At 62.1% G+C, this 55,291-nt stretch carries 57 protein-coding genes, 1 tRNA gene and 1 other RNA gene (2 of these 59 cut by a window edge); 21 read left to right on the plus strand and 38 right to left on the minus strand.

All coding sequences use genetic code 11. The annotated features are described in order from the left end of the window. The 6 genes from AC1XDK_RS21895 to AC1XDK_RS21920 all read right to left on the minus strand — a co-directional run. Positions 1-60 carry the beginning of an acyl-CoA dehydrogenase family protein gene (locus AC1XDK_RS21895; protein ID WP_483352096.1) on the minus strand. It extends 1,647 nt beyond the left edge of the window, so the window shows 60 of its 1,707 coding nt (coding positions 1-60); the start codon lies at positions 58-60; the stop codon falls past the left edge of the window. A 28-nt stretch (positions 61-88) separates the two neighbouring features. After that, positions 89-499, minus strand: coding sequence for a DUF5809 family protein (locus AC1XDK_RS21900; protein WP_483352097.1), 411 nt, complete (start codon positions 497-499; stop codon positions 89-91). Between the two features lie 24 nt (positions 500-523). After that, positions 524-955 (minus strand): DUF5810 domain-containing protein, encoded by a 432-nt coding sequence (locus AC1XDK_RS21905; RefSeq protein ID WP_483352098.1) that lies wholly within the window; start codon positions 953-955, stop codon positions 524-526. A 46-nt stretch (positions 956-1,001) separates the two neighbouring features. Then, complete coding sequence (gene rimI, locus AC1XDK_RS21910) at positions 1,002-1,472, minus strand: ribosomal protein S18-alanine N-acetyltransferase (protein WP_483352099.1); 471 nt, start codon at positions 1,470-1,472, stop codon at positions 1,002-1,004. 509 nt (positions 1,473-1,981) lie between these two features. Further along, positions 1,982-3,961, minus strand: coding sequence for an aconitate hydratase (locus AC1XDK_RS21915; protein WP_483352100.1), 1,980 nt, complete (start codon positions 3,959-3,961; stop codon positions 1,982-1,984). Between the two features lie 130 nt (positions 3,962-4,091). Next, positions 4,092-4,856, minus strand: coding sequence for a hypothetical protein (locus AC1XDK_RS21920; protein ID WP_483352101.1), 765 nt, complete (start codon positions 4,854-4,856; stop codon positions 4,092-4,094). A gap of 127 nt (positions 4,857-4,983) precedes the next feature. On the opposite strand from AC1XDK_RS21920, the gene AC1XDK_RS21925 reads away from it, so the two are divergent. From AC1XDK_RS21925 to AC1XDK_RS21935, 3 genes are all read left to right on the plus strand, one after another. Continuing rightward, positions 4,984-5,670, plus strand: a complete 687-nt coding sequence (locus AC1XDK_RS21925; protein ID WP_483352102.1) for a hypothetical protein — start codon at positions 4,984-4,986, stop codon at positions 5,668-5,670. 59 nt (positions 5,671-5,729) lie between these two features. After that, complete coding sequence (locus AC1XDK_RS21930; RefSeq protein ID WP_483352169.1) at positions 5,730-6,239, plus strand: deoxyuridine 5'-triphosphate nucleotidohydrolase; 510 nt, start codon at positions 5,730-5,732, stop codon at positions 6,237-6,239. 110 nt (positions 6,240-6,349) lie between these two features. Next, positions 6,350-7,795, plus strand: a complete 1,446-nt coding sequence (locus AC1XDK_RS21935; RefSeq protein WP_483352103.1) for a S8 family serine peptidase — start codon at positions 6,350-6,352, stop codon at positions 7,793-7,795. Positions 7,796-8,003: 208 nt separating this feature from the next. Here AC1XDK_RS21935 and trpB read toward each other — a convergent pair whose 3' ends face one another. The 9 genes from trpB to AC1XDK_RS21980 form a co-directional block, all read right to left on the minus strand. Beyond that, complete coding sequence (gene trpB, locus AC1XDK_RS21940; RefSeq protein WP_483352104.1) at positions 8,004-9,173, minus strand: tryptophan synthase subunit beta; 1,170 nt, start codon at positions 9,171-9,173, stop codon at positions 8,004-8,006. A gap of 89 nt (positions 9,174-9,262) precedes the next feature. Then, a complete protein-coding gene (locus AC1XDK_RS21945) occupies positions 9,263-10,768 on the minus strand; it encodes an FAD-dependent oxidoreductase (RefSeq protein WP_483352105.1) in 1,506 nt (501 codons plus the stop codon). Between the two features lie 56 nt (positions 10,769-10,824). After that, positions 10,825-12,450 carry an alkaline phosphatase family protein gene (locus AC1XDK_RS21950; RefSeq protein ID WP_483352106.1) on the minus strand — a complete coding sequence of 542 codons (1,626 nt, stop codon included), beginning with the start codon at positions 12,448-12,450 and terminating at the stop codon, positions 10,825-10,827. Positions 12,451-12,606: 156 nt separating this feature from the next. Continuing rightward, positions 12,607-14,031 (minus strand): MATE family efflux transporter, encoded by a 1,425-nt coding sequence (locus AC1XDK_RS21955; protein WP_483352107.1) that lies wholly within the window; start codon positions 14,029-14,031, stop codon positions 12,607-12,609. 285 nt (positions 14,032-14,316) lie between these two features. Continuing rightward, positions 14,317-14,475, minus strand: a complete 159-nt coding sequence (locus AC1XDK_RS21960) for a hypothetical protein (RefSeq protein ID WP_483352108.1) — start codon at positions 14,473-14,475, stop codon at positions 14,317-14,319. A 253-nt stretch (positions 14,476-14,728) separates the two neighbouring features. After that, positions 14,729-14,801 (minus strand) — tRNA-Arg (locus tag AC1XDK_RS21965). A gap of 144 nt (positions 14,802-14,945) precedes the next feature. Then, on the minus strand, positions 14,946-15,521 hold the full coding sequence (locus tag AC1XDK_RS21970) for a 2Fe-2S iron-sulfur cluster-binding protein (protein WP_483352109.1): 576 nt from the start codon (positions 15,519-15,521) through the stop codon (positions 14,946-14,948). Positions 15,522-15,716: 195 nt separating this feature from the next. After that, entirely contained in the window at positions 15,717-16,616 is a 900-nt protein-coding gene (gnd, locus tag AC1XDK_RS21975) for a phosphogluconate dehydrogenase (NAD(+)-dependent, decarboxylating) (protein ID WP_483352110.1), read from the minus strand. Positions 16,617-16,827: 211 nt separating this feature from the next. Further along, positions 16,828-17,058 carry a hypothetical protein gene (locus AC1XDK_RS21980; RefSeq protein WP_483352111.1) on the minus strand — a complete coding sequence of 77 codons (231 nt, stop codon included), beginning with the start codon at positions 17,056-17,058 and terminating at the stop codon, positions 16,828-16,830. Positions 17,059-17,191: 133 nt separating this feature from the next. Here AC1XDK_RS21980 and AC1XDK_RS21985 point away from each other — a divergent pair, with 133 nt between their 5' ends. The 3 genes from AC1XDK_RS21985 (at position 17,192) to AC1XDK_RS21995 (ending at position 21,325) form a co-directional block, all read left to right on the plus strand. After that, positions 17,192-17,386: a hypothetical protein gene (locus AC1XDK_RS21985; protein ID WP_483352112.1), complete on the plus strand. Its 195-nt coding sequence runs from the start codon at positions 17,192-17,194 to the stop codon at positions 17,384-17,386. A 152-nt stretch (positions 17,387-17,538) separates the two neighbouring features. Further along, positions 17,539-20,157: a valine--tRNA ligase gene (locus AC1XDK_RS21990; protein WP_483352113.1), complete on the plus strand. Its 2,619-nt coding sequence runs from the start codon at positions 17,539-17,541 to the stop codon at positions 20,155-20,157. Between the two features lie 70 nt (positions 20,158-20,227). Then, a complete protein-coding gene (locus AC1XDK_RS21995; RefSeq protein WP_483352114.1) occupies positions 20,228-21,325 on the plus strand; it encodes an aminopeptidase in 1,098 nt (365 codons plus the stop codon). A 258-nt stretch (positions 21,326-21,583) separates the two neighbouring features. On the opposite strand, the gene AC1XDK_RS22000 is transcribed toward AC1XDK_RS21995, so the two are convergent. Together AC1XDK_RS22000 and rnpB are read right to left on the minus strand one after the other, a co-directional pair. Beyond that, positions 21,584-22,624 carry a matrixin family metalloprotease gene (locus AC1XDK_RS22000; protein WP_483352115.1) on the minus strand — a complete coding sequence of 347 codons (1,041 nt, stop codon included), beginning with the start codon at positions 22,622-22,624 and terminating at the stop codon, positions 21,584-21,586. Between the two features lie 401 nt (positions 22,625-23,025). Then, positions 23,026-23,474: RNase P RNA component (gene rnpB, locus AC1XDK_RS22005), an RNA gene on the minus strand. Between the two features lie 116 nt (positions 23,475-23,590). On the opposite strand from rnpB, the gene AC1XDK_RS22010 reads away from it, so the two are divergent. After that, entirely contained in the window at positions 23,591-24,193 is a 603-nt protein-coding gene (locus AC1XDK_RS22010) for a TIGR00296 family protein (protein WP_483352116.1), read from the plus strand. A 1-nt stretch (position 24,194) separates the two neighbouring features. On the opposite strand, the gene AC1XDK_RS22015 is transcribed toward AC1XDK_RS22010, so the two are convergent. Continuing rightward, complete coding sequence (locus AC1XDK_RS22015) at positions 24,195-25,334, minus strand: nicotinate phosphoribosyltransferase (protein ID WP_483352117.1); 1,140 nt, start codon at positions 25,332-25,334, stop codon at positions 24,195-24,197. 138 nt (positions 25,335-25,472) lie between these two features. Next, positions 25,473-26,981 (minus strand): Hvo_1808 family surface protein, encoded by a 1,509-nt coding sequence (locus AC1XDK_RS22020; RefSeq protein ID WP_483352118.1) that lies wholly within the window; start codon positions 26,979-26,981, stop codon positions 25,473-25,475. Between the two features lie 115 nt (positions 26,982-27,096). Between AC1XDK_RS22020 and AC1XDK_RS22025 the strand changes: the two genes are divergently transcribed. Then, on the plus strand, positions 27,097-27,669 hold the full coding sequence (locus AC1XDK_RS22025; RefSeq protein WP_483352119.1) for a cysteine hydrolase family protein: 573 nt from the start codon (positions 27,097-27,099) through the stop codon (positions 27,667-27,669). Beyond that, positions 27,669-28,121, plus strand: a complete 453-nt coding sequence (locus tag AC1XDK_RS22030; RefSeq protein WP_483352120.1) for a DUF4385 domain-containing protein — start codon at positions 27,669-27,671, stop codon at positions 28,119-28,121. The genes AC1XDK_RS22025 and AC1XDK_RS22030 overlap by 1 nt, the downstream gene beginning before the upstream one ends. Positions 28,122-28,134: 13 nt before the next feature. On the opposite strand, the gene AC1XDK_RS22035 is transcribed toward AC1XDK_RS22030, so the two are convergent. Then, entirely contained in the window at positions 28,135-29,055 is a 921-nt protein-coding gene (locus AC1XDK_RS22035) for a DUF8155 domain-containing protein (RefSeq protein ID WP_483352121.1), read from the minus strand. A 52-nt stretch (positions 29,056-29,107) separates the two neighbouring features. Between AC1XDK_RS22035 and AC1XDK_RS22040 the strand changes: the two genes are divergently transcribed. The 4 genes from AC1XDK_RS22040 (at position 29,108) to AC1XDK_RS22055 (ending at position 32,542) form a co-directional block, all read left to right on the plus strand. Next, on the plus strand, positions 29,108-29,797 hold the full coding sequence (locus AC1XDK_RS22040; RefSeq protein WP_483352122.1) for a lipoyl protein ligase domain-containing protein: 690 nt from the start codon (positions 29,108-29,110) through the stop codon (positions 29,795-29,797). 27 nt (positions 29,798-29,824) lie between these two features. Then, positions 29,825-31,096 carry a dihydroorotase gene (locus AC1XDK_RS22045; protein WP_483352123.1) on the plus strand — a complete coding sequence of 424 codons (1,272 nt, stop codon included), beginning with the start codon at positions 29,825-29,827 and terminating at the stop codon, positions 31,094-31,096. A 36-nt stretch (positions 31,097-31,132) separates the two neighbouring features. Next, positions 31,133-31,843, plus strand: coding sequence for a nucleotidyltransferase family protein (locus tag AC1XDK_RS22050; RefSeq protein ID WP_483352124.1), 711 nt, complete (start codon positions 31,133-31,135; stop codon positions 31,841-31,843). A 69-nt stretch (positions 31,844-31,912) separates the two neighbouring features. Continuing rightward, entirely contained in the window at positions 31,913-32,542 is a 630-nt protein-coding gene (locus AC1XDK_RS22055; RefSeq protein WP_483352125.1) for a dienelactone hydrolase family protein, read from the plus strand. A 37-nt stretch (positions 32,543-32,579) separates the two neighbouring features. Here the strand turns inward: AC1XDK_RS22055 and AC1XDK_RS22060 are convergent, their stop codons facing one another. The 8 genes from AC1XDK_RS22060 to AC1XDK_RS22095 form a co-directional block, all read right to left on the minus strand. Beyond that, positions 32,580-32,798 carry a DUF6199 family natural product biosynthesis protein gene (locus tag AC1XDK_RS22060; RefSeq protein WP_483352126.1) on the minus strand — a complete coding sequence of 73 codons (219 nt, stop codon included), beginning with the start codon at positions 32,796-32,798 and terminating at the stop codon, positions 32,580-32,582. A gap of 39 nt (positions 32,799-32,837) precedes the next feature. Further along, positions 32,838-33,194 carry a DUF7268 family protein gene (locus AC1XDK_RS22065; protein ID WP_483352127.1) on the minus strand — a complete coding sequence of 119 codons (357 nt, stop codon included), beginning with the start codon at positions 33,192-33,194 and terminating at the stop codon, positions 32,838-32,840. Next, positions 33,194-34,120: an ABC transporter permease gene (locus AC1XDK_RS22070; RefSeq protein ID WP_483352128.1), complete on the minus strand. Its 927-nt coding sequence runs from the start codon at positions 34,118-34,120 to the stop codon at positions 33,194-33,196. Before AC1XDK_RS22070 ends, AC1XDK_RS22065 begins: the two co-directional genes overlap by 1 nt. Next, the gene (locus AC1XDK_RS22075; protein ID WP_483352129.1) at positions 34,117-35,130 is read right to left on the minus strand and encodes an ABC transporter permease; all 1,014 of its coding nucleotides are present in this window, start codon (positions 35,128-35,130) and stop codon (positions 34,117-34,119) included. Before AC1XDK_RS22075 ends, AC1XDK_RS22070 begins: the two co-directional genes overlap by 4 nt. 51 nt (positions 35,131-35,181) lie before the next feature. Next, positions 35,182-36,897, minus strand: coding sequence for an ABC transporter substrate-binding protein (locus AC1XDK_RS22080; RefSeq protein ID WP_483352130.1), 1,716 nt, complete (start codon positions 36,895-36,897; stop codon positions 35,182-35,184). A gap of 373 nt (positions 36,898-37,270) precedes the next feature. Next, positions 37,271-39,790: an ABC transporter ATP-binding protein gene (locus AC1XDK_RS22085; protein ID WP_483352131.1), complete on the minus strand. Its 2,520-nt coding sequence runs from the start codon at positions 39,788-39,790 to the stop codon at positions 37,271-37,273. A gap of 150 nt (positions 39,791-39,940) precedes the next feature. Beyond that, on the minus strand, positions 39,941-40,468 hold the full coding sequence (locus tag AC1XDK_RS22090) for a GNAT family N-acetyltransferase (protein WP_483352132.1): 528 nt from the start codon (positions 40,466-40,468) through the stop codon (positions 39,941-39,943). Continuing rightward, a complete protein-coding gene (locus tag AC1XDK_RS22095; protein WP_483352133.1) occupies positions 40,465-40,833 on the minus strand; it encodes a universal stress protein in 369 nt (122 codons plus the stop codon). Before AC1XDK_RS22095 ends, AC1XDK_RS22090 begins: the two co-directional genes overlap by 4 nt. 76 nt (positions 40,834-40,909) lie before the next feature. Between AC1XDK_RS22095 and AC1XDK_RS22100 the strand changes: the two genes are divergently transcribed. Next, positions 40,910-41,650, plus strand: coding sequence for a DUF5806 family protein (locus AC1XDK_RS22100; RefSeq protein ID WP_483352134.1), 741 nt, complete (start codon positions 40,910-40,912; stop codon positions 41,648-41,650). A 2-nt stretch (positions 41,651-41,652) separates the two neighbouring features. On the opposite strand, the gene AC1XDK_RS22105 is transcribed toward AC1XDK_RS22100, so the two are convergent. Together AC1XDK_RS22105 and AC1XDK_RS22110 are read right to left on the minus strand one after the other, a co-directional pair. Beyond that, complete coding sequence (locus AC1XDK_RS22105) at positions 41,653-42,189, minus strand: DUF7529 family protein (RefSeq protein WP_483352135.1); 537 nt, start codon at positions 42,187-42,189, stop codon at positions 41,653-41,655. 122 nt (positions 42,190-42,311) lie between these two features. Continuing rightward, the gene (locus tag AC1XDK_RS22110; RefSeq protein ID WP_483352136.1) at positions 42,312-42,767 is read right to left on the minus strand and encodes a universal stress protein; all 456 of its coding nucleotides are present in this window, start codon (positions 42,765-42,767) and stop codon (positions 42,312-42,314) included. Between the two features lie 411 nt (positions 42,768-43,178). On the opposite strand from AC1XDK_RS22110, the gene AC1XDK_RS22115 reads away from it, so the two are divergent. From AC1XDK_RS22115 to AC1XDK_RS22130, 4 genes are all read left to right on the plus strand, one after another. After that, positions 43,179-43,613, plus strand: coding sequence for a universal stress protein (locus tag AC1XDK_RS22115; protein WP_483352137.1), 435 nt, complete (start codon positions 43,179-43,181; stop codon positions 43,611-43,613). A gap of 36 nt (positions 43,614-43,649) precedes the next feature. Beyond that, complete coding sequence (locus AC1XDK_RS22120) at positions 43,650-44,561, plus strand: ABC transporter ATP-binding protein (RefSeq protein ID WP_483352138.1); 912 nt, start codon at positions 43,650-43,652, stop codon at positions 44,559-44,561. Beyond that, positions 44,558-45,352, plus strand: a complete 795-nt coding sequence (locus AC1XDK_RS22125; protein WP_483352139.1) for an ABC transporter permease subunit — start codon at positions 44,558-44,560, stop codon at positions 45,350-45,352. Before AC1XDK_RS22120 ends, AC1XDK_RS22125 begins: the two co-directional genes overlap by 4 nt. Before the next feature lie 126 nt (positions 45,353-45,478). Beyond that, entirely contained in the window at positions 45,479-46,615 is a 1,137-nt protein-coding gene (locus AC1XDK_RS22130; RefSeq protein WP_483352140.1) for a DHH family phosphoesterase, read from the plus strand. Positions 46,616-46,647: 32 nt separating this feature from the next. Here the strand turns inward: AC1XDK_RS22130 and AC1XDK_RS22135 are convergent, their stop codons facing one another. Further along, a complete protein-coding gene (locus AC1XDK_RS22135) occupies positions 46,648-47,673 on the minus strand; it encodes a phosphotransferase family protein (RefSeq protein WP_483352141.1) in 1,026 nt (341 codons plus the stop codon). A 115-nt stretch (positions 47,674-47,788) separates the two neighbouring features. Between AC1XDK_RS22135 and AC1XDK_RS22140 the strand changes: the two genes are divergently transcribed. Continuing rightward, positions 47,789-48,580 (plus strand): BtpA family protein, encoded by a 792-nt coding sequence (locus AC1XDK_RS22140; protein ID WP_483352143.1) that lies wholly within the window; start codon positions 47,789-47,791, stop codon positions 48,578-48,580. A 113-nt stretch (positions 48,581-48,693) separates the two neighbouring features. Then, complete coding sequence (locus AC1XDK_RS22145; RefSeq protein WP_483352144.1) at positions 48,694-49,203, plus strand: GNAT family N-acetyltransferase; 510 nt, start codon at positions 48,694-48,696, stop codon at positions 49,201-49,203. 10 nt (positions 49,204-49,213) lie between these two features. Here AC1XDK_RS22145 and AC1XDK_RS22150 read toward each other — a convergent pair whose 3' ends face one another. The 6 genes from AC1XDK_RS22150 to AC1XDK_RS22175 form a co-directional block, all read right to left on the minus strand. Next, complete coding sequence (locus tag AC1XDK_RS22150) at positions 49,214-50,134, minus strand: carbohydrate kinase family protein (RefSeq protein WP_483352145.1); 921 nt, start codon at positions 50,132-50,134, stop codon at positions 49,214-49,216. Positions 50,135-50,171: 37 nt separating this feature from the next. Next, positions 50,172-50,435 carry a hypothetical protein gene (locus tag AC1XDK_RS22155; protein ID WP_483352146.1) on the minus strand — a complete coding sequence of 88 codons (264 nt, stop codon included), beginning with the start codon at positions 50,433-50,435 and terminating at the stop codon, positions 50,172-50,174. 45 nt (positions 50,436-50,480) lie between these two features. After that, a complete protein-coding gene (locus AC1XDK_RS22160) occupies positions 50,481-51,908 on the minus strand; it encodes an ATP-binding protein (protein ID WP_483352148.1) in 1,428 nt (475 codons plus the stop codon). A 93-nt stretch (positions 51,909-52,001) separates the two neighbouring features. Continuing rightward, positions 52,002-52,415, minus strand: a complete 414-nt coding sequence (locus tag AC1XDK_RS22165) for a DUF5807 family protein (protein WP_483352149.1) — start codon at positions 52,413-52,415, stop codon at positions 52,002-52,004. Beyond that, entirely contained in the window at positions 52,412-52,849 is a 438-nt protein-coding gene (locus AC1XDK_RS22170) for a DUF7112 family protein (protein ID WP_483352150.1), read from the minus strand. The genes AC1XDK_RS22165 and AC1XDK_RS22170 overlap by 4 nt, the downstream gene beginning before the upstream one ends. 42 nt (positions 52,850-52,891) lie before the next feature. Then, positions 52,892-53,296 carry a 30S ribosomal protein S6e gene (locus AC1XDK_RS22175; RefSeq protein ID WP_483352151.1) on the minus strand — a complete coding sequence of 135 codons (405 nt, stop codon included), beginning with the start codon at positions 53,294-53,296 and terminating at the stop codon, positions 52,892-52,894. A 100-nt stretch (positions 53,297-53,396) separates the two neighbouring features. Between AC1XDK_RS22175 and AC1XDK_RS22180 the strand changes: the two genes are divergently transcribed. After that, positions 53,397-54,722: a metallophosphoesterase gene (locus tag AC1XDK_RS22180; RefSeq protein ID WP_483352152.1), complete on the plus strand. Its 1,326-nt coding sequence runs from the start codon at positions 53,397-53,399 to the stop codon at positions 54,720-54,722. 296 nt (positions 54,723-55,018) lie between these two features. Here the strand turns inward: AC1XDK_RS22180 and AC1XDK_RS22185 are convergent, their stop codons facing one another. Next, a protein-coding gene (locus AC1XDK_RS22185) for an aldehyde dehydrogenase family protein (RefSeq protein ID WP_483352153.1) crosses the window boundary here: on the minus strand, positions 55,019-55,291 show its final stretch. 1,200 nt of this gene lie beyond the right edge of the window; only the last 273 of its 1,473 coding nucleotides appear in the window; its start codon lies off the right edge, out of view; its stop codon occupies positions 55,019-55,021.

The raw sequence follows: 55,291 nt of genomic DNA on the forward strand, positions 1-55,291 counted from the left end.
GTCGTACTGCCAGTAGTTCATCCCGCGCCCGCGGTCGAACTGCCCGTATTCGACGGTCATACTGACCGACAAATCGGGCGGGAACCAATTAAACGATGTCCCGGTACACCCGGCCGAAGGCGATGCGTTGGAGGGTTGCAATCGCCGCCTCCTCCTTTTGCTGGTAGGTCGCCGCGACGGCCGTTTCCGCCGCCGGAGCGACGTGCCATGCGACGTTATCGACGTTGTCGCTTCCCTCGACGTGAACGTCGAACCCGTCGGGAACGTCCGCCTCGAATTCGTCACGCGTTCCAGTTTTGATTTCGAGGAGCGAGGCGAACAGGGCGTCCCGTGCCGTCTCAACCACGTCGCCCGTCACGCGTTCGCCGTACTCCTCGCGGTCGAAGTCCATCGCTTTCGCCGTCTCCTTGACGACGGTCTGTGCGACCGGTCCGACGTCCTCGTACTGTTCGCGGACAGCGCCTTCGGTCTCCGGAGCGAAGATTCCGTGTGTCTCCATGGCGAGTAGTTCTCGGGGAAGAAACTATTCGTTTTCGTCCTTCGATTCGTCGTCCGCGTTGGCCGCGTCGTCGGCGTCCTCCTCGTCGTCAAACATCCGTTCGGTCATCTGTCGCGCCTCTGCCATTATCTGCTGGGCGTCCGCGCCCATGTTCGCGTCCCGACCGTAGCCACCGGTCTGCTGGAGTTCGTCCTCCAATCCGCCGCTCCCGTGGCCGTGACTGTGACCGTGGTCGTGAACCGTATCCTCGAACACCTGCGGGTACTCCTCTTCGTCCGCGAACTCCGTGATTCGCGGTGCGAGTTCGTCGGGACCCTCCTCGCTCCATCCCGGCGCGTACTCGTCGAGCCACGATTCGTGGTCCGAATCGCCGAGAATGGCCGCGAAGGCGAGATGGTTGGCGAGGTGCTCCCCGTCGGACTGTGGCGTCTCACACACCGGACACGCATATCCCATGGACCGATGTATGGCGTCCGCACTGAAAAACCGTTCAGTCCGCGGGTCAGTCGAGTTCGACTATCATCACGAGTGCGTCCTCGCCGTCGCCGTAATACTGCGGTATCGTCCGCAGATACCGGAACCCGAACTCCTGATACAGGGAAATCGCGGGGTCGTTGCTCGCCCGCACCTCCAATTTGACGCTGTACGTTCCGCGCACGTGAAGGCCGGAAAGCGCCTGCTTCAACAGTTTTTTCCCGATTCCCTCTCCTCGGCGCGACGGGTGGACCGCGATGTCCTTGATATGGCCGAGCGCCCGGCCGTGGTTCGGAATCATGTCGGCGACGACGTAGCCAACGATTTTCATCCCGTCCGTGGCGACCAGAAACGTCGGTTCGTCCACGTATCGCTCGAACGCCGCGAATGGCCACGGCTGACTGAACGAGGATTTCTCGATGCGGAAGATGGCGAGCAAGTCGGCTTCCTCTGCGGGGCGAATCGAAATCGAACCCGTCTCGCTCGCTGTGGAAGTCACGAGTGGCCCTTCGACGCGCACGACTAAAACATCAACCCCCAACCATCACCTTTTACGACGGGAAGTGCGCCAGCGGCGTCACTTCCCGTCGTAAAAGCTGGACTAAAAGCACAGCGTCACCTCCTTTCGTCGCTCCTTTCAGTCGCTCCGTCGGGGGTCCCTTGACCCGGAAAATCGAAGATTTTCCGGTGAACAGCTGACCGCTGGCAGGTGTGTCGCTTGCAGTTGCTCGTAGAATGTCACACTGCTGGTTTGGTAGCAGGCCGACCAACCGTTAGAATTAGCACACTCACCGCGAACGAAGTGAGCGGGCCGACGATTGAATGGAGCATGGAAGAGCGAAGCTCTTCCAATGCGAAATGAAAGAGGAGTGCTTTTGGTCGAGCTTTTACAGGGAATGCGAGAGAGCTTCGCTCTCTCGTTCCTTCACGGCGAAGCCGTGAAGAAGACGGTTCGCAGTCGCGCGCTACGGCACGCGACTGCGAACCCTTGACCGTCGTAAAAGGTCGTTAGTCGTCCGCGGAGGCCGCCGCGTCGCCGCCTTCGACCTGCTTCTTCGTGTGCGGCAGTTTGCCACCGTCGGCGAGAATCTGGCGCTCGCGTTCGGAGGCGTCGAGGGTCGCGGTGAGTTCCCAGTCGTCGTTCACGCGAACCGTGAACTCTTCCTGACCGGAGCGGACCGCTTCCGCGACGTCGTCGACGATTTCGACGTCGTCGCCCTGTTCGAACTTCTCGTAGTCCTCCTCGCTGATTTCGAGGGGAATCAGACCGAAGTTGAACAGGTTGGCCTTGTGGATGCGGGCGAAGCTCTGTGCGAGGACGCCTTCCACGCCGAGGTACATCGGGCACAGGGCCGCGTGTTCGCGCGAGCTACCCTGACCGTAGTTCTCGCCGGCGACGAGGAAGCCGCCGTCGGCGTCGAGCGCGCGCTGTGCGAACGTGTCGTCGACGCGCGAGAGCGTGAACTCGGAGAGTTTCGGGATGTTCGACCGGTACATCAGGATGTCCTGGGTCGCCGGGATGATGTGGTCGGTCGTGATGTTGTCCTGCATCTTGAGCAGGGCCGGGCCTTCGAGTTTGGAATCGAGTTCGTCCTTCAGCGGGACGTCGCCGATGTTCGGGCCTTTGATGAGTTCGTCGTCGACGGCCTGGTCGGGGGAGATGAGGTCGGGGTCGTCGGCGCTGGTTCCGTAGTTGTCACCCAGTTCGAACTCGGGTGCATCGAGGTCGCCGAGTTCGTCGGCGAGGTCACGGGGGTCGACGATTTCGCCTTTGATGGCCGCCGCCGTGGCGACTTCGGGCGAACAGAGGTAGACCGAGTCGTCCTCGATACCGGAGCGACCCTCGAAGTTGCGGTTGAAGGTACGGAGCGAGACGGAATCGGACGCCGGAACGTGGCCGATACCGATACACGCACCGCAGGTCGCCTCGGAGAAGTTGACTCCTGCCGCCATCAGTTCCGCGACCCAGCCTTCACGGGCGAGCATCTCGGAGGCCTGCTTGGACGCCGGCGCGACGATGAGGTCCGTTTTCCGGTCGACCGTGCGGCCTTCGAGCATCTTCGCGGCGGGGAGGATGTCCTCGTAGCCACCGTTCGTACAGGAACCGATCATGACCTGATCGACCGACTGGCCTGCGACTTCGCGGACCGGGACGACCTTGTCGGGCATGGACGGCTGTGCGATGAGCGGTTCGAGGTCGGAGAGGTCGACGACGATTTCGTCGTCGTACTCCGCGTCGTCGTCGGGCTGGAGGTCGACGTGCTCGTCCTCGCGGCCGAGTCGGGAGAGCCACTCCTCGGTCTTCTCGTCCGTCGGGAAGATGGAGGTGGTCGCGCCGAGTTCCGTGCCCATGTTCGTGATGGTCGTTCGCTCGGGGACCGAGAGCGTCTCGACACCGGGGCCGGTGTACTCGAAGATTTTGCCGACGCCGCCTTTCACGGAGAAGCGACGGAGCATCTCGAGGATGACGTCCTTCGCGGTCGCCCACTCGGGAAGCTCGCCTTCGAGGCGAACGCTGACGATTTCGGGCATCTCGATGTAGTACGGGCCGCCACCCATGGCGACTGCGACGTCGAGACCGCCGGAACCGATAGCGAGTTCACCCAGACCACCGGGGGTCGGGGTGTGGGAGTCGGACCCGAGCATCGTCTTGCCGGGTGCCGCGAAGTTCTCCTTGTGGACGTTGTGACAGATACCGTTACCCGGACGGGAGTAGTGTGCACCGAACGTGCCCGCCGCGGAGCGGAGGAAGCGGTGGTCGTCCGTGTTCTTGAAGTCGAACTGGTAGGTCTGGTGATCACAGTACTGCGCGGCGATCTCGGTCTGGACCTCGTCCATGTCGAGCGCCTCGAACTGGAGCCACACGAGGGTCCCAGTCGTGTCCTGTGTGAGAACTTGGTCGATCTCGATTCCGATCTCCTCACCGGTTTCGAGTTCGCCCTCGACGAGGTGGTCGCCGAGAATCTTTTCCGTCAGTGTTTGTCCCATATCGGACGAATATCGACCCTCCGAAGGTATAAATCCCGCGTGTTTACGTTTTCATCATTCGTGGTAAATTCGGCTCTCGTCCGGCAATCATTGCGAAAATAAAGGGACCAAAACGGTGGGTACGCGACCGTCAGTCGAACCGAACGTCGGCGATTTCGACGTCGGTCACGGTCGGCGTTCCGTCGTCGGCGCGGCTCCACGAGAGCGCCGGAACGACGTCGTAGGCTTCGGTTCCGTTTTGCAGTTCGAGTCGAACGGTCTTCCCTTCCGCTAGCCAGCGGTTTATCTCGGCCCGTTGGTCGTCGGCGAACCGGTTGGTCTCCCCGGTACTCTTGCCGCGACGAACCGCGACGACGTCGACGGTCAACCCGTCGGCGCTGGTCTTCAGATTCACCCGAAGCGGTACCTGCGCTCGCTCGTCGGTGAGAAACGGGAAGGAGAGGACGGCGTCTTCCGCGTCCTCCAGTCGGTCGATTTCGGTGCCTAATCCCTCTCCGACGGCACCTACCGACTCGCCGACGGCGTGCATCGACTCTTCGACCGAATGCATCGACTCCTGTACCGACTCCTCGATTTCGCGTCGAAGTCGGTCGCCGAAATCGGGGTCGAACGGGCTCGGGTACCCCTTGTCTCGGTTATCGCGACCACGGCCATGACCACGACCACGACCGCGACCGTGACGGCGCTTTCGGGAGTCGTGTCCCGACGGGGGAGACATCCCTCGTGGCGAGCGCGCGTGTGGGTTCTCGCCGTGAAGGTCCCAGTGTCCACCGTGTCCGCGCTCCAATCCGCGACGGAGGGCCTCCTCCCACGAGAGGTCGAGTTGGCGCTTTCGCCGTTTCAGCCGTTCGAACACCTCGTCGTCGTCGATTGAGATTCGGATATCTCGACTCATGAAACCGACTACCAGCCCGAGAAGCATAACGGTTTCCATAAATCACACACTCAAATCACATCCAACTCACATAGTACTCACAGTTAGTGCATAGATTTATGAGACACCCCACGGAACACCGTGAACGATGCACACACAAAGCGGGCACGACGAGCGGGTTCGGGTCTCGGGAATCGCGACGTACGACGAGGTTATCGCGGACCGGTTGGACGTTTCGGGCGTACTGACCGTCGACGGCGACGTTCGGGTCGAGCGGGCGAAGCTGTCCGGCGCGACCACTGTGCAGGGCGATTTTCACGGGGATTCGATGACGGTCTCCGGGGCGACGAACGTCGATGGAGACGTGACGACGGCCGATATCACCGTCTCGGGGTCGCTGTCGGCGACCGGAACGACCGCCGCCGATGCGTTCGAGTGTTCGGGGTCGGTGCAGCTCGAACACGTGAAAGCCGACGGGTTCGAGGCGTCCGGTGCGGTCGAAGCCCGGACGATGCAGGCAGGGACGGTCAGGATTCGCGGTGCAATCGAAGCGGGACGCATCGAGGCGGACGACATCGAGTTCGACCTCGTGTCCGACTCGGTGGTTTCACATCTCATCGGGGATTCCGTCGTCGTCGCCCGACATCGGCCCGACGGGTTCCTTCGGGCGGAACGCGTCGAAGGCGACCACGTGGCACTCGACCACGTCGACGTCGGGACGGTCGTCGGCGACCACGTGCGTTTGGGTTCGGACGCCCGCGCCGAGGTTGTTCGGACCGACGAACTCGACGCGGCGGACGGAGCGACCGTCGGGACGGTCGAACGACGGGAGTAAAAGACGGATACGGGTGAGCGAGTGAGTGTCACCCGAACTGCCCGAGAACGGTAACGGCTATACCATCTCGGACACGCCGTCCGTCTATGTTCGAGAGCGGAACGTTCGTCGCGGAACACGTCTCGGAGGTCAGGCGGCAGCAGGTGCAACCGAACGGCGTCGATTTGACGCTGGAAACGGTGTACGAACAGCGGGACTCGGGCCGAATCGGGCGCAACGGCAAGGAGATCGGCGACCGCCAGCAGGTCGAGTCCGAGCAGATAACCGAGAAATCGCCGGAGAACTACTACCTTCCTCAGGGCGGTTACATCGTCCAGTACGCGGAAACCATCGAAATACCCGACGGACACGTCGGCTTCGTGTACCCCCGTTCGTCGCTCATGCGGAACTCCTGCATGCTCAACACGGCGGTTTGGGATGCGGGCTACAAGGGCAAAGGAGAGGGACTGTTGCAGGTTCACCACGACATCGAACTCGAACGCGGTGCACGCATCGCGCAACTCGTTTTCGCCGAGGCGGACCACGACGAAACCTACGACGGCGACTATCAGGGCGAGAATCTGGAGTAACAGACAGTCGAACACCCTGTCAGTTACTTTCCCAAAACAATACAGCAAAAACCAATTTTCAATCATCGGCAACAATATTTTAGTTTATTTATTACCGACCGGAAATCGGGATGGCTGATAACAAATCACAACATCGGCGACGATTTCTCAAAACGACCGGGGCGGCGGCAGTTGCGTCCGTGGTTCCGCTCAGCGCGACGGCGACGGCGGGCGGCGGAATTTTGGACAGTGCGTTCGACCGTACCACGGATGCACTGCAAGAATCCCTCGTCGTGTTCGACAGCAACGACGACGTCGACCGACTCGGAACGCTGAATCTCACGAACGGCTATCACAAGTTCGAGGTGCTTCCCATCGGCTATACGGAACTGTCAGTGAATCAGTTGGAGTCGGTGGCCGGTTGGGAATCGGTTAAATACGTGCAGAAGAACGTCGAGTTGAATTACTACAACGACGATAGCCGCGAAGTGACGGGCGTCGATGACGTACAGTCGGACCTCGGCTACACGGGGGACGGTGTCCACACGGCGGTCATCGACTCGGGCGTGGACGGCGACCACCCGGACCTCAAATCGAGCCTCGTTGCGAACTGGCAGTGGGTCGGCAACCCCCTCGACTCGCCGACGTTGTGGGCCCGGGCGAGTATCGCGGATACCGATACGATCGGACACGGGACACACTGCTCGGGGTCGATTGCGGGCGACGGGACCCAAAGCGACGGACAGTTCCGAGGGATGGCACCGGATGTTGACTTGACGGTGTATGCCGCGGGGGCCACCCTGTTGGTCGTGAAAGCGGCGGCGGCATATGATCACCTCCTGTCGCGCGTCCAGAGCGGGAAGAGCGACGTGAAGATCGTATCGAACTCCTACGGTTCCTCGAACGGCGAAGTGTTCCACCCCGACCAAGCCCTCAACGTCGCAACGTGGCAGGCCTACCGAACGGGACTGTTGCCGATATTTGCGGCGGGGAACAGCGGACCGGGGACGAACACCCTCAACCAGTACGCGAAAGCACCGCACGTTCTCGGCGTCGCAGCGACGAAGGACGACAAGCACGTCACGGACTTCTCCTCCCGCGGGCGCAAACAGGACGGCACCAACACGCCCGACAACTGGGGCAGGAAGACCGCACTCGACAACCTCACGGCCTATCACGCCGGGGAGAGCAGTTCCGGCCCCTACGGCATCTATCGTCCGGGTATCGGCGCACCCGGCAACGCGATCGTCAGCACGATGTCACCCGCCGATGCGCTACAAGCGGAAAGCCCGGACGACGGTCGACTCTGGTATGCGACCATCAGCGGAACCAGCATGGCGACACCGATGACCGCGGGCATCGCCACGCTCGTCGTCGATGCGTACCGACAGAACAACGGCGGCGACATCGGCCCGTTGGAGTTGCTCAACACGCTCACGGCCGAAGCCGAAGACGTACACGGCGGCTACACCCCGTGGAACATCGGGAGCGGCTTCGTGGACGCCACCGATGCAGTGAAGCGTGCCGAGAACGGCAACACCGGGACGTACAGCGACGTAGTGCTTGTGGATTTCTAACACTAGCCAAACCGATACGACTATTTCTATCGGATTTCGATTGCGGCGTGAACGAACGTGGAAGAGGAAGACATATTGAAACGATGTGTCGAGTGGGCGAACAATTGCTCGAAATATACGTCGAGGAGGGCCGATGCCCGGACTGTCGGGAAGCGTGACGAGTTGACGGGTAAACGTCCCGCAATCGGGGTTCGAACCGCGATTTTTCTCAGTTGCCGAGGTCGAACAGCTCCGCGGCCTGTTCCATGTCCTTGTCGCCTCGTCCGCTCAGGTTGATCAGAATCACGTCGTCCTCGTCCCGCTCCTCTGCGAGCTGTTTCGCCAGCGCGACGGCGTGGCTGGATTCGAGCGCGGGGATGATCCCCTCCAACTCGCTCAGTTCGCGGAACGCGGCGAGGGCCTCGTCGTCGGTGACGCCGGTGTACTCACAGCGGCCGGTTTCGCGGAACTGGGCGTGTTCCGGGCCGACGCCGGGGTAGTCGAGTCCCGCCGAGACGGAGTGGACCTCCACGTCGTCGTTCAGGATGCGGGTTCGCATCCCGTGGAGGATGTCGGTCTTTCCGTTCGCCAGCGGGGCCGCGTGGCGGGTCGAATCCGACCCTTCGCCGCCGCCTTCCGCGCCGTAGAGTTCCACGGGGTCGTCGCGGAACGCGTGAAAGAGGCCGATGGCGTTCGACCCGCCGCCGACACAGGCAACCGCCGCGTCGGGCAGTTCTCCCGTCTCCTCCTGAATCTGGCGTCGCGCTTCCACGCCGATGACCGACTGGAAGTCGCGGACCATCCGCGGGAACGGGTCGGGACCGACGACGCTGCCGACGAGGTAGTGGGTGTCGTCCACGTTGTGCGCGAAGTCCTCCAACGCGGCGTCGACCGCATCGGCCAATCCGGAGTCGCCGCGGGTGACTTCGTTCACCTCCGCACCCATCAGACGCATACGGAAGACGTTCATCTTCTGGCGCTCCACGTCCTTTTTCCCCATGTAAATCTCGGTGGGGATGTCGAGGAGCGCGCCGACCATCGCGGTGGCGGTGCCGTGTTGACCCGCACCGGTTTCGGCGATGAGTCGGTCCTTTCCCGCCTGCTTCGCCAGCAGGGCCTGTCCGAGACAGTTGTTGATTTTATGTGCGCCGCCGTGGAGCAAGTCCTCCCGCTTCAAATAAATCTGTGCACCGTACGCCTCCGAGAGTCGTTCCGCGTGATAGAGCGGCGTCGGCCGCCCCGCGAACGATTCGAGCAGTCGTCCGAACTCGCGTTGGAACTTCTCCGTCCCCGAAATCTCGTCGTAGGCCTGTGCCAACCCTTCGAGCGGTTCTTCGAGCGGTTCGGGGACGTGACGGCCGCCGAACGTCCCGAACTCCGTCGTGTTCTGCTGAGACATGGGAGACTGATACCGGCCCCATGAACATAAATCTACTCCAATGGCCACAAGAATCCACTAATGGACAGATGTGTTCTGTCCCGTGGCTGCTATTCCTTCGGAAGGTCACGAACGGCAGGGCCATCGAGAAGGGTACCGTCGTAATCGAAACGCGACCCGTGACAGGGACAGTCCCACGACTGCTCCCCGTCGTTCCACTCGACGACGCACTTCAAGTGCGGACAAATAGCGGAGACGCGGTGGCGTTCCCCGTCCTCGTCCCGGTATTCGGCGACGGGGGCTCCGTCCTCACGGACGACCCGTGCCTCGCCCGGCGCGAGCGATGCTCCCGCTTTACTCGGTTTCAACAGCCAATCCTCGACGAAGTGTTTCCCGACGTTCGCGTTTTCCCCGGCGAGCGAGGGAAGGTCCGACAGCGGCGGCAGTCGTCCCGGGTCGAACGCGTCGGCCCACTCGCTTCCGTCGCCCGCGATTTCCTCGGCGAGGATACGACCCGCCGCGATACCGCCCGACATTCCCCACCCGCCGAACCCCGTGGCGACGTAGATGTGCTTCCGCCACGGCGCGATGGGACCGACGAACGGCACGCCGTCCACCGAACGGTAGTCCTGCGTCGACCACCGGTAGACTACTTCCTCGACGTCGAACCGTCGTCTCGCCTCGCGTTCGAGCGCTCGATAGCGGTCCGCGGTCGAACCGCCCTGTCCAGTCTTGTGATTCTGCCCGCCGACGAGGAGGAACGATTCGCCCTCCGTCTCGTGTTGCCGGACGGAGAAGTACGGTTCGCCCGACCGGTAGAACATCCCTTCGGGTTTCGGGTCGCGCGTCCGGACGGCCAGCACGTACGACCGTTTCGGGTAGTTTCGAGCGAAGTAACCTGCGGGGTCCAGTATCGGGAAGTGTGACGCGAGGACGACGTCGGTGGCTGTTACCGTTCCACCCTCCGTCTCGACTTCGCACGGAGAACCCGCCCGAACGTCCGTCACTCGCGTCCCTTCGAAGATGTCACAGCCACCCTCCAATACTTCCTCCGCCACGCCGAGGAGGTACTTTCGCGGGTGGAACTGCGCTTGGTCGTCGAATCGAACCCCCGCCACCGCGTCCGAAACGGTCGGCACTTCTTCGACGAACGACGCGGGAAGGCCGACGCTGTGGGCGGCACCGACTTCGCGCCGCACGTCCTTTCGGTCGTTCTCGTCGGAGACGTATGTGTAGGCGGGTCGTCGCTGGAAATCACAGTCGATAGTCGTCGCCCGTTCGGCGACGGTTTCGATGGCTGCCTCGTTGGCGGCCGCGTACTGTCGGGCGCGCTCGCGCCCGAACCGTGACCGAATCCGGTCGTATTTCAATCCGTGCTGGCTCGTCAGTTTGGCCGTCGTCCGCGCCGTGACGCCGGAACAGACACGGTCGGCTTCGAGGACGGCAACCGTCTTTTCCGACCCCGTCAGTTCCGCGGCGGTGGAGAGGCCGGCGATACCGCCGCCGACGATTGCGACGTCGACGTCGAGGTCAGTTTCGAGCGAATCGTAGTCGGTCCCGTCCGTCGTCTCTAGCCAGAGCGATGCGTCTTCCCCCGGCAAATCGTTCGTGTTCATTGAAACCCAGAGTTGGGTTCGACAGTCGTCGGAATAAGAAAGGCGGCCGTCCGGAGTTACTGCATGTAGCCGAGGTCCGCCAATCGCTCTTCGACGTCCGCGTCCTCCTCCATCGAAACGGAGTCACCCTCGTCGTAGGCGGGGTAGGACTGCGCGCCGGCGTCCTCGACTATCGGAATGACGCTGCCGTCCATCCGGTCGCTGTACGGGATTCCGAGCGCTGACATGACCGTCGGCGCGACGTCGAAGAGGTGCGCCTTGGTCGGCATCGAATCCGCGTCGATTCCCTCCCCCTTCGCGGCGACGATACCTTCGAGCTTGTGATTCCACGGCTCCGTCGGCGGCGCGAAGTACTCGCCGAGCAGTTGTGCCGAGAGGAACTGCCCCATCTCGTTCGGAATCGTCACGATGTCCGGCGCGTTGTCCGCGTTCTTCCCGTGAAAGTACGTTTCGCGCGGCGCGACTTCACCGAAGATGGGTTCGCCGTCCGGGGTTTCGACCCCGCTGAGTTTCTCTATCAACTCGTCCCGAACCTCGTCGTACCGGTCCGGCGGAACGATGCCGTTCGGTTCGCGTCCTTGGAGGTTGATTCGCACGCCGAGTTCGGTTCGGGCGCGCATGTAGGCGGCCGACTTCGGGAAGTCGACCTGCTCGTTGGCCGTCCGCGCCACGTTCTTCGGCGCGTACTGCTTCGCGATTTCCGCGAGTCCGACCTTCTCCAACCCGGTTCGAATCCGGTGGGCGGTGAAACCGAACTGGGCCGCCTTCGCGGCCATCCGTTCGAGCGTGTTCGGTTCCCACGTCTTCGTGTCCTTCCCCTCCCGGAGTTCGTCCTGAATCGGGTTCCACGACGGCATTCCGCGGCCGCCCTTTCGGGCCTTCACGTAGCCCTCGTCGCGGAGGAACTCGTTGACGCGGAACTCGTACTTCTCGTACGGTCCCATGCCGTGGTCGCTCGCGATAAAGACGGTGTCCGGGTCACACTCTTCGAGGAGTTTGCCGACCTGTCTGTCCGTCTCCTCGTAAACGGTCTTTACCTTGTCCCAGTCGCCGTCGAACTCGTGGAAGACGGTGTCGGGCTTTTGGAACTGGACGAAGCCGAAGTCGGGTTCGTGTTTGTCGGCCAGATAGCGAAACGCCTCGCCGCGCATTCGGACGAGACTCGTGTACTCGTCCATCTTCTGTGCGTCCGTGTAATCGGACTCCTCGCGGGAGTACGTCGGGTAGACGCGGTACTCGCCGATGGCGTCGCGCACCTCCTCCAACAGTCCCTCGGGATGACAGCGCGGGTCCTCGGGACCGATGAATCCCGGGATGAGCGCTCCGTCGATTTCGTCCGGAGGGTGAGTCACAGGGACGTTCACGACGACGCTCGTGAGGTCGTGTTTGTCCAACAGCGTCCAGATGGCGTGTTCCTCGACGTCGCTGCCGCTGACGACGTGAAAGTCGTATCCGTCGTACGCGACGAACCCGCAGACGCCGTGTTTTCCGGGGTTGACCCCGGTGTACATCGACGGCCACGCGCTCGGCGTCCACGGCGGCATCTGTGATTCCAGCGGTGCGGCAACCCCGCCATCGCAGATAGAGCGGATATTCGGGATAACGTCGTCTTCGTACAGGCGCTCGAAAACGGGCAGACATCCGGCGTCGATTCCGATGAGAAGAACGTCTACGTTGCTCATTTTTTATCACCCAGGCAGTAGTTTCGACCCGCGGCTTTCGTTTCGTTCGCCAAGCAAGGGGTGTCATCTTGCAGTGCGACGGTCGCCAGACTCATTGGGGGTACCTACACTCTCCAATCATTTTATTATGTTACTCTTAAACCGGACAGCCAATCGTTATTCGCCTTTGCCGTCGGCGACCGTAACGCCGGGTTCATCGATAACCGTGCGCTTCCACGTGCCGCGAGTGAACCACAGCGCGGCGACGATGGCACCGATTATGTTCCCGAAGGCCATGCCTACCCAGACGCCAGTGGGTCCCATATCGCGGACGAACGCGAGGAGATACACCGCCGGGACGCGGCCGAGCCAGAGGGTTATCATGGAGAAGGCCATCGCCAGTTTCGTGTTCCCCGCGCCACGGTACGCGCCGAGGAGGACCTGTAAAACCGCCATGAACGCGAACTCGGCGGAACGAATCCGAAGATACTCGCTGCCGAGTCGAATGGTCGCGTCCGCCTGCTGGGTTCCCGTCGCCATGAAAACGCCGACTATCGGACGTGGAAACAGCAATGCAACGATTGCAACGGTGAACATCACACCGGCACCGACCTTCGCCGCGAGCCAAACCGCTCGCTCCGCGCGGTCCGGTTTCTTCGCCCCGAGGTTCTGCCCGACCATGGTGTTCGTCGCGCGCCCCAACCCCATCGCGGGGAGGAAGACGAGCGACGCGAGGCGGTTCCCGAGGCCGTAGGCGCTGACGACGGGCGGCGCGAACTGGACGACCATCGCCGTCAGTGAAATCATCGCGAGCGAACTCGTGGACTGTTCGAGCGCGCTCGGCGTCCCGATGCGGACGATTTTCCAGATGAGACCGAAGTCGGGAACCAAGTCGTCCAGTCGAACGGTCGGTCCCGCGCTGGTGAAAAACAGGACGTACAGGCCGAGAATGCTCGCCACGGCGCGTGCCGAGATGGTGGCGAGCGCTGCACCTTGGACGCCCATGCCGTCGAGCGACCCGAAGCCGAAGATGAGCAACGGGTCGAGGACGACGTTGACGGCCACGCTGACCATCATTATCCGCATCGGAGTGCGCGTGTTACCGTATCCGCGCATCAGGGACGTGAAGACGAAGAAGCCGAACAGGAACGGCAGTCCGAGGAAGTACGTCTCCATGTAGCGCTGCGCGCGCGGAACGACCTGTACGGTCGTCGCCCCCTGTGAAGGCATCAACGCGAGCATCGGGTCGGTGAGGAAGTACCCGATGATACCGAGGAGGATGGCGAGAAGGCACACGAAGGTGAGGATTTGGCCCGCGACCTTTCCCGCCGACCCTTCGCTGTCCGCACCGGTAAACTGGGCGACGAGGATGCTCCCTGCCGTCGTAAACCCGCCCGCGACGGAGATGAGGAAGAAGATGAGCGGAAACGCGATACTCATCGCACCGACCGCGTCGGACGACAGTCGACCCAACCAGAAGGTGTCCGCAACGTTGTACATCACCTGCAGCAGTTGAATGACGACTATCGGCCACGCGAGTTCGAACATCGGTCGCACCAGCCCACCGTCCGTGATAGAGCTACTGGGCTGTGTGCTGGTCATCGTACTTTCGAAACGAAATAGGTCCGTTTCAATATTTCGAATCGCAAACGGGTCGGTAAGATGTGCCGCAATCCGCTCGACGCGCCGGTCGGCGTTCGCTCGTCTCGATACCGAATAGAAGACCGTACACGGTCGAAACGGGCAAATGACTGGAACGGGTTCATCAGTGGGTTAAACGGTTACTAAGCGGATTTTAACACGTCGTTTCGAACATCGCGATGCCCTGCTCTCCGAACGGATATCTCGATCGAAACGCCGTTTCGCGGACAGCGTCGCCACGGGGAGTTACCGTTTCAGTCGTGCGATGGCACTGGCGGGCGTCGGACCGGAAGCGAAGCGCCCCTCCTCGGTTCGTGCTACCCATTCGTGGCGCGAAACCTGACGGACGATAGGACACTGGGACGGATTGCGGACCGCGTATTCTGGAAAGCACTCGAAGGGCATACGCCAACCACAACGGCCGAAAAATTAAGTAATTACCAGCTACGAACCGAGTAGCGTCCCCCTGAAGCGCGATATCGGCGAGTGGGAACGGCGTTACTCGGTCCAGTTGGGGTTCACAGACGTCACAGAATGAGCAGGCGCGACGGGATTTGAACCACGCCCGGGAACCTGCGCTCCGCGCAGAACCTCGGTCTACTTCAGAATCCCACGCTTTCGCTCGTTCGTTCCTCACGTCCGTTCGTCACAGAATGAGCGGGCGCGACGGGATTTGAACCCGCGGCATCTTGGTCCGGAACCAAGGACTCTGTCCACTGAGCTACGCGCCCTCAACCGTTCCTTCGTGCAGAAGGGCTTTAGTTTTGTGCCTCCGCCATCCTGACTATCGTTCCTGTCGAAAAGCTAGCCGTCGGGAGATAGAGTAGAACGTCGATACGTCGGGCGGAGCCCCGAGATGAAAGCGAGAGATGTGGTTACGGCGTTTCGTTCGTCTCGACGCCGATGTCCGCCTGTGGGTACGCGGTGCAGGAGAGGAAATACCCTTTTTCGAGTTCGTCGTCGCTCAGCGTATCGTTGTTGCTGTGGACGATGTCGTCGGGTTCCCCATCGGCGAGTTTCGCACCACAGGACAGGCACTGGCCCTCCCGACAGGAGTAGGGAAGGTCCCAGCCCTCGTCTTCACCCGCTTCGAGGATGGTCTCGTTGCTGGCGACTTCGATGGTTTCGCCTTCGTTGACGTACTCGACTTCGAAGTACTCGACTTCGTCCTCCGGGATTGCGGACGGGTCGAAGCCCGTATCCTCTTCCTCTTCACCTTCACCCGCGAGTTCGCCTTCCGCGCCGCCGCCGATGGCGACTGCACCGCCACCACCGATGGACCGGTTCATCGGTTCGGGGAAGTCGGTTTCGGGAACGCTCGCCGCCCGCTGGTCGAGCACTTCTTGGGAGATGTCGTCCGCGATTCGCCACTCTGTACCCTTCGTGTAGTGCAGAGCCACCACGATGAGGGCGAGTAGTAGCCCGAGTCCCAGACCCAGTTCGTTTACCATATGGCGGTGGCTACGGAACGGTGGTTTAACAGCATTGTGATTGACGCGGACGCGTGGCGTCATCGGAAGGAGAACACGTGGGAATCCCTTTCGGACGCAGAACTCCCGCAAGACCACGCGTACTTTCCGAGCCAAGGGGTAACGACGCGAAAAAACCGGCGAGGAAAATCCGCCCGAAGTGGAGAGTGAACCCGCTCAGTCCCGCGCGACTTCGTGTCGACCGAAACCGTACCGGAGTCGGTTCGCCAGTCGCCGCGAGAAGCGACCTTCGGCGGGCGAACGACTGCCGAACCGCTCGGAAAGCGCCTCGTAGATGAGCGGCACCGGGACCTCCTGTTCGAGCGCCTCTTGGACCGTCCACGTGCCGGTCGAACCGCCAGCGATGTGGTCGGCCACGTCGCCCAAATCGGTGCCCTCCTCGCGGAACGCCTCCTCGCAGAGTTCGAGGAGCCACGAGCGAATCACCGCGCCGTTGTTCCACGTTCGGGCAACGGTCTCCAAATCGAGGTCGTACCGGCCTTCGTGGAGGAGTTCGAACCCTTCGCCGTAGGTTTGCATCAGCGCGTACTCGACGCCGTTGTGAACCATCTTGACGTAGTGGCCCGACCCCGACTCGCCCATCCGGTCGTGGCCGTCCGGTCCAGTTGCCACGGCGTCGAAGACGGGCGTCAGTTCCTCGTAGGCCCACTCGGGTCCGCCGACCATCAGCGAGAAGCCGAGTTCGGCACCCGCCGGGCCGCCGCTCGTTCCACAGTCGAGATACGCCGCCGAAGTCGTCTCCGCTCGGCGCACCGAGTCCTCGAAGTAGGAGTTGCCGCCGTCCACGACCACGTCGTCGCCGTCGAGGTACGGTTCCAAGTCTTCGAGCGCGGCGTCAACCGGTTCCCCGGCGGGTACCATCAACCAAATCCGTTTCTCCTCGCCCAGTTGCTCGGCGAGGTCGGCGACCGAATCCGCCGGTTGCGCGCCCGCCTCGGCCGCGGACTCGACGGCCTCCTCGGCCACGTCGTAGGCGACGATATCGTGTCCAGCAGCCAGCGTTCTGTCCACTACGATTCGACCCATTCGCCCCAAACCGATGACGCCCAGTTGCATGGGAGTAGGTGGAGGTGGGGGTGAGGTAGGGATTGCGGTTCCAGTCGCGGGTCACGCGGACGTGGACCGGGGGAAGCGCGCCTCGAGTAGTGCAAGTCACAGGATACGTTGTGAAACAGGAACGCTTCAAAACACGGAGGCGTCGGTGAAATAGCGGATTCGGTCGTACACATCGAATCGGCGAACGATGGATGGCAGGGGACCCACCCCGTCACACAGCCTTCGAATCGGTCGAGACGAGAGCGAAATCGGCGTCGAGAAGACCGACCATATCGATAGAACCGTCGGGGTAAACACCGAGCGTATTGGCGTTCGCGACCGTATTCCGTTTCGAATCGGAGTGCGCGGCAACGGTCGGCCTGATAGCCAACCCGCCGATGACACCGATGAGAAGGAGGACCAGAAGGAGGACGATAACCCTCTTACGTGTTTCCGGATTCATATTTCTAGTGCATAAAATGAAATTCTACGTTTATAGAATTTTTTCCTAATCAATATGAATGTACAATGAGGCAGAGAGTATTATTTTCATTGTTGGACCAAACAAATAACAGTACGGAAGGTGAATAAGGGGTATGGATGAGGATAGAATCGTCTTGCGATTGAACCTCGTTATCGCCCTCCTCTGTGTGTTAGTCGTTCTCATTTCGATACCGTATTTCCTGTTCGTGTTCAACCACTTCCCGAACTTCCTGTACGCGGTCATCACCGCGCTTGCGACGATGGGAGGACTCGTCCTCCTCCGGACGTATCGGACCGTTCGAAGTTGATTCAGACGGGAAATGGACGGGAACCTTTATCAGCGCCCACACTCAGAGTCACAAGTATGAGCGCGATGGTGTCGGTAGTACGTCTCTAGCGCAGGCGGCGAGCCGATAGTGTTTCTCACCGATTCACCATTCAGCGACAGCAATTTGCAGCCATGACTGACGTTCCAAGCGACTACGAACCAGAGCGTATCGAGCGAAAGTGGCGGGAAGAGTGGCAAGGCTCCGACGTGTACACTCCCGACGGTGACTTGGAGTACGTCATCGACACGCCGCCGCCGTACCCCACTGGCAACCTCCATATCGGGCACGGACTCCAGTGGAGTTACATCGACTTCGCGGCGCGCTATCACCGCCTCAAGGGCGAGGAGGTCCTCTTCCCGCAGGGATGGGACTGCCACGGGCTTCCGACGGAAGTGAAAGTCGAGGAGAACCACGACATCCACCGGACGGAAGTCTCCCGCGAGGAGTTCCGCCGCCTCTGTATCGAGCACACCGAAGAGCAGATAGACTCGATGAAGGAGACGATGAACGAGTTGGGATTCTCCATCGACTGGAACGCCGAGTTCCGCACGATGGACCCCGAATACTGGGGGAAGACCCAGCGCTCGTTCGTGGAGATGGAAGACTCCGTCTACCGTGACGAACACCCCGTCAACTGGTGTCCGCGCTGTGAGACGGCCATCGCGGACGCGGAAGTCGAGAACGAGGACCGGACGGGGACGCTCTACTACGTCACGTTCGAGGGTGTGGACAACGACGGTATAGAAATCGCCACGACCCGTCCCGAACTCCTCGCGGCGTGTGTCGGGATGGCCGTCGACCCCGAGGACGAACGCTACGCCGACCGAATCGGCGAGACGTTCGAAGTCCCGCTGTTCGGACAGGAAATCGAACTCGTCGGCGACGACGACGTCGACGGCGACTTCGGAACCGGCGCGGTGATGATCTGTACGTTCGGGGACAAACAGGACGTGGACTGGTGGGCCAGACACGAACTCGACCTTCGTCCAGTGTTCACCGAGGACGGCCACCTGAACGAACTCGCGGGTGAGTTCGAGGGCCTGACCATCGACGAGGCGAAGACGGAAGTCGCCGACGCCCTCGCCGAGGAGGGGTACCTGAACGATTCGGAACCCACCGAGCAGTCCGTCGGCACCTGCTGGCGGTGTGACACGCCCATCGAAATCCTCTCGAAGGAACAGTGGTTCGTCGAGGTCGATTCGGACGAAATCGTCGAGAAGGCGAAGGAAGTCGAGTGGATTCCCGAACACATGTACTCCCGCCTCGAAGAGTGGGCGGACGGCATGAGTTGGGACTGGGTTATCTCCCGCCAGCGCGTGTTCGCCACGCCGATTCCCGCGTGGGAATGCGAAGAGTGTGGCCACTGGCACATCGCCGACATCGACGAACTCCCGGTCGACCCGACTGAAACCGACCCCGCAATCGGCGACTGTCCCGAGTGCGGTGCGGACGCGTGGACGGGCGAAACCGACGTGATGGACACGTGGATGGATTCGTCCATCACGCCGCTTCACATCAGCGGATGGCCCGAGGACCTCGACTTGGACGAGTTCGAACCGGTGTCGCTCCGCCCGCAGGGGCACGACATCATCCGAACGTGGGCGTTCTACACGCTCCTCCGCATCGGTGAACTCACCGGCGAGCGTCCGTGGGACGAAATCCTCATCAACGGCATGGTGTTCGGCCCGGACGGCAACAAGATGAGCAAGTCCCGCGGCAACGTCGTCACGCCGACGGACGCCGTCGACGAGTACGGTGCCGACTCGGTTCGACAGGCGTTGGTCCTCGGCGGCCAACCCGGAAGCGACGTCCAGTTCCAGCCGAAGGAAGCCACGTCGGCCTCGCGGTTCCTCACCAAAATCTGGAACATCCTCCAGTTCTCGACGAACCACTTCGACGAGAACACGCCGAACGTCAGCGACCCGGCCTACCGCGACGCGGACCGTTGGATTCTGTCCCGGCTTTCACACACCGCGGAAAGCGTGGCCGACGACATGGAGCAGTATCGCTACGACCGGGCGCTTCGAACGCTCCGTGAGTTCGTCTGGGAGGACCTCGCGGACGACTACCTCGAACTGGTGAAGGGCCGCCTCTACGAGGGACGGCCGGGCGAACGTAACGCCGCCCGCCACGCGCTGTACACGTGTGTCTCGTCCGTCGCTCGAATGCTGTCGCCCTTCTCGCCATTCTTCGCCGAGGAGGTCTACAGCTACCTCCCCGGAACCGAGGAGAGCGTCAATCTGGCCTCGTGGCCGGACGTCGAGATGCACGACGAGGAGGCCGAACTCGCGGGAGAAATCATCGCGGAAGTCGCGAGCGAAGTCAGGGCGTGGAAGTCCGACGAAGGGATAGCCCTCAACGGCGAACTCGGCCGCATCGAACTGTACGCCGACGCCGAGCGCCATCCCGACACCTACGACCTGAGCGAAGCGGTGAACGGCCCGGTCTACCTCGAAGAGGGACGACCGAACGTCGAACTCGCGCCGGTCGGCGTCGACCCCGACCACTCGTCCATCGGACCGAAGTTCCGCGACAAGGCAGGGGCGGTCGTCGGGGCGCTCGAATCGACGGACCCCGCCGAACTCAAGGCGCAGTTGGACACCCACGGCGAAATCACGCTGGACGCCGCGGGCGAGGAAGTCACCCTCGACGGCGACTGGGTCGAAATCGAAGAGGAGTACCGCGCCGAAGGCGGCGAGGAAGTCGAAGTGCTCGAAACGGAACACGCGACGGTCCTCGTCTTCCCGTAGAGAGCGGTCGAAGACGGCCCTCGCGTCGCAAACCACGAGGACTTTTCTACCAGTCTCCAACTGTCGTGGTATGGACGACAGAGTTCACGAACACGCCGAAGTACTGGTCGATTGGAGCGCACGGGTCGAAGAAGGCGACGACGTCGTCGTCATGGTCGACGAGGGGACACACGACCTCGCCGTCGCCGTCGGCGAGAAGTTGGGCGAACGAAACGCGAACCTACTGACCCTGTACAGGTCCGACGAAATCATGCGTGCGTACCTCCGGGCACACGACGGTGACTTCGATGAAAACCCGGAACCCGAATTGTCGATGTACGAGCGCGCTGACGTGGTACTCGTTCTCAGGGGGAGTCGAAACACGATGGGGAAAGCCGACGTGCCGGGGGAGACGAAGCAGGCGTACGAAAAAGCGCGGGCGCTCATTCGAGAGACCCGGCTCGGGACGAACTGGATTTCGACGCTGCATCCGACCCGCGCCCACGCACAGCAAGCGGGGATGGCCTACGAGGAGTATCAGGACTTCGTGTACAGCGCCGTCCTCCGCGATTGGGAGTCGCTGGCCGAGGAGATGGCGAAAATGAAGACGCTGTTAGACGAGGGGAACGAGGTCAGAATCGTCAAGGAGGACACCGACCTCACGATGTCCATCGAGGACCGAACCGCGGTCAACAGCTGTGCGTCGGTGACCTACGACTCGCACAACCTCCCCAGCGGCGAGGTGTTCACGGCACCGCACGCGACCGAGGGCGAGGTGTTCTTCGACGTGCCGATGACACACCAAGGAAGTCGCATCCAAAACGTCCACCTTACGTTCGAGGACGGGAAAGTCGTGGACTTCAGCGCCGAAACCGGCGAAGACGTGCTATCCGAGATTCTCGACACGGACGAGGGTGCGCGCAGACTCGGCGAACTCGGCATCGGGATGAACCGCGGCATCGACCGCTTCACCGACAGCGTCCTGTTCGACGAGAAGATGGGAGATACGGTCCACCTCGCGGTCGGACGCGCCTACGACGCCTGCCTTCCCGAGGGTGAGACGGGCAACGACAGCGCCGTCCACATCGACATGATAACCGACATGAGCGAGGAGTCACGGATGGAAATCGACGGCGACGTCGTCCAACGAAACGGCACTTTCCGGTGGGAAGACGGGTTCGAGGGGTAGTCTTCGAGCGATAGTACCGCGAGAGAGTGGAGTCCTCGTGAGTCGGGCGGGACCTGCGGTCCCGCTGGAAGCCGGCGCGGAGCGCTGGCGACAACGCGAACGAGGGTGGGGAAGACACGGGTTGTCTTCCCGTGCGAGCGGGATTTTTGGTCCAGATTTTTGCGAGGAGTGGTCGGCAAAGCCGAACCGACGAGTAAAAAGGTGGAACGTGCACTTTCCGGTGGGAAGACGGGTTCGAGGGGTAGTTTTCAAACGGGTCTACGTCCACCACTCGCTTCGTCGCTCGCGCGCGGAAGCGTGTTGGAACGGAGGTGCGAGTTCCGGCTCTTCGAGTCCGAATCCGTAGCCCAACCAGTAGCCGACGTACCAACCGACGGCGGCCGTATCGACGCCCGAAATCGAAATCGTCAACCGGTCGTACTCCTCCAGCGCGCCGTCTTGGTCCGGGTCGGTTCCGCGGACGCCGCCGCAGGAACCGGTCGTTCCCGGACTGCATGGGAGACTGTCGGGGAAGCGAACCAGGATGTCCGCGGCGGAGCGGTCGTCAGTGAACGTAAACGAGACGTTCGAGGGGACGGTTCCGGCCGCACCGTCGGCGTAGTAATCGAGCGCGTGGCGGACCTGCCGTTTCACGGCCGGTCGGTCCGCCGTCCGGCCGAGATAGACAGTGAACGACGCGTCGGCCCACGGCAGGTCGCGGTCCGTCGCGTCCGTCACGGGTTGGGAGGCGAGTGCGGCCTCGGCGGCCATGATGGACTGCGGTGCGGAACTGTGGTTCAACCCGAGCGTGTGTCCGAGTTCGTGTTTCAGGATGAGGACGGTCGACTCGTCCGAGAACGAATCGTCCACGTCGATTTGCATCGGCGGTGAAATCTGTGCCGCATCGGTGATGTACGGCGCGCACCCGACGGCGTGGTTCACGCGGGGACAGCTCTCGACGGAATCGACGAAGTTGATGACGAGGTCCGGGTTCTCGGCGTTCGGGGCGAAATCGTACTGAATCGAGTAGCCCGCGTACTGCTCGCTGTTGCGTTCCCAGTAGTCCAGTGCCTGCCGAACGTCCGCGCTGTAGTCGCGCGAACCGTCCACACTGTCGTTGATGGCGACCGTCACCGGACCGCCCCACGGGTTCGAGAGGTCCGCGACCGTTCCCATCCCCGATCCTGTCACGGTTTCCGTTCCCGTCTCTCCCGTGGTAGGGCCATCCGTCACCGTGTGTGTCGTCACGCGGCCGAACTGCGTACCGGCACAGCCCGACAGGACGAGACAGACGATGAGCAAGCACGCGCGCCACTTCATTGGTATCGTTTCGTTCGTCGTACTATCAAACCTTCCGCCTTCGGAAACGACGGCCGAAACGGGCGACTCGAACTGAAGATTCTTATACAGCACCTAATAGTGGATTTTTCTGGTCGGTTCGAGAGCGGTAATGACGGATTGAACGGCGATGTCAGACGTTCCCATTCGTTCCAGCAGACGTTTCGAACCGACATTTGACGGTTCTGAACCGTTCAATTCGTTATTTTTCCGTTGAATCAGGAAACTGTGCATAACCATCGTTCTTACTTATTGGGGAAGCTACCGTTGCCCGAACTGGGCAGCATGACGTACATCAAAGCAAGCGCCGCCTTGGCGGTCGTGGCAATAGAAATACTCGCTGGGGTCGCATTACTGGCAGTCGCGTTCGGAATATGAATGACGGCTGAGGGGAGTAAGCCCCCTTCTGTTCGGCCCAGTATTCGGCTTAGCGTCCGAACCATCTCCGGATGTGGTCCGGAGGCGTGTCGGAGGTTCCGACACGTGACCGGGCTACCAATATGGCACGGACTTGCACCGGCAAGGATTCACCGTTCCACCCATTCTTCGCGGTCGACGTGCTGACAGCGTCAGCACGCGTTGCGCGGTGACAGTACGTCACCGCGCTTCCCTCGGTGGGTTAACTCCCTTCCCTCTCGGGTCGGTTCGCACACCTCATCGGTCGCGCGAAGTGGTCTCGTTTCTGTTCCAGAGCCAGTGGTCTCCCACTCCGGACTTGCGTCCGGTTGCCTGCCCGGTTGGTGGGGGGACTTTCCTCACGTAGGTACCGTAATCGGTACCGTCCGCACGCGACGATTGTCGCGCGCACCGCGGAAACCGGGCTCCCTCTGCCGAAGAAAACTAGCCATTGCACGCGTTTAAGCCGTTCGATACGGATAGTCACGTCCGCTTAAAGCCAGCCAGGATGAAGGGAAGCGTTGAAGATGTTACTGTGCATAAGATATCTGTATGTCTGAGGCACAGGCAGTAACCCTCACCTATGAGGATGGCACGCGAGCGGTCGAACTCGCACGCGAGGCAGTCAATTCTTACGTTATCAACGGACAACGAGAACAGCCGGGAAGCATGCGCGAGGCGTTCTACGCGCGCACCGGCGTCTTCGTCCGGCTCGAATCCACCCGTGGCCGCGGAAGCCTACGCGGGTGCGCAGGTGCCTACGACACGAGCGAACAGTTAGGGCACGCAATCGTGGATTCGGCCATCGCGGCCGCGAGCGAGGATTCCTGTGGGTCGGAAATCGAACCCGCCGAGTTGTCCAACCTCAACATCTCCGTCTTCATCGTCGAGGACACGATGGTGAGCAACGACCCGGCTAACGACATTCGACTTGGTCGACACGGAGTCGCCGTCGAGGGTCACGGAAGCCGAGCGTGGATGTATCCGACACTCCCCGTCGAACACAACTGGAGCACGTTCGAGTACCTCGACCGAACGTGTCGAAAGGCCGGACTTCCCCACGGCGCGTGGGAGGACGACGACGTGATGGTAACGCTCGTCGATGGTCCCGTCTTCCGGGAGCGAGAACCGGAAGGTAGCATCGAGCGGATATAACTCAGAATTCGACTGCCGTCGCGTCTTCAGTAGCCCGACGAGCAGCGGCGTCGATATCGAACTCCCGCACCAGTTCGCCGTCACGAATCAACGGCTGGAGCAGCGGCTCGCCCGCTGCCTCGTGGCGCGCGAGACCGACGTGATGGCCGCCCTCGTCGGTCCGATACACTTGTTTTCGGCCGGAGAGTTTGCCGCGTTTCGAAATCGGTTCGCCATCGGCTTCCACGATGTCGAGCGCGAAATCGACCGGTTCGGCGTTGCTGATGTGGCTTCCGACGCCGAACCCGTCCACGATGTCGGAGAGATGACGGAGTTCGTCCGGTCCGAGGCCGCCGCTCGCGAAGATGTCCACGTCCTCGAAGCCGTGGGAATCGAGTTCCCAGCGGAGTTCCCGAAGGATGTGTTCGAAGTCACCGCGCCGCGACCCGGTGGTGTCGATACGGACGCTGTCCAAATCGTCACCGAGCGTGTTCGCCGCGCGGAGTACCTCGTCTTTCTCGTCGGAGAAGGTGTCACAGAGCGCGACCCGTGGCACCTCCTCGCCGACCGCCGCGTCGAACGCTTGCCACGCCTCCTCCTGATTGCCCGCGCCGAAACAGAGCAACAGGGCGTGGGGCATGGTTCCACCGGGTTCCCGTCCGAGCACCTCGCCCGCGGCGACGTGTGAAAAGCCGTCGAGCCCCGCGATGAGGGCCGAGCGTTCGACGACGGCGGCAATCGACGGGTGGACGTGGCGCGCGCCGAAACTCAGGACGACGGAGTCGGGGGCCGCGAGTCGCGCATCGAGCGCGCTCGTCGCCATCCCGGACGCGTGGGAGAGAAAGCCCAACAGCGATGTTTCGTATCGCGCGAAATCGAGATAGCTCCCTTCGATGGACATGACCGGACCGCCGTCGAACAGTCGTCCCTCGGCCATCGCGTCCACGTCTATCGGGAGTCCTTCGAGGAGACGTGCGGCGTCTTTCACGCCGGAGAGAAGTTCGAACTCGCCGGTCGGGAACTGGTCCGCCGTCACTTCGGCGACGACGTGGGGATTCTTCCCGGCGGCTTCGAGCGTCGTTTCGGTGCGAAGGAAGTAGGCGTCCGTCGCGGTTCCGTCTCGAATCGACTCCTCGGGAACCACGTCGAATCGGTCGCTCACGCGAACCACCTGTCTTGCATATCCGGGGTATTCCCGGCGAGAGAGAAAAAGAACCGGATTCGTCGGTGTCGAGAGGCGGAAAAACGTGAGAGTTACGACATGGGAGTAGGGTGAAAGGGAAAAGCAGGTGCGTATGGATTACGACGCGGCGGAACCGTGAACGTCGGAGAGGTCCGAAACCGTCGGTGCGTTCACGATGGTGACGGTGTTACCGTTTTGGCGAACCGAGAAGGCGTCGCCGAATCCGGTGCTGTCCGGCACCGTCCACGTGTTCTCCTTGCCGTCGACCGATTTTGCGTTGTGATAGTTGAGCAGTTTCTCGTAGGCGTCCACGAACTCCGTGGCGTCCTTCTTCGAGTCCCACTTCGTCTTGAAGACGTAACCGGTCTCGTTTTTCGGCCCGTCGTCGTTCGTGTACACGACGATTCTGTCGCCGTCCCACCCGTTCGTGGGTTTGCTTTGGTAGTTGAGCGGGTCGACCTTCCGGAGGTTACCCTCCGAGTTCCGGTTGAAGAAATCGTTTGCAGGGATTATCTGCGTACTCCCCTGACTCTCGTAGTAGGGATACATGAACATAGCAAAGAGACCGGCTTCGCCGACTTCGCCGTAGTTCGGTCGTCCCTCGGGTTGTAGCCGCGTCCAGCCGTTACTCGTCGAATCCTGTACCGAAACCGTCGCCGGTTCGTCGTTGGGGTACTTGTTCGGGTGGATTATCTGTTCGGTGCTGGCGGGCGGGTTCGAGTAAACGTCGTTGACGCCCTCCCAATCGGACTGCTTGCGAACGTGGCGGACGAAGGCCGGACCGTCGCTGTAGGGCTGATATTTGATGAGATACGGTCCGATGTTGGCGAGTCCGTCGCCGCCGTCGCCGCTTCCCGTGGTGTCGGAGAGACACGTTCCCTTCCACGCGTTCCGACACCGGTTGCTGTAGATGGCTTCGATGTTGTTCGCCTCGCCTTCAAGGAGGCCATCGATGGCGTTGTGTCGCTCGCGGGTGGACTGGTTGAACGACGTGAGGTCGAAGTGTTGGTCCTGTAGCGCGTGCATGAGTTCGTGTGCGAGCGTACTCTCGCTCACGTGCAGGTTCTCGTTGTTGTTCGAGACCAGCACGATGGACCCCTTCGACGGACTGTAGAACCCGCCGATGGACGTCCCGGAGTTCGTGTTCTGCACGCCGATGGAGTCGGTCGATTCGCCGATCATGAACAGCGACTCGTACTTCGCGTTGTCGAACAGCCGTCGGTTCGCCGAGACGTTGTTGCTATTCTGGTCCTTCTGGAACTGCTTCCGGGAGACGATTTTGACCGGAACGCTCTTTTTGAACTCCAACTGCCGAATCCGCTCGTCGCGGGCCATCGAGCGGTTGACGATGGCACCGATTTCGGACTTGTTCAGCCCGTCACTCTGGTCTATCGACAGGGTTTCGTTGTACCAATAACCGTTCTCCCAGCCGAGAACGTCTGATTTTGGGTCCGCGGGATGGATGGCCTCGTTCGTGTCCGGCCCGGACACCTCGGTACCGGGGTTCTCCGTCGTTTGCGTCACGTTTGGGCCGCTCGTGGTCGTACTCGTCTTCGTTCCCGGGGCTTGCGAACAGCCGGCGAGGACGAGCATGAGGGCGAGGGCAACTACGGTAATCGTTCGCATTCTCGTGGCTGCAAGCTAGGACCCTGATGTAAAAAAGGTCTTGAAAAGGAATCGGAATGAAGGGCGCTTCCGAACGGACGAAACCGTTTCGTGAAAACCGACCGTATCCCCGAGTATGAACCTCGATTCCGACTCGACGGCCGTCGTCGTCGTCGATATGCAAAACGGGTTCTGTCACCCCGACGGAAGCCTGTACGCACCGGCCAGCGAAACCGTCATCGACCCGATTCGGGACCTCCTCGGGCGCGCCCGGGCGGCCGACGCGTCAGTCGTCTTCACCCGCGACGTGCACACGCCGGAGCAGTTCGAAGGCAACCACTACTACGACGAGTTCGAGCGCTGGGGCGAACATGTCGTGGAAGGGTCGTGGGAGGCAGATATCGTGGACGATTTCGACGTCCGCGAGGAGGACCACGTCGTCACGAAGTACACCTACGACGCCTTCTATCAGACCGGCCTCGAAGGGTATCTGAACGCCCACGGGATTCACAACCTGCTCCTCTGTGGAACGCTGGCGAACGTCTGTGTCCTCCACACCGCCGGAAGCGCCGGACTGCGCGACTTCAGACCGGTCATCGTTGAAGACGCCGTCGGCTACATCGAGGAGGACCACCGCGACTACGCCGTCGAACACGCGGCGTGGCTGTTCGGCGAGGGCGTCGAACTGGACGACGTCGAGTTCGAGTGATGGCCGACGACCCCGAAGACGACGTGAACTACCGCGAGCATCCCGAGAAGTACGTCGAAAAGTACGAAATCGACGGAAGTGAGAAGGGTGTGTTCAAAGTCGAACCGTACAAATCCGAACTGTTGCCACACTGGTCGTACGCGGACGGCGAGTCGGCCCGAGAATCCGCGAAAAAGCTGTTTGAAAAGTACGAAACGTACCGCGAAGAGGGGGACTTCGTGGGGATGGATATGGCGCGAAAGTACTGCCAGATGGGGTTCACGCGGGCGATGCGCTACGCGAAGTATCCCGGCGGGAAGAAGTACGACGACGGCGAGGAACGCGAACCGCGACGGTGGGCCGACCCGAAAAAACGGGAGGCTGCGAAGGTTTTTAAACGAGAATGGGACCAGATTCGCGACGATGAGCGATACCAGAGACTGAAAGACGAGCATCGAAATCGCGCGGAGTAAGCCAAAACGGAGTTCAGCGAACGCTCACCGAAATCGAGTCGTCGACCGAAAAGTCGTGGGTCGGACAGACGAGTTTCGCGCCGAACTGCTCCAGCGACACGAAGAGCGAGAGGCCGGTAATCGGTTCCCCGTTCGCACGGATTTCCACGTCGTCCCACGTAACGGTGCGGCCGTCCGCCCGCCCGATACGCGTGCCGAGGAGTGAAACGGGAGCGGATTCACCATCTCGCGGAGAGACCGCCCGCGAATCCGGGATGCGGAGCGCCCCATCGTCTCGCGGCGGTGCCGCCCGCGAATCCGCCGTACGGAATACGCCACCTCCCTCGTAATGCGGCAGTCCGCCATCGACCACCACGCGGGTTCCGTCCTCACCGACCACGGCCTCGATTCCCGCGAACCGCTCGCCGGGAGCGGGATGGGTCGGCGAATCGAGAACCACGAACGTCTCGCCCGTCTCGACGACGCGACCCGTGCCGTCCCACGCGAGGGGTTCGGTTTCGACTGGAACGTCGAACGGAAGCGACCCCGAGGCGCGGACGGGGTTCGTTCCGCGTTCCCGGAAACCGAGGTGGATGTGGTTTGCGACCCACGGCGCGAAGAAGCCGGAGCGAATCAGTTCACCCAACGAATCGCCGACCGAGACCGTATCTCCCGGTTCCACGGACGGTGCGACGTGCAACATCCGGGCGAGGTAGTCGCCGGTATCGACCACGATGAGGTGGTCGTGAGCGACGGCGTACGGTTTCGACGGGGCCGTCACCGCCCGGGTTTCGACCACCTCTCCGGCGACGGGACTCGGCGCGAGCGGCGTCCGTGGCTCCCCGCTGTCGGGATAGAGGTCGATGGCACTGCCGTCGTCGTGGGCGACGTACGGCGAGTTGTAGACCGAAAAGCGAGGATAGCGTGACAACACTTCCGGGGAAAGCCCGACCATGGGATGAGTTTCGACCGGGAGCGTTTACATACATCGGGTCCAATGGAACGCTATGCGCGTGCTTCGTGGTCGGGCGGAAACTCGGGACGAGGACCGACAGGTCACCGCCGCGATGCTCACGGAAACGGCGGACACGGGTGAACCGGCGGTTCGTGTCTGGGCGCCACATCGGCAGATAGCGTTCGGACGGCGGGACGCCCGCGCCGAGAAGTACAACGTGGCGAAATCCATCGCGCGAGCGTGTGATTTCGAACCGCTCGAGCGGAGCGTCGGCGGTCGTGCCGTCGCGTACACAGGGAGCACGATGACGTTCGCCAAAACGGTTCCACTCTCCGACATGCGAACCGGAATGGAGGAACGCTACGCCGAAACGACCGAGGCGCTTCAACGTGCGTTCTGGCGATTCGGCGTTCCGGCCCAGCGCGGTGAACCCGAAGGGTCGTTCTGTCCGGGCGATTATTCGCTCCAATGGAAGGGAAAAGTCGCCGGAATCGCACAGCGGGTTCGAACCGGTGCGGCGCTCGTCTCCGGCGTCGTCATCGTGGAGGACCACGAAGTTATATCGGGGGTTCTCGACCCAATCTACGCCGCTCTCGACGTGCCGTTCAATCCGAACTCCGTGGGGAGTATCGCGAAAGTGAACGGCGACAGCGACCCGAGGCTGGTCGCCGAAACCATCGAAGGAATGTTGGTCGGCGACGCGGACGTGACGGTCGAACACGTCCGCGACCGGGAGATTTAGGACAATTCCCGGAACACTGCCGAGTATATGCTTATCATTCGGAACGCGACGCTTCCAGACGGAAGCAAGCGCGACGTTCGTATCGAAACCGACGCGGGACGAATTTCCGCTATCGGCTCTTCGCTGACGGAGTCCGGCGAGGTCATCGACGCGACGGGAAAACTGCTGTTGCCCGGTGCAATCGACGCGCACGTTCACTTCCGTCAGCCCGGATTTTCGCACAAGGAGACGTGGGAGACGGGAAGCAAAAGCGCCGCCGCGGGCGGCGTGACGACTGTCGTCGACCAACCCAACACGAATCCACCGACTATCGACGCTGCGTCGTTCGACGTCAAAGCCGAACTCGCCACGGAATCGTACGTGGATTACGGCATCAACGGCGGCGTCACACCTGACTGGGACCCCGACGAACTGTTCGAAGAGCCGATTCTCGCGCTCGGAGAGGTGTTTTTAGCCGACTCGACCGGAGAGATGGGAATCGAAGCGGACCTGTTCCGGTCGGCGGTCGAACGCGCTACGGACGAATATCTCGTCGTGACGGTACACGCGGAGAACGCCGACCTGTTCGATTCGGACGCGAAGTCGCGTGACGACGCGGACGCATGGAGCGCCTACCGCACGGCGGAAGCCGAAGCGGACGCCGTCGAACGGGCCTGTGAAATCGGTACCGAACTCGACGCACAATTGCACATCGCACACACCAGCACGCCGGAAGGAATCGACGCGGCGGCCGAGGTGGGTGCGACCTGCGAAGTGACGCCCCATCACCTGCTCCTCTCGCGTGACGACCTCGACGAACTCGGAACGTACGGTCGCATGAACCCGCCGCTTCGGAGCGAGGAGCGCCGAGAGGAAGTCTTCGCCCGCGTCGCTGACGGGACGGTCGACATGATCGCAACCGACCACGCACCCCACACCAGCGAGGAGAAGGACGCGAGTATCTGGGACGCGCCGAGCGGAGTTCCGGGCGTCGAAACGATGCTTCCCCTCCTGTTGGAGGAAGCCCGTAAGGACACCCTCAGCTACGAGCGCGTCGCCGAACTCACCGCTTACAACCCCGCGAAGGTGTTCGGCCTGCCGCGGAAGGGGCGCATCGAGGAGGGCAGGATGGCGGACCTCGTTCTGGTAGACCCCGACGCGACCCGCGAGATTCGCGCGGACGACCTCCACACGAACTGCGATTGGACGCCGTTCGAGGGCTGGACGGGCGTGTTCCCGGAGATGACGATGGTGCGCGGAAGCGTCGTCTTCGAAGACGGCGAATTCGGTGAGAACGTCGGGGAAAACGTTCGCGCGTAGGCCAAGAAATATCAACCAGTGTGAAGAAACGGAAGTATGCAAGCAGTCCTCCTCGCCGCCGGAAAGGGAACCCGACTGCGACCGTTGACCGACGAGAAACCGAAAGCGTTGGTCGAAGTCGCCGAGAAACCGATTCTCACGCACTGTTTCGAAACAGCGGTCGAACTCGGCGCGGAGGAGTTCGTCGTCGTGGTCGGCTACCAGGGTGAGAAGATTCGGGAACGGTACGGCGAGTCGTTTTCCGACGTGCCGATTACGTACGTTCGGCAGGAGCAGCAGTTGGGAATGGCCCACGCGCTTCTGCAGGCCGAACCGTACGTCGACGGCGATTTCATATGCGTGGACGGCGACTGCGTGATTCGGTGCGACCTCGAACCGTTAGTCGAGCGCCAGCGGGAGGACGGAGTGGACGCGGTGCAGCACGTCGAGCGGGTTTCGACCGACGAGGCGCGCGTCAAGGCCATCTGCGACGTGACCGACGAAGGGGAGCTTCTGGGAATCGAAAAGGAACCCGAGGACCCACCGGAACCGAGTCTCATCGCGGCGGGGTTCGCCGTCTACAGTCCGGCGATGTTCGACGCGTGTGCGGAGACGGAGCTATCGGTACGCGGCGAGTACGAACTCGCGGAGTCGATTCGACGGTTCGTCGCTGACAACAGAATGTTCGTGATGAGAGCGGACGGGTGGTCCATCAACGTCAATACGCCGGGAGAGCGGGAGACGGCCGAACGACGGCTTCGGCAGTGAGCGGTGGGGTGGAGGAGGTGCATCAGAGCCATCACGATTAGGCATTGCGATGTCGATAGGTGACGTGATATGCCGGGGGAAAACGCGGTCGAGATACCGGTCGATTCGGTTCGACTGGAGGGAAACTTGCACCTCCCGACCGACGGGGATGGCATCGTCCTGTTCGCGCACGGGAGCGGGAGCAGTCGGAAGAGTCCACGAAACAATTTCGTCGCCGAGCGACTCCGTGAATTCGGCCTCGGAACGCTCCTATTCGACTTGCTCACGGAGGCTGAGGACGAGGTGTACGCGAACCGCTTCGATATCGGACTGTTGACCGACCGTCTCGTCGCGGTAACGGAGTGGGCGGAACATCGCGCGGAAACCGAAGCGTACCGCCTCGGCTACTTCGGGTCGAGTACCGGGGCCGCCGCTGCACTTCGCGGCGCGGCACGTCGCCCGGAAATCGGCGCAACCGTCTCGCGCGGCGGGCGTGTGGATCTCGCTACGGACGTCTTGGACGACGTGACGGCCCCGACGTTGTTCATCGTCGGCGGTCTGGACACCGACGTACTCGAACTGAACCGCGAGGGCTACGACCGCTTGTCCTGTGAGAAACGCCTCGAAGTCGTGGAAGGCGCGGGACACCTGTTCGAAGAGGCGGGGACGCTGGAATCGGTTGCGACGCTCGCGGGAGAGTGGCTCTCATCACGACTCTGATGCACGCCGTGCCGGTTGCTTCGCGGGACGGTTCGTGTCAGGGAAGGAAAAACGGGACGAGCGCGAGCAGCAAGCCGAGGAGAACACAGAGCAACCCATAGGTCTGATATCGAGCGACTCCGAATCCGCTGAGTTCGCCGGGCGAGGCGACGGCAACCGACTGTCTTATTTCGAACATTTCTCGTGGCTTAGCTGTCACGATGATGCCGATACCGGCGAATATGACGCCCAGAAGTAGCGATTCGAGCACGACCATAACAGCCACAAGAATGATATATGGTAAAACATTTGCGGCTCAGTATGCCGCACGTAAGACGAGCGTCATCACGGTCACCCCGAGCATGGCACCGGCACCTAAACTGCCGATGACCGTCATGGCCTCACGGGAGTCAGCCTCGGTCCATCCCGTGTTCGTGTCGAGATATTCCTGTGCGTTTTCCACCGCGCTCCCCGCGAACACCGACCCCGACCACCCGAGAACGGCGAATCCCAACGCCAGTGCGGCGACGGCGAAGGTCTTTCGGCTAGCGAAAGAAACCGTCTCGCCCGCGGCGACCACGAGCGCAATTCCGATGCCACCGAGGAAGAACCCGATGGCACCGAACCGGGAGACGAGGAGAACGCGGGGACGCAGATAGCCGATGAAATCCATCAGTCCACGGCTTCCCGCATCCGTGGGTCGAGTGCGTCACGCATCCCGTCGCCGAGGAGGTTGAATCCCAACACCGTCACGGCGAGGAACAGGCCGGGGAAGAACGACCACCACCACGCGCTCGGGACGCTGAACAGGCCGTGTTTGACGCCATTCGAGAGCATGAGCCCCCACGAGGGCGTTCCGGGGTCGGCACCGAACCCGAGGAACGACAGCGCCGCGAGGTCAAGGATGGCGAGCCCGAAGTTGAGCGTGCTCTGCACCGTAATCGGCGCGAGGCAGTTCGGGAGGACGTGTCGTGCCAACACGCGCGGGTTCTTCGCGCCCAACGCCACCGTCGCGTCGATGTACTCGTCTTCGAGGACCTTGAGCGCCGCCCCGCGCACGACGCGGGCGAATCGCGGCGTGTAGACGAGGGTCAGCGCGGCGACTGCACGCCACAATCCCCATTTATCGGGAAACACCGCGACCAGTGCGAGCGACAGCAGCAGGGACGGGAACGCCAGCAGGATGTCCATCGTTCGCATGATGACGTTGTCCGTCAGGTCGCTGTAGTACGCCGCGACGACGCCGAGTCCGACCCCGAGAACCGTCGAGGCGACGACCGTCACCGTTCCGAACAGCATGGCGTACCACGCGCCGTAGAGGACGCGGGGGAAGATGTCCTGTGCTTGCAGGTTGGTCCCGAAGGGATAGGTTCCGTTCGGAGCATGGAGACTCGGTTGGATACCGATTTGTGACTGTTTGATAGCCGAGAGGTCGATGGACACTCTCGCGTACACCGCCACCACGACCATGAAGAGGATGATGGTGAGGCCGGTGACTGCGAGCCGATTCGACAGGAGTTCGGAGAGGAACGGCGAGGCTCGCAGGCGTTCGAAGAACCCGCGAGAGACCGTTTCGCTGTTTTCTGTTTGCGTGCTCATTGTTGAATCCTCGGGTCGAGATAGGAATAGGTGATGTCGACGAACAGGTTGACGAGGGTGAACAGGAGCGCGAACATCAACACGGTGCCCTGTACCACCGGGAAGTCACCGACTTCGATGGCTTTCACCAACATGGTTCCGATACCGGGAATACCGAAGACGGTTTCCGTCAGCACCGCGCCGCCGAGCAGGGTGCCGAACTGGATGCCGATGACCGTCACGACCGGAATCAGCGCGTTGCGGAAGCCGTGTTTCAACATCGTGATTTTGGTTCCCTGCCCCTTCGCGCGGGCGGTGCGGATGTAATCCTGCCGCACGACTTCGAGCATGGACGACCGCATCATCCGCGAGATGAGCGCCATCGAGTAAATCCCGATGACGAGGGAGGGCAGTATCAGGTGCATGGCCGCCGACTTGAACGCCGCGAAGTTCCCGTTCAGCAGCGTATCGACCGTGATGAGGCCGGTTACGAGGTTGATGCTGTACTCCGAGGCGATACGGCCGCTCGGCGGGAAGACGTGCAGTATCTGGGCGAAGAGGAGGATGAGAAGCGGACCGCTCCAGTAAATCGGGATGCTGATACCGGTCAGCGCGCCGATTCGGGTGAGGTGGTCCGTCGCGGAATCCTGTTTGATGGCCGAAATCACGCCGAGCGGGATGCCGAACAGGATGCCGAACAGTTGTCCGTACAGCGCCATCTCGACGGTGACGGGGAGCCTGTGCAGGAGGATGTTCGTGACCGAGACGCCCTTTCGAATCTGATAGGACTGTCCGAGGTCGAGATGCACCGTATCCCAGAGGAACTGTCCGTACTGGACCCAAATCGGGCGGTCCAACCCCATTTCGTGGCGGACCTGACGGACGAACGCTTCCGAAGCCCGTTGACCTGCGACCGCGCGTGCGGGGTCGCCCGGCGAAAGTTGGAGAATGGCGAAAACGAACGTCGCCACCCCGAGCAGCACGGGAATAAGTAGCAACAGACGTTTGATAACGAACCGCTTGGATATCATCTACTTCAATCTCAAACAGCGGGGGGTCAAAAAAGACTCGTTACCGTGGTCTCAGTTGAGTTTGACTAGACGCAGGTACGGACCGCTGATGGGTGCGAGTTTGAATCCGCTGACGCTGTTGTGGACGCCGCGGAGGTCCTTCGCGTGGTCCATGAACACCCACGGCGCTTCGTCGTGAGCGATTTTTCCGGCCTGTTTGTACTTCTTCTTCCGCGCCGCGTTGTCGTAGGTCACTTGCGCGTCCTCGACGAGCTTCATGAAGTCCGTGTTCGCCCATCCGGCGACGTTGAGCGTGTTGAAGTTCTCGGAGTCGAAGCTGACCCAGTCCTGCCCGTCCGGCACCTCGTCGATGGAGACGCCGGGGTGGAGCAGCGCGTAGTGGAAGTTGTCCGGGTCGGCGTTGTCCGTCATCCATCCGAGGAAACACGCGTCGTGCTTCCCGGTTTCCGTGTAGTTGAGGAACGGGTCGAACGCCTGCTGGTTGATGGTCACGTCGATGCCTACCTGGTTCAGGTTGGACTTGACGGTCTGGGCCGCCTGAATCGGACTCGGGTTGTACGTCCGCGGGTTCTTGAACGTCGCCAATTCGAACGAGAAGCCGTCGCCGTAGCCCGCTTCCTTCAGCAGTTTCTTCGCCTTCTCCGGGTTGTACTCGTACGGACTGAGGCTGTCGTTGTACCCCATCACGCTGCTCGGAATCGGCTGATTCGCCTGCTTCGCGATGCCCTTGAAGATGGTGTCGACGATGGCCTTCGTGTTGATGGCGTGGCTGATGGCCTGACGGACCTTCTTCTTCCGGAAGGCCTCGACTTTCGCCATGTTGAACGCCATGTAACCGATGTTGATACCCGCGTCGGAGACGAGTTCAGCGTTGCCCGACTTCTCGACCTGCTGTGAGGACTGTGCGCCGAGGCCGTCGATGATGTCGGCGTCGCCCGAATCGAGCGTCTGGGCGCGGGACGTGTTGCTCCCGACGACGGTGAACACGACTTCGTCCACGTGGGGACCGTCTCCCCAGTAGTCCGCGTTCTTTTCGAGGCGGATGCGGTTGTTGCTCGTATCCCAGTTCTTGAGTTTGAAGGGACCGGTACCGACGGGGTCGGATTTGAGCTTTTTGCCCTTCGCCTCGATGGCCTTCTTCGAGTGAACTGCGGAGACGAACATCGCGAGGTTCGGGAGGATGGGCGCGTACTTCTTCTCCAGGTTGATCTTCAGTTTGTGGTCGCTCGCCGCTTCCACGTTTTTGACGACGCCGAGCGTGTACGGCCCGTACGAGGAGGCGTACTTCTTGCCGGGGTAGTACTCGTAGCTCTCGTCGACGAACCGGCGATAGGTGGCCACGAAGTCGTCCGCGGTGAAATCCTCGCCGTTGTGGAACGTCACGTTCTTGCGGAGGTCGAGCGTGACCGTCTTGCCGTCCACGTTCCAGTTCGTCGCGAGCCCTTCCGTGAGGGAGGTCTTGCCGGGTTTGAACGCGATGAGGGTGTCGTACAGTTGGTTCGTGACCTTCGCGACTTCGCCGCTCGTCGAGTTCTGGAAGTCGAGGGACCCCGAACTGCTGCCGCGGGCGTAGGTGAGCGTGTTGCCCGAACTACCGCTTCCATCACCGCTACCGTCGCCGCTACCGTCACCGCTTCCATCACCGGAGCTGGTGGTTTCGTCGTCCGTACTGCCGCCGATACAACCCGCGAGTGTCGCTGCCGCGGCCGCGCCGCCAGCAGCTTTGAGGAAACTACGTCTGTCAGTCAATCTGTCGCGTGACGCCATACGCCACTGTGGTCATATGTTCTATATAAACATACCGGAGCTTTAGTATTCAATGAACGAATGAAAAAATGAAAATAGTAACGCGCATTAGCCGTCAGTCGTCCAAAACATCCGCCGGTCGATACGGAATCATCCGACAGTCGCTGATTTTTCAACGATTCTACATGTGGAACGGATTCGGAGACGAGTTCGACCACGTATCTCTCGGCGTTTTTTCCACCCTTTTGAGCCCCTTCGCATGTCGGTCGTCAGGGGTCCGTTGAGCCTCCCAAACGAGTGTCTCGAACGTCCGCTATTCGGCGAAACGCCGCAGACCGACGAGAAAGAGTATCGAATCCGAGAACTATCAGGAAGGAGACCGGCAGCCGTGCTACTACGGTTGGTCGTAGAGGTGGCAGGCCGACGGATGCGTGGTGTCCTGAAGGGTCGGGCTCGTCCGTTCGCAGATGCTCGTGAAGTTGTCCGCGAGGAGCGATTCGGCCGATTCCCAGTCACCGTCCGAGAGGTGGTCGAACGAACGGGCGACGATTTCCCGCGGTTCGCCGGTCGGTTCCGTCTCGAACAGTCGGTCCCAGAGCGCGGCGTGGAACGAGTTCTTCGCTGGCTGTCGGCTTCCTTGAGTACTCGTCGAGACGCCGGAGTCCGCGTCCGCCGAGGGCCGGGCGTCCGTCGGTTTCTCACCGCCGTCCGTCGCGGCGCGTGGCGATTGTTCCCCATCTGTTGCCTGTTCGTGAACCGATTCGAGGTTGATTGCGCGCTTCTCGACGCGCTCGCGGTAGTTCATCACTTCACGGTACGCCTGCTGGTCGATGTCCATCCCCTCGGGCGGGATTATCTGCGGACACCGGGTGCGGAAGTGACACCCGGACGGCGGGTCGATGGGCGACGGCACGTCGCCTTTGAGGATGACCCGGTCGTCCGTATCCGCCCGCGGGTCGGGTTCGGGAATCGCGGAGAGCAGGGCTTGGGTGTAGGGGTGTTTCGGGTCGTCGAAGAGTTCGTCCGTGTCCGCGACTTCCACGATTTCGCCGAGATACATCACCGCGATGCGGTCGGAGATGTGCCGGACGACCGAGAGGTCGTGAGCGATGAACAGGAACGTCAGGCCGAACTCGTCTTGCAGGTCTTCGAGGAGGTTGATAATCTGGGCCTGCACGGATACGTCCAACGCCGACACCGGTTCATCGGCGACGATGAAGTCCGGGTCCACCGCGAGGGCGCGGGCGATGCCGACGCGCTGGCGCTGGCCGCCGGAAATTTCGTGTGGATACCGGTCGCGCTGGCTGGGGTCCAACCCGACGTTCTCCATCAGTTCGTTCACGCGTTCCGACCGGTTCTCCTTTGCGAGGCCGTGAATCTGGAGCGGTTCGGCGATTATCTGCCCGACGCTCATCCGCGGGTCGAGGCTGGACAGCGGGTCCTGGAAGATCATCTGCATGTCCTTTCTCGCCTCGCGCATCTCGTCGTCGTCCAATCCGCCGAGGTCCGTTCCGGCGAAGACGACGCGCCCGTCGGTCAGCGTTTCGAGGCGGAGGAGCGACCGACCGGCGGTCGATTTGCCACACCCGGACTCGCCGACCAATCCCACCGTCTCGCCCTCGTAGATGTCGAACGAGATACCGTCGACCGCTTTCACGCTGTCGTCGCCGTCCGAAAGCCACTTGTCGAGGAAGTCGTCCGCGCGCGAGTAATGTTTCTTCAAGCTGTCCACGGTGACGAGCCTGTCGCCGACGGCGTGTTCGCCCGTCGTCACGCTCTCCTGTTCCTCGACGTACTCCGCACCGTCGAACGATTCGAGGACGCATTTCGCGCGATGGTCGACCCCGTCCGGGCCGTGTTGCAGGTTTGGAATCTCACCCTGCGTACACTCGGGTTGTGCCCACGGACATCGGTCGGCGAAGTGGCATCCCTCGGGCATGTCGATGAGGTCGGGGACGTTTCCGTCGATGGGAGTCAGACGCTCCTTGTCCTCGCGCGGAATGGATTCGAGGAGGGCGTAGGTGTAGGGGTGGCTCGGGTTGTGGAAGATTTCGTCCACCGGTCCGACCTCCACCAAGTCGCCCGCGTACATCACCGCGACGCGGTCGCACGTCTCGGCGACGACGCCGAGGTCGTGAGTGATCATGAAGACCGACATACCTAACTCGTCCTGCAGGTCGTTGATGAGGTCGAGGATTTGGGCCTGAATCGTCACGTCGAGCGCCGTCGTCGGTTCATCCGCGATGAGCAGTTTCGGCGTACACGCGAGCGCGATGGCGATGAGGACGCGCTGGCGCATCCCGCCCGAGAACTCGTGGGGGTACTCCTCGACGCGGGATTCGGGTTCGGGAATCCCGACCTCTTCGAGGATGTCGATGGTGTCCTCGAGGAGTTCGCCGTCGATGTCGTCCCCGCCGATTTTCGGGGCGATTTCGTGCACCGCGTTCCACCAGCTATCCTTCCGCTTGCCGCCGTACTGGTGCAGTTGCAGGCTCTCCGCGACCTGTTCGCCTACGGTCAGCGCGGGGTTGAGCGAGGTCATGGGGTCCTGAAATATCATCCCCATTTCGCTGCCGCGGATGTCCCGCATGACGGATTCGGGCGCGGCCATGATGTCGATGTACCCCTCGTCGGGAAAGACGTACTCGCCGACGCCGTTCGGATACTTGTCGGCAAACTCGGTGGCGACCTCCTCGTGTTCGAAACGGACGTCGCCAGAGACGACTTCGCCCGGTTCGTCGATGAGTTGCATCGCCGAGAGCGCGGTGACGCTTTTCCCGGACCCGGATTCGCCCACGAGGCCGATGGTTTCGCCCTCGCGTATGTTCAGTTCGAAGTCGTCCACCGCCTCGACAGTCCCCCGTTCCGTGTGGAACTGCGTTTTCAGATTCGAGATGGACAGTAAATCGGTCACAATTACGCGGCAATGGTTGTCGCGTGAGGAAAAATGGTTCGGTTGGGTGTAGCATGCGACACGCGAACGAAAGGTATATTCCGGCTATCGGTTTGGAAACGTTATCGTCGGGAGGAGCGAGCGGGTGAAGTGGAAAATCGTCGTCGAACCTCAGAGCCGCAACACCATCTCCAACTCGAAGCTCTCGGCGTCCGCGGTTTCGAACCCGACGTTTCGGTAGAGGTTGACCGCGGCGCGGTTCCAGCGTTCGACCGTCAGCCAGACCTTGTCGATGTCCTGCGCTCGTCCGTATCCGAGGAGCGTACGGATGAGATGTGAGCCGATACCCGCCCGCTGGTAGTCCTGATGGACGAAGATGGCCAGTTCGTACGCCGAGTCGCAATCCGGGACGAGCGTCGCGTGCCCCGCGACGTTATCTTCGTTCCACGCGACGACGTTCAACCCGTCTCCCTCGGTCAGGGTCTCCACCCAGTCCCGCACCCGATACTCCGTAGCCGGCGGGATTCCCTGCGCCCGGTCCGCCGGGTCGAAATCGACGTACATCGAGACGAGGGCCTCCTCGTCTCCCTCCTCGAAGGGACGGATTTCGATTTCGCGCCCCTCGCGGTCGTTGAACGCCTGCGGTGGCTCCGGGAACGGACCGGCGGGGTCGTCCGGAAAGCGTCGGTCGTGGGTCATCGTACTAATTTCACCGAGACGTGGGAGTTCAACAGGACGAATTCGGCTATCTGACCGAGCCGGATTTTTCCCATGGGGCTGCGCTGGCCGCCGCCGAGGACTATCTGCTCGAACCCCTCGCTTTCCGCGACGTCGAGCAGGCGGCTTCCGGGGTCGCCCGAGACGTCCCGAACGGACGCCTCCAGTCCGGCGTCGTCCAGCACCGCTTCCGCTTTCTCGCGGATGTCCTCTTTCGCCCGGTCGCTCTGTGGATTGTCGAGGAGCGCGACCGTCAGTTCGTCGTCTGCCGCAACCGCGCGCGATACCGTTCGTTCGAGCGCGGTGAGGGAGTCGTCGCTCCCGCCCATTCCCAGTAATACCTTCATACTATCTCCATTCCCGCCGGGTATCAAAACAGTTGGGTGCGATACGCTTTTGCACTCCGCTCGGTAACGACGGAACATGTCGAACGACCCCTCCCCGTCCGCGCCGGAGGCCGAAGACGAACACGCAGACGAGGAACATCCCCACGAGATGAACGAGGGAGTGTCACAGCAGTTGGCGGACGACGGGACACCGAACACGACCGGCGACGCTGACGGAGCGACAGACGCCGCCAGCGAACCGACGGGTGACGACGCGACGGCGACCGAGGAGACGGATACCGTCCCCGAAATCCCGCCGGAAGTGCAGAAGTACGCGCGGTTCAAGAAGATGGACGGAGCGGAGTACGACCGGGTCAACGAGTTCCTCCGCGACCGTACGTACGTCACCGCGCGCGAGTGGGCTATCGCTCGCCTCTGTGCCGACTTCCGAACGGAAACGGGCGTCGAGATGACGAAAATCGGGAACAACCTCCCGTATCTCGTCCCGTTCATGACCGACACCTACACCCCGCAAGCGGTGAATCAGGCCCGCTCGGCGTTCGAGGAGAAGGTCAGAAAGGCGGGCGCTACCTTCCTCTACGGCGCGATGTCCGGCTTTTTCACCGCCGAGGAACTGGACGACGTGATGTACGAGGTGACCGAGGTGGCGAAGTTCCTGCTCGAAGTCGAGGGCGTGGACCTCGCCGTCGAGGACGAACTCGCGGCCGAGGACAAGATTTCGAGCGTCATGCGCGAGGTCCGCGAATCGAGCGAGGAACTGCGCCACGACGAGATGGAGTGTCCACACTGCGGACAGGAAATCGGCGGCGAAAAGTGATTTTATTCGTCCGTTTCGGATTCCTCGGTTGACTCTGCGTCCTCAGCCTCGGGATCCTCGGGCGGTTGGAACAGCGACGGGTCGTCGTGCGTGAACCGGATGCGGTCCTCGCCAAGCGTCCGGATGAACGAGTACATCTTCCCCGCCTCGGCCGCGTCGGAAAGCATCTCTTCGGACCCCTGTACGTCGTAGTACACCGGGTAGAGAACCGCCGTTTCGCTCCCGTGGTCCTCCATGACGATGACAGCGAAGACGAGTCCGTCGGCGAGGGCGCGATAGGCTTCGAAGGCGTCGAACGAAACGCCGCCGTCCATCAGGTCCTCCAAGTCTTCGAACTCGTTATCGGGGACGAGTACGTCTAAACCGAACTCGCCGTCTTCGTCCATCCAGAGCGGAGTGACGTCGCCAGGGTGGAGTTCTACCGTGTCCCAGCCCTCGTCGTCGTACTCCACCGTCGTCGCTTCCATGTCGGCGATGACGGATTCCCAGTGTGGCATCGCCCGTGAGTGCGCCGTGGCGTTCGGCGTCGAACCGTCCATACACCGATGGGTGAGTTTTTCCCGTAAAAACGTTGTTGTGTCATCGCGGTTCGCGGAAAAGCGACTTCGAATCGAGAGGGAGAATCGGAGTGGGACAGGAGAGACGAAGGACGAACCGAAAATCAGACCGAAAGAACGGGTTGGCTGGCGTAGAGAAGCACGTACTCCGCGGCCTTTTCCAGCACCTCGCCGGGTTCCCCCGAGAGCGGTTCCCGTGGAATGACGACGAAGTCGGCGTCGATTTCGTCGGCGCAGTCGAGGACGGCGCTTCCGGGATGTTGGAGTTTGCGTCTGGTCGAAAAGCCGTATGCGATGGAACTGCGGAGTTCGACGTCGGACTCCGCGGCGATGGCGCGGGCGCTGTCGATGAACGATTCGGTTTCGTCGATGACGTCGTCCTCCTCGATGGCACCCGTCTCGATGGCGCGGGACACCTCCTCACCGAAGACGTAGAGGGCGTGGACGTCGGCCCCGTATCGTTCGGCGACGGCGGTCCCGTATTCGACGGCACGCACCGACTCGTCGCTTCCGTCCACGGGAACGAGTACCGTGTTCACTTCGACTGGCGACTCGGACATACCCGTGGGTGCGCGGAGACGGACAAAAAACCTTCTCCCGTCGTCGGCGAGGTTTCTTCGAAACCTCGAAACGCACACGATGAAATTTCCGAGCATTGCTCGGCAGTCAGCCGGACTCCGTCCGGCGAAACCGCGGCAAACCGATTCGCGCGGAACACGCGAATCGCTCGAATGGAGGGGAAGCGTCGCGACTCGGAATGGACCCATCACGGAAGTAGACAGAAAGCGTATCGGCTATGCTGTAGAACAGTGTATCGGCTATGAACAAACCGCAATCGGGAGTGATTGCGGTCTGAGTGCAACCTTGCCCCGTCGGGCGTACTGATAACATGCACCATGAACCTTAGCAGTTTGGATTGACGCAATTTAGCCACTCAGTCTTTAATAACGATGAAGGAGCAAGAACGAACGATGATAGATACCGTCGTTATTGCCACCGATGGTTCCGAGAGCGTCGAACGGGCAGTAACGGTCGCACTCGACTTCGCGCGTCGATTCGATGCGGACGTTCACGCCCTCTACGTCGTCGATGCGGGCGAAGTGGAGTCCTCCCCGGAAACGCTCCGCGAGGAGTTCCACGACGCGCTCGAAGCACAGGCCGAGGAGGCGCTCGAATCGGTATGCGACCACACGGACGGGAGCGTCGTCACTGCCGTCCGAGAGGGCAACCCCGCCGCCGAAATCGGGGAGTACGCCCGCGAACACGACGCGGACATGGTGGCGACGGGGACGCGGGGACGACACGGGGAGAACCGCTTTCTCATCGGAAGCGTCGCGGAGCGCGTCGTTCGGACGTGTCCGACGCCCGTGTTGACGGTTCGGCAACTCGACCCCAGCGAGGCGTAGGGAAGATATATAGCGGGATGATGCAATGATTCCTGCATGACCGCCATCGAATTGAACGGCGTCTCCAAACGGTTTGGAAACGTCGTCGCCCTCCGTAATCTGAACCTCCGAATCGAGGAGGGGGAGGTGTTCGGCTTTCTCGGCCCCAACGGCGCGGGGAAATCGACCACCATCGATATGATTCTCGATTACGTTCGACCGACGAGCGGGAGCGTCACCGTCTTCGGCCACGACGCCCAGCGGGACACCCGCCGCGTCCACGAGCGAATCGGCGTCCTTCCCGACGCGTATCACGCCTACGACCATCTCACGGCGCGTCAACACCTCGAATTCGTCATCGAGACTCGCGGCGTGGACGACGACCCGATGCGAGTCCTCCAGCGGGTCGGCATCCCCGAGGCCGCCGACCGACGCGTGGAGGGGTTTTCCAAGGGGATGGCTCAGCGCCTCATTCTCGGCATGGCGCTCGTTGGCGACCCGGACCTCCTCATCCTCGACGAACCGACGACCGGACTCGACCCGAACGGCGCGCTCGCGATGCGGGAAATCATCCGCGAGGAGCGCGACCGCGGGACGACGGTGTTCTTCTCCAGCCACATCTTGGAGCAGGTCGAGGCCGTCTGTGACCGCGTGGCCATCCTCGACGACGGCGAGTTGGTCACGGTGGACTCCATCGACGGCCTTCGCCAAACCGCCGGAGTCGGTTCCTCGTTGACCGTCGAAGTGGACCGAGTTCCGTCCGGAACGCTCGACCGGGTGCGGTCGGTCGACGGCGTCGCCCACGTCTCCGCCGATGGGACGACGCTCGTGGTTGCCTGTGCCGACCGGGCGAAGAAACCGGCGCTCGACGCCATCGAATCGGCCGGCGTCACCATCGAGAACTTCGACACCGAGGAGGTCTCGCTCGAGGAACTGTTCGCCACCTACACGAGGGAGGTGCCGGCATGAACTGGCGCGTCATGGCGAAAAAGGACTTCCTCGACGCCCATCGGAAGTGGTCGCTCGCGACGGCCGCCGTCGGGTTCGTCCTCTTTCTGGCCGTGCCGACGTACCTCGGAATGAGTCGCGCACGGAATCCCGGCGCGGTGGACTTCTTCGGCTACATGCAGACCGCCCTCTTTTTCGTCCCGTTGGCGGCGCTGATGATGAGCTACGGCGCGATTGCCGGGGAGCGGGAGCTCGGGAGCCTGAAGCTCCTGCTCGCGCTTCCGTACACCCGCCGCGACGTGGTTGCGGGCAAAGCAGTCGGCCGGGCCGCAGTCGTCGGAACGGCCGCGTTCGTCGGCGTGTTCGTTGCGACAGTGGTCTTCGTCGCGTTCGGCGGGTCGCTTTCGCTCGTGTCGTTCGTCGCCTTCCTCGTCCTGCTGTTCCTCCTCGCGGCGGCGTACACGGGTTCCGCGGTCTGTCTCTCGTCCGCCTCGCCGACGAGCAACCGGGCGATGGCGACGGGTGTCGGGTTCTTCCTCCTGTCGTTCATCGGATGGTCCGCGATTCCGCTCGTGATTCGGTACGTCCTCAACGGATTTTCGGTACCGAGCGGACGGCCACCCGAGTGGGCACAACTCATCACGAACCTCGGCCCCATTCAAGCCTACTCGAACGGGATGGACACGCTGGTACACGGAAGCACCGCGAACGTGTTCTACCACACCGGTTGGTTCGCCCTCCTCGTCCTCGCGGCGTGGGCCGTGATTCCGGTGGTCCTCGGCTACCGCCGATTTAGTTCGGTGGACATCTGACTCACGGAGAGCGGTGAATTCATGCCCTTTTCTGTCGAAACGAACCCGTAGACGGGTCGAAACCGCCGTTTTTCTCCGGGCGATGTATAACCGGGAACTCTTTGCGACTCGGGTCGGAGTGGTGGTATGAAAGATTGGGTCATCGACGACGAAAACCTCTCGCTCGAACGAAAATCCCTCCTCCCGGGCGAGGGCTTTTTCTTCCCCGATTCGCTCGAAGCACAGCAGGAAGAACAGGAAGCGAAAGAGGAACTGACGGGTGCGGAACGGGCGGTCGTCGCCGACCCGGACGCCGACGGATTGGCCGCGACGGCGCTCGTCCGCGAATCCTACGGCGAGACGGCGCTCATCGACGCTGGACCGCACGACCTCGCGGACGCGCTCGAACGGGTCGTCGCGTACAGCGAACCCGGCGCGACGGTGTTCATCTGCGACCTCTGTCCCGACGCCTACGAACCCATCGCGACGGAACTCGAAACGCTGGTCGAGGAGGCGGAGGAAGTGTTCTGGTTCGACCACCACCAGTGGGACGACGCGGTGGCCGAGGCGGTCCGCGCCCTCGGCATCGAACTCGTCGTCGGCGAGTCGGACGAGGAATGTACCGCGGACGTGGTCGCCCGATCGCTCGACTACGACTTCCCGGACTACCTCGTCGAACTCGCAGAAGTCACACGAGACCACGACCTGTGGCTCCGGAACGACCCGCGAAGCGACGATCTGGCGGACTACTCCTACTGGTCGGAACCCGAGGAGTACATGGAAGTCATCCAAGCGCACGGTGCGGACCTTCCGGAGGACGTCGAGGCGTTCCTCGCGGAACAGCGCGTCGAGAAGGAGGCCCTCATCGAACGAGCGGTCGAACGCGCCGACATGAAGCAAATCGGTGACTGGACGGTGGGCGTCACCTACGGCCGCTGTTCGCAGAACGAGGTCGCGGAAGCGATGCGCGAACGCGGCGCGGACGCCTCGGTCGTCGTCAAACCCGCCGGAAGCGCGAGCATCCGCGGGACCGACGAGTTCGAGCGCTGCCACGAGGTCGCACGGCAGGTCAACGGCGGCGGTCACCCGAAGGCGGCGGGGTGTAAGCCCAGCATCTACGACGACATGTTGGACTACGCCCACCACTGGACGACACAGGGCGCGGTGACGAAACGGGTGATTTTGGAGGCGTTCTGGAACCTGAAACACGAAGACGATCAAGCGGCGGAGTTCGAAGCGGGCGAAACGGACGATGCGGACGAAGCGAACGAAGCGAACGAGTAGAACACCACGGTCGGAGAACGGTCGAACCGCGTTCAGGGAATCAACGAGCGCGCGAGTTCTTTCTGTTGTGTCGCGTCTGTTTCCGGGTCGTCGCTTCCACGATACCACAGGTCGAACCACGCGAGCGCGGAGAGTTGCGCGACGAAACGATAGGCCCGCTGCCGCCGTTTAAAGCCGTCGTCGAGCGTCACCTCGTTGGTTTCCCGATAGCCCGCCAACAGCGAGTCGTGAACGACTTTCCGTCGGTCGGCGTCGAGCGGCAGACGACCGCAGAGGTAGTGTTCGGTGGTTGCGAGGTCGTACTCGTGGTGGCCGGTGAACTGGTTACCCCAATCGAGGACCGTCCGGACGGCACCCGTCTCCGAGTCGAGGAGGAGGTTTCCGAATCGGTAGTCGTCGTGAAGCAGTACCGGGTCGGGTGTGTCGGGGACGACTTCGAGATACTCGTCGAGGCCAGCGCGCAGGTCGTCGGTCAACCCGGCGAATCGCCCCGACTCCTCGATACGCGCGAGGTTCTCCTCGGCGTTGGCGCGAAGCCGTGCGGGCCAATCGGGTTCGAGGTCCGCAACCGAAAGGTCGTCGACGGTCGATTCGCTGTCGGAGTCCACGCCTGCTCGGAGCCACCCGTATCCGTCGAACGTGGCGGCCGCGTGGAGTTCGCCGAGATGGCGTCCGGCGTCGCGGGCGGTGCGGGAGAGCGCGTCGTCGGTCAGCGACTCGGGACCCGAAATCGCCTCGCCGGGCGCGCGTTTCATCAGGAAGAACGGTGCGGACACGTCGTCGTGGTCGTCCACGTAGCCGAGAACGTCGGGGACCGGGATTTCGGTCCGGCGACTCACGAAGTCGAGGACCCTCGGTTCGGCCCGAAACGACGTGGGGTCCACGAACGAGCAGGATTTCAACACGCAGTTCCGGTCCCCGTCCGGCATCCCGATGGTGACGAAGAACACGTCGTCGGTGCCCTCGTCCGCCGGTATCACGTCCGTGACCGTTCGGCCTCCGAGAACTTCCCGAACCAACCGCGGAACGCGCTCGGTCTGTAAACTCGTGTTCGTCATAGTTTGGACGGTCGGTGACTCACGGCTACGTCGGTAGAAACTTTGTGGTGTCGATTGGCCAACAGCAAGCGTATCGACTCGGTTCGTTTAATTCGAGGCGCGACGAGGGCCGAGTATGAGCATTTTCGAGACGAACGACGCCGTCATCGGCATGGTTCACCTACCCGCCCTTCCGGGGTCGCCCGGTTTCGAAGGGAACTTCGACGCCCTCCGAACCCGCGCGCTCACCGACGCCCACGCGCTCGAATCCGGCGGTGTGGACGCCATCATGGTGGAGAACTTCGGCGACTCGCCGTTCTACCCGGACGACGTGCCGAAACACGTCGTCGCCTCGATGACGCGCGTCGTCACCGAACTCCGGCAGGCCGTGGACTGCCCCATCGGCGTGAACGTCCTCCGGAACGACGCCGAGTCGGCCCTCTCGATTGCGACGGCCGCAAACGCGCAGTTCATTCGGGTGAACGTCCACACGGGCGCGCGCATGACCGACCAAGGCGTCGTCGAGGGGCGAGCGCACGAGACGCTTCGCCTCCGCGACGAACTCGGCTCCGACGTGAAAGTCCTCGCCGACGTGGACGTGAAACACTCCGCGTCGCTGGCCGACCGGCCCGTGACCGAAATAGTGGACGAAACCCTCGACCGCGGCCGCGCTGACGGCGTGGTCGTGAGCGGCGTCGGCACCGGCCACGAAGTCGACACCGACGTGCTGGAATCCGTCGTCTCCTGTCGGGACGAAATCGGATCGGACGCGCCGGTGTTCCTCGGCAGCGGCACGACGGCCGAGAACGTGCGCGACCTCCTCGACATCGCGGACGGCGCAATCGTCGGCACCGCGCTGAAGGAAGGTGGCGAGACGACGAACCGCGTGGACGAATCGAGGGTCGAGAAGCTGGTTTCGAGGGTCTGAGTTCGGAGACACGGTTTCGGTGACGGGTCCGCACTCTCAATCCCCGTGGGAAGGTCGGACAGACTCGTCCGCAAAATCGAACGAAATACCTCGTTCACGCCGAACGACGACGTATGCGGGTTCGCGACGCGACGACCGACGACGCAGAGGCGATACGGGCGGTCCACGCCGAATCCATCACGGAACTCGGGCGCGAGGGCTACGACGAACGGCAGGTGACGGCGTGGGCGGAAGGCTGTGAGTCGGCGGAGTACGCGGCAGTCATCGAAGCCGATGCGGGCGCGTTCGTCGTCGCGGAAGACGAGGACGACATCGTGGCGTTCGGCACCGCCCGGTTCGAACCGCCAGAAGAGCACGCGGTAGCGGTAGAGAGCGAAGTCACGGGCGTGTACGTCCATCCGTCCGCCGCCCGAACTGGAGTGGGGTCCGCGGTCCTCGCGGAATTGGAACATCGCGCGAGCGAGCGAGGCACGCGAACGCTCGGCCTCTCGGCGTCGCTGAACGCGGTTCCGTTCTACGAATCACGCGGATACGAACGCGTGAGAGAGTTCGCTCAGGAGTTTTCGAGCCACGAGTCGACGGGCGTGACGGGAACGGTTGTGGAGATGAGAAAGGAGCTGTGAAACGGACCGTTTACAGGAACGCTTCGACGCCTTCTTCGGTCGGAAAGCCGCCTCTCGCACCCTCCGCGCCGCAGTTGAGCGCCGCCACGGCGGCCGCGAATCGTCCCGCCTCCTCCGCACTCCGCTCCCCGAGGAGCCATCGGTGAATCAATCCGGCGGTGTGGGCGTCGCCCGCACCGGTCGTGTCGGTGACGGGCACGTCGAAGGCGGGAATCTCGGTGACGTCGGCCCTGTCGAACAGGATTGCGCCGTCCCGTCCGCAAGTGACGGCACCGCGTTCGACGCCGCGGGCGCGAAACTCCTCGACCGCTTCGCGCGGACCGACGCCGAGGTACGATTGGACCGGTACCTCGCTCGTAACCAGCAGGTCGAAGACCGAGAGCGCCTCGTCCAGCGTCTCGCGGGTGACGCCTCGGCCGTCGAGTTCCGAGAGCGGCCCCGCGAGGTCGAAGGCGAGCGGTGGCAGGTCGTTCGTCCGACGAGCGGAGACGAGACGGGAAACGACTTCGTCGGGTGCGTAGGCACTGGTGAAGACGACCCGCGCTTTGCGGAGATACTCGAGGTCGGCGTCGGTCAATCGGAGCGCGGGGACCGCGTTCCCGCCCGCGATTATCATGCGCTCACCGTCGGGGTCGCGGAGGATGAGGCAGTACGATGAGTCCTCGTCGCCGCGGCGGACGCGGGTCGCGTCGATGCCGCGTTCTTCGAGGTCGGTTTCGACGAACGCGCCCTCCTCGTCGTCGCCGACGCGAGCGACGACGCCGGTTTCGCGTCCGAGTCGCGTGAGCGCGGTGGCGACGTTGGCGGCGACCCCGCCGGCGGACCGCGATTCGTCGTGGACGAACGCTCCACCGTCGGGTTCGGGGAGGTTCGACAGCGAGTACACGTGGTCCACCAGCGCGCTCCCGACCGTCACCGCGTCGAATGCCATTGTCGGGTGGTCGGAGCGTGGCGAGAAGTCGCTTGCGCTACGGTCTGCGGAACACGTAGGTTACACCCGCCCGTTCGATTCGAATCGCACCCGCGTCGTGGTCGAAGACGACCGAGTCCGCCCGTCCGTCGAACTCGTGGAAGGGCATTCCGGCCGTCACGTGCCCGTCCCGTGTGACGGTAAATCGGGCGACGCCCATCCGCGCGACAAGTTTCGGTCCGTGGTCATCGACGTCCGGCGCGAACCGGCGGAGATTGGTTTCGATTGCCCCCCAGTCGGCGATGGGCACACGCTCTGCCATAGCTAAAACTCGGCAGGAACGGGGAAAGCGATGTCGCCGGACGAGTCACTCCACGTGAGGGCGTTCGACCCCGGAGAACGAAAACCGTGTGCCACCGGCGTCGCTTTCGTCGATGGAGAGTTGCCAGCCGTGGGAGTCCGCGATTTGTTGGACGATGGATAACCCGAAGCCGGTGCCTGACTCTTCGGTCGAGTAGCCGGACTGCAACACCTGTTCGCGGCGTCCCTCGGGAATTCCGGGACCGTCGTCTGCGACGTAAAAGCCGTCGGACATCGTGCCGACGGAGACGGTGACTTCGGAACCGCCGTGTTCGACCGCGTTCCGAAACAGGTTTGCGAACAGTTCCGTCGTGCGGTCACGGTCGACGAGGAGTCGTCCGTTCGCGGATTCGGTGTCGAGCGTCGCGGATTCGCTCTCGATGCCGTCCCACACGTCCGCGGCGAACGCTTCGAGGGAAACCGTCTCCGGTTCCAACGTCGTCTCCCCCTCGCGGGCGATTTCGAGGAGGTCGGAAATGATGGCCTCGATTCGGTCGGCCGCCCGTTCGATTTCATCGAAATGGTCCGGTTCGCCCGTCTTACGGGCGAGATTGAGATAGCCGTAGATGATGCTCAACGGGCCACGAAGGTCGTGAGAGACCTGACTCACGAACTCGTCGAGGCGCTCGTTTTCCTGTACGAGGGCGTCTTCCCACTCCCTGCGCTCGGTCACGTCCCGAACCGCACACACGTACTCGTCGTCGGCGACGGCGGAGACGGTGAGCGTCAGCGTGAGCGCTCTTCCATCCCGTCGTTCGCCCATGATTTCACCGCTCCACTCCCCGTCGGAATCGACCATCGAAACGACTTCCGACGAGAGAAAGTCCACGGCGTCGTCCGTGAGCGTCGTTCCCCACTCCCTGCCGATGAGCGTCTGCGAATCGTAGTCGAACAACTCGGCGTAGGCCTCGTTGACGTAGTTGAAACGGAAGTCGTTCGTGAGCAGGGCGATGCCCTCACGGGTGGTGTCGATGGCCCGGAATCCCCGGTGAACCTGTTTCTCGATATAACGGTGGGAGACCGCTTGTTTGATTTGCGATGTCAGACTGACGAATCGAGCGCCCGACGTTCCCTTTTGGAGGTAGTTCGTCGCGCCCGAGGAGATGGCGCTGCCGGCGACGTCCTCGCTTCCCGTCCCGGTGAACACGATGAACGGGAGATACGGACGGTGCTCTCGTACCGTTTCGAGGAGGTCGAGTCCCGAACCGGCATCGAGTTCGTAATCACTGACGACACAGTCGATGCCGACGTCGCGTTCGAAGAGATACTCGATGGCGTCGTCGTCGTTCGTGACGCAGACGACTTCCTCGATATCGTCCTCTCGTTCCAGCGTCCGCTGTGACAGTCGAAGAAAGGCCTCGTCGTTGTCGACGTGAAGAATTCGGAGTTGAGCGGGAAAATCGTGACCAATTGAAACCGGATCGACGTTCGCCATGCAGTTTTCGTTATCGAAGAAGCCAGAAGGCATATAACTAACTGCTTCTGAATAAAGGGGACCGTCGGACCGTTCCCCCCTTCTCGTCGCCCGTTACCGTTCGCCTGCAACCCACTTGTGGGAGAAGGACGTTCCACAGGAACAGTAAGCGTAAGCGTGGACGACGTCACCCTCGGCGTACAGGCCGCCGACCTCCTCGTTTTGCTCCTCGACGAACGCGAAGACGAACTCCACGTCGTGGTCGCCCTCCGGACAGTCGCCGCCCGCGAGGTCCGCCGCGATGGTTCCTTCGGTTCCCATCGCCTCCTTCGCGAAACTCATGGCGTCCATGCCGGTGGCCTTCTTGAACACGTTCCGTCCGGTTTCCCCCGGAACGACCAACAGCAGACCGCCGGGAACAGATTCGCCGTAGTCGGCGAGTTTGTCCCCCGAGACGAACGAATCGGCGAGAAAGAGCGCCACGTCGTCCGGGCGTTCGCCCGCCAAAAACTCCTCGCGCTTGCTCATTTGTCCTCGACCTGTTGTGCGATGTCGGCGAGGTTTCCGTTCGGTGCTTCAGTCGCCTCGTACACCGCCCGCGAACCGGGTTCGCGGATGCCGTATTTGAATCCCTCCTCCACCACGTCGATGAGGACCGACTGGCCGAACGAGCGGTTGCTGTCGGCGAACCATTCGGAGAGTCGGTTCTCGCCCTCACCCGGGTTTCGCGCGAGGCGGGGCGTGTCGTACACGCCGCGGATGAGTCGGCCATCGCCGGTCAACGGTCGTTCGATTCGGGCGCGGTACTCCGTGTCGTCCATCACGATACGGACGATTTCGTCCGCCGGGAACGCGTCCTCGTCGTCCGCAGGAACCTCGATGTTCGCACGATTCGTCGCACCCGCCTGCGCCAGTGTCGCCCTGACGGTTTCGGTCGTATCACTCGAAACCCGTTGCGTCATACTCGTGAAAAGATTGTGTAAATGTTTGAGTGTTCCGCCGCGTTACTCGTCGTCTTCGTCGCCCTCGCCCTCGCCGTAGAGGGACTCAACGGACTCGTCGCCGTACTCGCTGATGCGAACGTTGAGTTGTGCGACGTCCTCGCTGACTTCCTTGCCGCGGACCGAGATGCGTCGTCGCTCGCCGTCTCGCTCGGGGTTGTACCCCGTGCCGCCTTCGAGGAGGACGTCCTTGAGGTTCGGACCGGCGACGTCGCCGCGCATCGGGCGACCGGCGTTGTCGGAGCCACCGGTGATTTCGACGGAATACCCGTCGAGGCCGACGGCACCGCCGTCGACGTCCTCGCCGATGGACTTGCCGAGGAATCGGTTCGCATCCTGTCCGTCTATATCGCGCTGATAGGCCACCCCGGAATCGGGGTCCGCAACGACGACCTGAAAGTTTGCCATACGGAACGAATATCGGTCACACCCTAAAAGGACATCGAAACCCACTCTCTCGGACGAAACCGCTTTCCGCCATCCGGTCGTGTTTGGGAGGCGGGGGAGGATGACAGACGCATATTATTTCGTCAGCGACCTTCACGTGGGGGGCGACGAGCAGTTACAGGAGTGTGAGTTCGAAGACGAGTTCGTCGAGTTCCTACGGACGCTCGAAACGACGGACGAGGAGGCCGAGCTGATAATCCTCGGCGACGCGTTCGGCCTGTGGGAGTTCACCCAGTCGGCCGGGATGAAGAAGTTCGACCTGCTCGTCGAACACCACCCGAAGCTGTTTGAACAGTTTCGGAAGACGGGGGAGAACGTCCGCATCACGCTGATTCCCGGGAATCACGACGCCGAACTGGCGGGGTATCCCGAGTACGTGGAGCGATTGGCCGAGTACAACGTCACGCTCGACCCGACGCTCTCGCTGACCAGACGCGTCGCCGAGAAGAAGATATGGATAGAACACGGCATGCAGGAGGACGCGCACAACCGAATGCCCGAGTTCGGCAATCCGCGGGCCAACCCGCTCGGCTACTTCGTCAACCGCCACATCACGGGGAAGGCCGGACAACTCTCGGGTCGGGGGAAGTACAACTGGCTCAAGGACATACAGTCGCTCACGCCGTTGGAGGAGATTCCGGACTGGATAGCGTCGAACTACTTCTACCGTGAGATGAGTCCGTTCCTCCGCTACGGCGCACTGCCGTTCCTGTTGTTGTTTCAGGTCAGTCTCATCTACCTCGTTGCCCTCGTGGTGGAAGCGACCGGCGTACTCGGGTCACATATCGTCACGAACGCCACGACCTCGTTTCTCCGCCAACTGGGATTGGTCGGCGACCTCGTGGAGTTCGTGGTCTACGTCAACCTCGTGGTCGTGTTCCTCCTGTTCGTCATCTCGATACCGCTGTACTTCTTCGCCCGCGACGTGCGGAAAACGCTCGAACGGTTCGGCCTCGTCAGAAAGGAGAAACCCGACAAACCGGTCGATGCACCCTACGTCGCCGCCGCCGAGGACGTGTTCGAGGAGTATTCCGACGTCGTTGCGTACATCTACGGCCACACCCACCGCGTCTCGCTGACGGAAGTCGGCGAGCGCGTCATCATCAACACCGGAACGTGGCTCAAGCGACTGCACCGGACCTCGACCATCGTCGGCATACTCCCGCCGGTGTACTATCCCTCGTACCGATTGAACTACTTCCGAATCGGCGAGGAGGCCGGGAACGTCGTCGTTGAGTACCACACCATCGAGAAGGAAGCGCCGAAGGAGTTGACGCTCCTGCAACGACTGCTGACGCGGCGGCCGAAACGGGAGACGGAGATTCCCGAACGAACCGTGATCGAAGCGTCGGAACAGGAAGTCGTGGAGTCGGCGTCGAAGGAGTAGCATCGAGTGGGAACGGAACCCAAACTCCGAGGGGCGGAACCGCGAACCGGTTCATCCCGCAGAACCCGTTGGCAGAGTAGCGAAGAGACTGAACGAGCGAACGAAGTGAGCGATAGGCACACCGTATTTTCACGGAACGAGCAATCGTACCGCGAACGAAGCGAGGCGCTCCGCGCCTCGGGAGCGAGCGGGCCGACGACTGAGCGGAGTGAAACGAAGCGAAGGAGGAGTGCTTTTGGTCCAGATTTTTATCGAGGGTCGCGCGGTTTGCGACCCTCGCAATAAAAAGGTGGGTTCTAGAAGGGATAGCGTCGCTGGTCGCGCTGCACCGAAATCCACTTCTCCTGCGTGAGTTCCTCGACGATGGCGTCACCGTCGTAGCGGCCGATTCCGGAGCCTTTCACGCCGCCGAACGGGACGTGGGGTTCCTCGTTGATGGGTTGGTCGTTGATGTGAACCATCCCGGCGTCGATGGCGTCGGCGAGGTCCTGCGCGCGGCCGAGGTCGCCCGCGTGGACCGAGGCGGCCAGTCCGTACTCGGTGTCGTTGGCGAGTTCGATTGCCTCCTC

The sequence above is a fragment of the Haladaptatus sp. HS23 genome, assembly GCF_056892285.1.

What these genes read in the sequence shown, in the direction of transcription:
- AC1XDK_RS22095 (WP_483352133.1), bottom strand. Translation starts at nt 40,833, where the DNA reads ATGAAGGTATTACTGGGAATGGGCGGGAGCGACGACTCCCTCACCGCG.
- AC1XDK_RS22020 (WP_483352118.1), bottom strand. Translation starts at nt 26,981, where the DNA reads ATGCGAACGATTACCGTAGTTGCCCTCGCCCTCATGCTCGTCCTCGCC.
- AC1XDK_RS21900 (WP_483352097.1), bottom strand. Translation starts at nt 499, where the DNA reads ATGGAGACACACGGAATCTTCGCTCCGGAGACCGAAGGCGCTGTCCGC.
- AC1XDK_RS22145 (WP_483352144.1), top strand. Translation starts at nt 48,694, where the DNA reads ATGCGGGTTCGCGACGCGACGACCGACGACGCAGAGGCGATACGGGCG.
- AC1XDK_RS22150 (WP_483352145.1), bottom strand. Translation starts at nt 50,134, where the DNA reads ATGGCATTCGACGCGGTGACGGTCGGGAGCGCGCTGGTGGACCACGTG.
- AC1XDK_RS21995 (WP_483352114.1), top strand. Translation starts at nt 20,228, where the DNA reads ATGGACGACAGAGTTCACGAACACGCCGAAGTACTGGTCGATTGGAGC.
- AC1XDK_RS22010 (WP_483352116.1), top strand. Translation starts at nt 23,591, where the DNA reads ATGTCTGAGGCACAGGCAGTAACCCTCACCTATGAGGATGGCACGCGA.
- AC1XDK_RS22105 (WP_483352135.1), bottom strand. Translation starts at nt 42,189, where the DNA reads ATGGACGGTTCGACGCCGAACGCCACGGCGCACTCACGGGCGATGCCA.
- AC1XDK_RS21985 (WP_483352112.1), top strand. Translation starts at nt 17,192, where the DNA reads ATGGATGAGGATAGAATCGTCTTGCGATTGAACCTCGTTATCGCCCTC.
- AC1XDK_RS22075 (WP_483352129.1), bottom strand. Translation starts at nt 35,130, where the DNA reads ATGATATCCAAGCGGTTCGTTATCAAACGTCTGTTGCTACTTATTCCC.
- gnd (WP_483352110.1), bottom strand. Translation starts at nt 16,616, where the DNA reads ATGCAACTGGGCGTCATCGGTTTGGGGCGAATGGGTCGAATCGTAGTG.
- AC1XDK_RS22000 (WP_483352115.1), bottom strand. Translation starts at nt 22,624, where the DNA reads ATGAAGTGGCGCGCGTGCTTGCTCATCGTCTGTCTCGTCCTGTCGGGC.
- AC1XDK_RS22130 (WP_483352140.1), top strand. Translation starts at nt 45,479, where the DNA reads ATGAAAGATTGGGTCATCGACGACGAAAACCTCTCGCTCGAACGAAAA.
- AC1XDK_RS22030 (WP_483352120.1), top strand. Translation starts at nt 27,669, where the DNA reads ATGGCCGACGACCCCGAAGACGACGTGAACTACCGCGAGCATCCCGAG.
- AC1XDK_RS22115 (WP_483352137.1), top strand. Translation starts at nt 43,179, where the DNA reads ATGATAGATACCGTCGTTATTGCCACCGATGGTTCCGAGAGCGTCGAA.
- AC1XDK_RS22100 (WP_483352134.1), top strand. Translation starts at nt 40,910, where the DNA reads ATGTCGAACGACCCCTCCCCGTCCGCGCCGGAGGCCGAAGACGAACAC.
- AC1XDK_RS22050 (WP_483352124.1), top strand. Translation starts at nt 31,133, where the DNA reads ATGCAAGCAGTCCTCCTCGCCGCCGGAAAGGGAACCCGACTGCGACCG.
- AC1XDK_RS21970 (WP_483352109.1), bottom strand. Translation starts at nt 15,521, where the DNA reads ATGGTAAACGAACTGGGTCTGGGACTCGGGCTACTACTCGCCCTCATC.
- AC1XDK_RS22155 (WP_483352146.1), bottom strand. Translation starts at nt 50,435, where the DNA reads ATGGCAGAGCGTGTGCCCATCGCCGACTGGGGGGCAATCGAAACCAAT.
- trpB (WP_483352104.1), bottom strand. Translation starts at nt 9,173, where the DNA reads ATGTCTCAGCAGAACACGACGGAGTTCGGGACGTTCGGCGGCCGTCAC.
- AC1XDK_RS21905 (WP_483352098.1), bottom strand. Translation starts at nt 955, where the DNA reads ATGGGATATGCGTGTCCGGTGTGTGAGACGCCACAGTCCGACGGGGAG.
- AC1XDK_RS22035 (WP_483352121.1), bottom strand. Translation starts at nt 29,055, where the DNA reads ATGGTCGGGCTTTCCCCGGAAGTGTTGTCACGCTATCCTCGCTTTTCG.
- AC1XDK_RS22055 (WP_483352125.1), top strand. Translation starts at nt 31,913, where the DNA reads ATGCCGGGGGAAAACGCGGTCGAGATACCGGTCGATTCGGTTCGACTG.
- AC1XDK_RS22165 (WP_483352149.1), bottom strand. Translation starts at nt 52,415, where the DNA reads ATGAGCAAGCGCGAGGAGTTTTTGGCGGGCGAACGCCCGGACGACGTG.
- AC1XDK_RS22040 (WP_483352122.1), top strand. Translation starts at nt 29,108, where the DNA reads ATGCGCGTGCTTCGTGGTCGGGCGGAAACTCGGGACGAGGACCGACAG.
- AC1XDK_RS21915 (WP_483352100.1), bottom strand. Translation starts at nt 3,961, where the DNA reads ATGGGACAAACACTGACGGAAAAGATTCTCGGCGACCACCTCGTCGAG.
- AC1XDK_RS21925 (WP_483352102.1), top strand. Translation starts at nt 4,984, where the DNA reads ATGCACACACAAAGCGGGCACGACGAGCGGGTTCGGGTCTCGGGAATC.
- AC1XDK_RS21950 (WP_483352106.1), bottom strand. Translation starts at nt 12,450, where the DNA reads ATGAGCAACGTAGACGTTCTTCTCATCGGAATCGACGCCGGATGTCTG.
- AC1XDK_RS22125 (WP_483352139.1), top strand. Translation starts at nt 44,558, where the DNA reads ATGAACTGGCGCGTCATGGCGAAAAAGGACTTCCTCGACGCCCATCGG.
- AC1XDK_RS22065 (WP_483352127.1), bottom strand. Translation starts at nt 33,194, where the DNA reads ATGGATTTCATCGGCTATCTGCGTCCCCGCGTTCTCCTCGTCTCCCGG.
- AC1XDK_RS22070 (WP_483352128.1), bottom strand. Translation starts at nt 34,120, where the DNA reads ATGAGCACGCAAACAGAAAACAGCGAAACGGTCTCTCGCGGGTTCTTC.
- AC1XDK_RS22110 (WP_483352136.1), bottom strand. Translation starts at nt 42,767, where the DNA reads ATGTCCGAGTCGCCAGTCGAAGTGAACACGGTACTCGTTCCCGTGGAC.
- AC1XDK_RS22120 (WP_483352138.1), top strand. Translation starts at nt 43,650, where the DNA reads ATGACCGCCATCGAATTGAACGGCGTCTCCAAACGGTTTGGAAACGTC.
- AC1XDK_RS21945 (WP_483352105.1), bottom strand. Translation starts at nt 10,768, where the DNA reads ATGAACACGAACGATTTGCCGGGGGAAGACGCATCGCTCTGGCTAGAG.
- AC1XDK_RS22025 (WP_483352119.1), top strand. Translation starts at nt 27,097, where the DNA reads ATGAACCTCGATTCCGACTCGACGGCCGTCGTCGTCGTCGATATGCAA.
- AC1XDK_RS22170 (WP_483352150.1), bottom strand. Translation starts at nt 52,849, where the DNA reads ATGACGCAACGGGTTTCGAGTGATACGACCGAAACCGTCAGGGCGACA.
- AC1XDK_RS22175 (WP_483352151.1), bottom strand. Translation starts at nt 53,296, where the DNA reads ATGGCAAACTTTCAGGTCGTCGTTGCGGACCCCGATTCCGGGGTGGCC.
- AC1XDK_RS21955 (WP_483352107.1), bottom strand. Translation starts at nt 14,031, where the DNA reads ATGACCAGCACACAGCCCAGTAGCTCTATCACGGACGGTGGGCTGGTG.
- AC1XDK_RS21960 (WP_483352108.1), bottom strand. Translation starts at nt 14,475, where the DNA reads ATGCCCTTCGAGTGCTTTCCAGAATACGCGGTCCGCAATCCGTCCCAG.
- AC1XDK_RS22080 (WP_483352130.1), bottom strand. Translation starts at nt 36,897, where the DNA reads ATGGCGTCACGCGACAGATTGACTGACAGACGTAGTTTCCTCAAAGCT.
- AC1XDK_RS21980 (WP_483352111.1), bottom strand. Translation starts at nt 17,058, where the DNA reads ATGAATCCGGAAACACGTAAGAGGGTTATCGTCCTCCTTCTGGTCCTC.
- AC1XDK_RS21990 (WP_483352113.1), top strand. Translation starts at nt 17,539, where the DNA reads ATGACTGACGTTCCAAGCGACTACGAACCAGAGCGTATCGAGCGAAAG.
- AC1XDK_RS22160 (WP_483352148.1), bottom strand. Translation starts at nt 51,908, where the DNA reads ATGGCGAACGTCGATCCGGTTTCAATTGGTCACGATTTTCCCGCTCAA.
- AC1XDK_RS21935 (WP_483352103.1), top strand. Translation starts at nt 6,350, where the DNA reads ATGGCTGATAACAAATCACAACATCGGCGACGATTTCTCAAAACGACC.
- AC1XDK_RS22135 (WP_483352141.1), bottom strand. Translation starts at nt 47,673, where the DNA reads ATGACGAACACGAGTTTACAGACCGAGCGCGTTCCGCGGTTGGTTCGG.
- AC1XDK_RS22180 (WP_483352152.1), top strand. Translation starts at nt 53,397, where the DNA reads ATGACAGACGCATATTATTTCGTCAGCGACCTTCACGTGGGGGGCGAC.
- AC1XDK_RS21920 (WP_483352101.1), bottom strand. Translation starts at nt 4,856, where the DNA reads ATGAGTCGAGATATCCGAATCTCAATCGACGACGACGAGGTGTTCGAA.
- AC1XDK_RS22045 (WP_483352123.1), top strand. Translation starts at nt 29,825, where the DNA reads ATGCTTATCATTCGGAACGCGACGCTTCCAGACGGAAGCAAGCGCGAC.
- AC1XDK_RS22140 (WP_483352143.1), top strand. Translation starts at nt 47,789, where the DNA reads ATGAGCATTTTCGAGACGAACGACGCCGTCATCGGCATGGTTCACCTA.
- AC1XDK_RS22090 (WP_483352132.1), bottom strand. Translation starts at nt 40,468, where the DNA reads ATGACCCACGACCGACGCTTTCCGGACGACCCCGCCGGTCCGTTCCCG.
- AC1XDK_RS22060 (WP_483352126.1), bottom strand. Translation starts at nt 32,798, where the DNA reads ATGGTCGTGCTCGAATCGCTACTTCTGGGCGTCATATTCGCCGGTATC.